At 69.4% G+C, this 55400-nt stretch carries 56 protein-coding genes (2 of these 56 cut by a window edge); 25 read left to right on the top strand and 31 right to left on the bottom strand.

Annotated features, from left to right (window positions below; all coding sequences use genetic code 11):
• On the top strand, positions 1–209 hold the final stretch of the coding sequence (gene pknB / locus ABIE21_RS03005; RefSeq protein ID WP_354023296.1) for a Stk1 family PASTA domain-containing Ser/Thr kinase. The gene continues 1744 nt to the left of window position 1, outside the view; the window shows 209 of its 1953 coding nt (coding positions 1745–1953); its start codon lies off the left edge, out of view; the stop codon is at positions 207–209.
• A 62-nt stretch (positions 210–271) separates the two neighbouring features.
• Here the strand turns inward: pknB and ABIE21_RS03000 are convergent, their stop codons facing one another.
• The 3 genes from ABIE21_RS03000 to ABIE21_RS02990 form a co-directional block, all read right to left on the bottom strand.
• On the bottom strand, positions 272–1642 hold the full coding sequence (locus ABIE21_RS03000) for a class II 3-deoxy-7-phosphoheptulonate synthase (RefSeq protein ID WP_436232300.1): 1371 nt from the start codon (positions 1640–1642) through the stop codon (positions 272–274).
• A gap of 101 nt (positions 1643–1743) precedes the next feature.
• On the bottom strand, positions 1744–2436 hold the full coding sequence (locus ABIE21_RS02995; RefSeq protein ID WP_354023295.1) for a lysophospholipid acyltransferase family protein: 693 nt from the start codon (positions 2434–2436) through the stop codon (positions 1744–1746).
• Between the two features lie 30 nt (positions 2437–2466).
• Positions 2467–3414 (bottom strand): ROK family glucokinase, encoded by a 948-nt coding sequence (locus ABIE21_RS02990; RefSeq protein ID WP_354023294.1) that lies wholly within the window; start codon positions 3412–3414, stop codon positions 2467–2469.
• Between the two features lie 133 nt (positions 3415–3547).
• Between ABIE21_RS02990 and ABIE21_RS02985 the strand changes: the two genes are divergently transcribed.
• Complete coding sequence (locus ABIE21_RS02985) at positions 3548–5371, top strand: AMP-dependent synthetase/ligase (protein WP_354023293.1); 1824 nt, start codon at positions 3548–3550, stop codon at positions 5369–5371.
• A gap of 67 nt (positions 5372–5438) precedes the next feature.
• Here ABIE21_RS02985 and ABIE21_RS02980 read toward each other — a convergent pair whose 3' ends face one another.
• The 3 genes from ABIE21_RS02980 to ABIE21_RS02970 form a co-directional block, all read right to left on the bottom strand.
• Positions 5439–5933: a peptide deformylase gene (locus ABIE21_RS02980; protein WP_354023292.1), complete on the bottom strand. Its 495-nt coding sequence runs from the start codon at positions 5931–5933 to the stop codon at positions 5439–5441.
• Between the two features lie 4 nt (positions 5934–5937).
• Positions 5938–7290 (bottom strand): MinD/ParA family ATP-binding protein, encoded by a 1353-nt coding sequence (locus ABIE21_RS02975; RefSeq protein WP_354023291.1) that lies wholly within the window; start codon positions 7288–7290, stop codon positions 5938–5940.
• Between the two features lie 76 nt (positions 7291–7366).
• Complete coding sequence (locus ABIE21_RS02970) at positions 7367–10771, bottom strand: pyruvate carboxylase (RefSeq protein ID WP_354023290.1); 3405 nt, start codon at positions 10769–10771, stop codon at positions 7367–7369.
• A gap of 66 nt (positions 10772–10837) precedes the next feature.
• On the opposite strand from ABIE21_RS02970, the gene ABIE21_RS02965 reads away from it, so the two are divergent.
• A complete protein-coding gene (locus ABIE21_RS02965; RefSeq protein ID WP_188509186.1) occupies positions 10838–11644 on the top strand; it encodes a ParA family protein in 807 nt (268 codons plus the stop codon).
• Positions 11645–11729: 85 nt separating this feature from the next.
• Here the strand turns inward: ABIE21_RS02965 and ABIE21_RS02960 are convergent, their stop codons facing one another.
• From ABIE21_RS02960 to ABIE21_RS02945, 4 genes are all read right to left on the bottom strand, one after another.
• Positions 11730–12278, bottom strand: coding sequence for a MerR family transcriptional regulator (locus ABIE21_RS02960; protein WP_354023289.1), 549 nt, complete (start codon positions 12276–12278; stop codon positions 11730–11732).
• Between the two features lie 136 nt (positions 12279–12414).
• The gene (gene ftsR, locus ABIE21_RS02955) at positions 12415–13113 is read right to left on the bottom strand and encodes a transcriptional regulator FtsR (RefSeq protein ID WP_436232299.1); all 699 of its coding nucleotides are present in this window, start codon (positions 13111–13113) and stop codon (positions 12415–12417) included.
• Positions 13113–13550: an FHA domain-containing protein gene (locus ABIE21_RS02950; protein ID WP_354023288.1), complete on the bottom strand. Its 438-nt coding sequence runs from the start codon at positions 13548–13550 to the stop codon at positions 13113–13115. The genes ftsR and ABIE21_RS02950 overlap by 1 nt, the downstream gene beginning before the upstream one ends.
• 174 nt (positions 13551–13724) lie before the next feature.
• A complete protein-coding gene (locus ABIE21_RS02945) occupies positions 13725–14315 on the bottom strand; it encodes a CDP-alcohol phosphatidyltransferase family protein (protein ID WP_354023287.1) in 591 nt (196 codons plus the stop codon).
• A 41-nt stretch (positions 14316–14356) separates the two neighbouring features.
• Here ABIE21_RS02945 and ABIE21_RS02940 point away from each other — a divergent pair, with 41 nt between their 5' ends.
• Positions 14357–15181: a DUF1295 domain-containing protein gene (locus tag ABIE21_RS02940; RefSeq protein ID WP_354023286.1), complete on the top strand. Its 825-nt coding sequence runs from the start codon at positions 14357–14359 to the stop codon at positions 15179–15181.
• Positions 15182–15190: 9 nt separating this feature from the next.
• Positions 15191–15637: a hypothetical protein gene (locus ABIE21_RS02935; RefSeq protein ID WP_354023285.1), complete on the top strand. Its 447-nt coding sequence runs from the start codon at positions 15191–15193 to the stop codon at positions 15635–15637.
• A gap of 13 nt (positions 15638–15650) precedes the next feature.
• On the opposite strand, the gene ABIE21_RS02930 is transcribed toward ABIE21_RS02935, so the two are convergent.
• The 5 genes from ABIE21_RS02930 to ABIE21_RS02910 are packed head-to-tail and all read right to left on the bottom strand — an operon-like array spanning position 15651 to position 20530.
• Positions 15651–16679: an iron-siderophore ABC transporter substrate-binding protein gene (locus ABIE21_RS02930; RefSeq protein ID WP_354023284.1), complete on the bottom strand. Its 1029-nt coding sequence runs from the start codon at positions 16677–16679 to the stop codon at positions 15651–15653.
• 44 nt (positions 16680–16723) lie between these two features.
• On the bottom strand, positions 16724–17539 hold the full coding sequence (locus tag ABIE21_RS02925) for an ABC transporter ATP-binding protein (protein ID WP_354023283.1): 816 nt from the start codon (positions 17537–17539) through the stop codon (positions 16724–16726).
• 2 nt (positions 17540–17541) lie between these two features.
• Positions 17542–18585, bottom strand: coding sequence for a FecCD family ABC transporter permease (locus ABIE21_RS02920; RefSeq protein ID WP_354023282.1), 1044 nt, complete (start codon positions 18583–18585; stop codon positions 17542–17544).
• Positions 18582–19523 (bottom strand): FecCD family ABC transporter permease, encoded by a 942-nt coding sequence (locus ABIE21_RS02915; RefSeq protein WP_354023281.1) that lies wholly within the window; start codon positions 19521–19523, stop codon positions 18582–18584. Before ABIE21_RS02915 ends, ABIE21_RS02920 begins: the two co-directional genes overlap by 4 nt.
• 53 nt (positions 19524–19576) lie before the next feature.
• Positions 19577–20530 (bottom strand): siderophore-interacting protein, encoded by a 954-nt coding sequence (locus ABIE21_RS02910; protein ID WP_354023280.1) that lies wholly within the window; start codon positions 20528–20530, stop codon positions 19577–19579.
• 82 nt (positions 20531–20612) lie between these two features.
• On the opposite strand from ABIE21_RS02910, the gene ABIE21_RS02905 reads away from it, so the two are divergent.
• The 4 genes from ABIE21_RS02905 to ABIE21_RS02890 are packed head-to-tail and all read left to right on the top strand — an operon-like array spanning position 20613 to position 22953.
• Complete coding sequence (locus tag ABIE21_RS02905; protein WP_354023279.1) at positions 20613–21401, top strand: lysophospholipid acyltransferase family protein; 789 nt, start codon at positions 20613–20615, stop codon at positions 21399–21401.
• Positions 21402–21443: 42 nt separating this feature from the next.
• On the top strand, positions 21444–21800 hold the full coding sequence (locus tag ABIE21_RS02900; protein ID WP_354023278.1) for an RNA-binding S4 domain-containing protein: 357 nt from the start codon (positions 21444–21446) through the stop codon (positions 21798–21800).
• A gap of 32 nt (positions 21801–21832) precedes the next feature.
• Positions 21833–22045 carry a hypothetical protein gene (locus tag ABIE21_RS02895; protein ID WP_354023277.1) on the top strand — a complete coding sequence of 71 codons (213 nt, stop codon included), beginning with the start codon at positions 21833–21835 and terminating at the stop codon, positions 22043–22045.
• Complete coding sequence (locus ABIE21_RS02890; protein ID WP_354023276.1) at positions 22042–22953, top strand: oxygenase MpaB family protein; 912 nt, start codon at positions 22042–22044, stop codon at positions 22951–22953. Before ABIE21_RS02895 ends, ABIE21_RS02890 begins: the two co-directional genes overlap by 4 nt.
• Positions 22954–23025: 72 nt before the next feature.
• On the opposite strand, the gene ABIE21_RS02885 is transcribed toward ABIE21_RS02890, so the two are convergent.
• Together ABIE21_RS02885 and ABIE21_RS02880 are read right to left on the bottom strand one after the other, a co-directional pair.
• Positions 23026–24531 (bottom strand): SPFH domain-containing protein, encoded by a 1506-nt coding sequence (locus tag ABIE21_RS02885; RefSeq protein ID WP_354023275.1) that lies wholly within the window; start codon positions 24529–24531, stop codon positions 23026–23028.
• A gap of 68 nt (positions 24532–24599) precedes the next feature.
• Positions 24600–25220, bottom strand: a complete 621-nt coding sequence (locus ABIE21_RS02880; RefSeq protein WP_354023274.1) for a TMEM175 family protein — start codon at positions 25218–25220, stop codon at positions 24600–24602.
• Positions 25221–25275: 55 nt separating this feature from the next.
• Between ABIE21_RS02880 and ABIE21_RS02875 the strand changes: the two genes are divergently transcribed.
• Positions 25276–25680 carry a hypothetical protein gene (locus ABIE21_RS02875; RefSeq protein ID WP_354023273.1) on the top strand — a complete coding sequence of 135 codons (405 nt, stop codon included), beginning with the start codon at positions 25276–25278 and terminating at the stop codon, positions 25678–25680.
• Positions 25681–25693: 13 nt separating this feature from the next.
• Here the strand turns inward: ABIE21_RS02875 and ABIE21_RS02870 are convergent, their stop codons facing one another.
• On the bottom strand, positions 25694–26164 hold the full coding sequence (locus ABIE21_RS02870; RefSeq protein WP_354023272.1) for a VOC family protein: 471 nt from the start codon (positions 26162–26164) through the stop codon (positions 25694–25696).
• 107 nt (positions 26165–26271) lie between these two features.
• Between ABIE21_RS02870 and ABIE21_RS02865 the strand changes: the two genes are divergently transcribed.
• Complete coding sequence (locus ABIE21_RS02865) at positions 26272–26778, top strand: hypothetical protein (protein WP_354023271.1); 507 nt, start codon at positions 26272–26274, stop codon at positions 26776–26778.
• On the opposite strand, the gene ABIE21_RS02860 is transcribed toward ABIE21_RS02865, so the two are convergent.
• Positions 26761–27597: a hypothetical protein gene (locus ABIE21_RS02860; protein WP_354023270.1), complete on the bottom strand. Its 837-nt coding sequence runs from the start codon at positions 27595–27597 to the stop codon at positions 26761–26763. The genes ABIE21_RS02865 and ABIE21_RS02860 overlap by 18 nt on opposite strands.
• Positions 27594–30191, bottom strand: a complete 2598-nt coding sequence (locus ABIE21_RS02855; protein WP_354023269.1) for a DUF4062 domain-containing protein — start codon at positions 30189–30191, stop codon at positions 27594–27596. The genes ABIE21_RS02860 and ABIE21_RS02855 overlap by 4 nt, the downstream gene beginning before the upstream one ends.
• Before the next feature lie 78 nt (positions 30192–30269).
• On the opposite strand from ABIE21_RS02855, the gene ABIE21_RS02850 reads away from it, so the two are divergent.
• Complete coding sequence (locus ABIE21_RS02850) at positions 30270–31784, top strand: FAD-dependent oxidoreductase (protein WP_354023268.1); 1515 nt, start codon at positions 30270–30272, stop codon at positions 31782–31784.
• A gap of 239 nt (positions 31785–32023) precedes the next feature.
• On the opposite strand, the gene ABIE21_RS02845 is transcribed toward ABIE21_RS02850, so the two are convergent.
• Together ABIE21_RS02845 and ABIE21_RS02840 are read right to left on the bottom strand one after the other, a co-directional pair.
• Positions 32024–32821 carry a glutamine amidotransferase gene (locus tag ABIE21_RS02845; RefSeq protein WP_354023267.1) on the bottom strand — a complete coding sequence of 266 codons (798 nt, stop codon included), beginning with the start codon at positions 32819–32821 and terminating at the stop codon, positions 32024–32026.
• A gap of 54 nt (positions 32822–32875) precedes the next feature.
• Complete coding sequence (locus ABIE21_RS02840; protein ID WP_354023266.1) at positions 32876–34315, bottom strand: APC family permease; 1440 nt, start codon at positions 34313–34315, stop codon at positions 32876–32878.
• Between the two features lie 132 nt (positions 34316–34447).
• Here ABIE21_RS02840 and ABIE21_RS02835 point away from each other — a divergent pair, with 132 nt between their 5' ends.
• Positions 34448–35485, top strand: coding sequence for an ATP-dependent DNA ligase (locus ABIE21_RS02835; RefSeq protein ID WP_354023265.1), 1038 nt, complete (start codon positions 34448–34450; stop codon positions 35483–35485).
• Here ABIE21_RS02835 and ligD read toward each other — a convergent pair.
• On the bottom strand, positions 35482–36507 hold the full coding sequence (gene ligD, locus ABIE21_RS02830) for a non-homologous end-joining DNA ligase (RefSeq protein WP_354023264.1): 1026 nt from the start codon (positions 36505–36507) through the stop codon (positions 35482–35484). The two genes, ABIE21_RS02835 and ligD, sit on opposite strands and share 4 nt — an antisense overlap.
• Positions 36508–36757: 250 nt before the next feature.
• Between ligD and ABIE21_RS02825 the strand changes: the two genes are divergently transcribed.
• From ABIE21_RS02825 to ABIE21_RS02805, 5 genes are read left to right on the top strand one after another with little or no spacing between them, the layout of a single operon-like run.
• Positions 36758–37807, top strand: a complete 1050-nt coding sequence (locus ABIE21_RS02825; protein ID WP_354023263.1) for a BMP family ABC transporter substrate-binding protein — start codon at positions 36758–36760, stop codon at positions 37805–37807.
• Positions 37804–39396 carry an ABC transporter ATP-binding protein gene (locus ABIE21_RS02820; protein WP_354023262.1) on the top strand — a complete coding sequence of 531 codons (1593 nt, stop codon included), beginning with the start codon at positions 37804–37806 and terminating at the stop codon, positions 39394–39396. The genes ABIE21_RS02825 and ABIE21_RS02820 overlap by 4 nt, the downstream gene beginning before the upstream one ends.
• The gene (locus ABIE21_RS02815; RefSeq protein ID WP_354023261.1) at positions 39393–40481 is read left to right on the top strand and encodes an ABC transporter permease; all 1089 of its coding nucleotides are present in this window, start codon (positions 39393–39395) and stop codon (positions 40479–40481) included. The genes ABIE21_RS02820 and ABIE21_RS02815 overlap by 4 nt, the downstream gene beginning before the upstream one ends.
• Positions 40481–41395, top strand: a complete 915-nt coding sequence (locus ABIE21_RS02810; RefSeq protein ID WP_354023260.1) for an ABC transporter permease — start codon at positions 40481–40483, stop codon at positions 41393–41395. The genes ABIE21_RS02815 and ABIE21_RS02810 overlap by 1 nt, the downstream gene beginning before the upstream one ends.
• On the top strand, positions 41392–42378 hold the full coding sequence (locus ABIE21_RS02805) for a nucleoside hydrolase (RefSeq protein WP_354023259.1): 987 nt from the start codon (positions 41392–41394) through the stop codon (positions 42376–42378). Before ABIE21_RS02810 ends, ABIE21_RS02805 begins: the two co-directional genes overlap by 4 nt.
• Before the next feature lie 3 nt (positions 42379–42381).
• On the opposite strand, the gene ABIE21_RS02800 is transcribed toward ABIE21_RS02805, so the two are convergent.
• On the bottom strand, positions 42382–43737 hold the full coding sequence (locus ABIE21_RS02800) for a D-alanyl-D-alanine carboxypeptidase family protein (protein ID WP_354023258.1): 1356 nt from the start codon (positions 43735–43737) through the stop codon (positions 42382–42384).
• An 81-nt stretch (positions 43738–43818) separates the two neighbouring features.
• Positions 43819–44667 carry a universal stress protein gene (locus ABIE21_RS02795; protein WP_354023257.1) on the bottom strand — a complete coding sequence of 283 codons (849 nt, stop codon included), beginning with the start codon at positions 44665–44667 and terminating at the stop codon, positions 43819–43821.
• A gap of 148 nt (positions 44668–44815) precedes the next feature.
• On the opposite strand from ABIE21_RS02795, the gene ABIE21_RS02790 reads away from it, so the two are divergent.
• Positions 44816–45259 (top strand): universal stress protein, encoded by a 444-nt coding sequence (locus tag ABIE21_RS02790; protein WP_354023256.1) that lies wholly within the window; start codon positions 44816–44818, stop codon positions 45257–45259.
• Between the two features lie 34 nt (positions 45260–45293).
• Here ABIE21_RS02790 and ABIE21_RS02785 read toward each other — a convergent pair whose 3' ends face one another.
• The gene (locus tag ABIE21_RS02785) at positions 45294–46487 is read right to left on the bottom strand and encodes an ice-binding family protein (RefSeq protein ID WP_354023255.1); all 1194 of its coding nucleotides are present in this window, start codon (positions 46485–46487) and stop codon (positions 45294–45296) included.
• A gap of 233 nt (positions 46488–46720) precedes the next feature.
• On the opposite strand from ABIE21_RS02785, the gene ABIE21_RS02780 reads away from it, so the two are divergent.
• Positions 46721–48511 carry a DEAD/DEAH box helicase gene (locus ABIE21_RS02780; protein WP_354023254.1) on the top strand — a complete coding sequence of 597 codons (1791 nt, stop codon included), beginning with the start codon at positions 46721–46723 and terminating at the stop codon, positions 48509–48511.
• A gap of 47 nt (positions 48512–48558) precedes the next feature.
• Here the strand turns inward: ABIE21_RS02780 and ABIE21_RS02775 are convergent, their stop codons facing one another.
• Both ABIE21_RS02775 and ABIE21_RS02770 read right to left on the bottom strand, forming a co-directional pair.
• Entirely contained in the window at positions 48559–49656 is a 1098-nt protein-coding gene (locus ABIE21_RS02775; protein ID WP_354023253.1) for an SDR family oxidoreductase, read from the bottom strand.
• A gap of 37 nt (positions 49657–49693) precedes the next feature.
• Positions 49694–50266 carry an HhH-GPD-type base excision DNA repair protein gene (locus ABIE21_RS02770; protein WP_354023252.1) on the bottom strand — a complete coding sequence of 191 codons (573 nt, stop codon included), beginning with the start codon at positions 50264–50266 and terminating at the stop codon, positions 49694–49696.
• Positions 50267–50375: 109 nt separating this feature from the next.
• On the opposite strand from ABIE21_RS02770, the gene ABIE21_RS02765 reads away from it, so the two are divergent.
• A complete protein-coding gene (locus ABIE21_RS02765) occupies positions 50376–51143 on the top strand; it encodes a Gmad2 immunoglobulin-like domain-containing protein (RefSeq protein ID WP_354023251.1) in 768 nt (255 codons plus the stop codon).
• A gap of 5 nt (positions 51144–51148) precedes the next feature.
• On the opposite strand, the gene ABIE21_RS02760 is transcribed toward ABIE21_RS02765, so the two are convergent.
• Together ABIE21_RS02760 and ABIE21_RS02755 are read right to left on the bottom strand one after the other, a co-directional pair.
• Complete coding sequence (locus ABIE21_RS02760) at positions 51149–51466, bottom strand: ArsR/SmtB family transcription factor (protein WP_354023250.1); 318 nt, start codon at positions 51464–51466, stop codon at positions 51149–51151.
• On the bottom strand, positions 51463–51945 hold the full coding sequence (locus ABIE21_RS02755) for an SRPBCC family protein (protein WP_354023249.1): 483 nt from the start codon (positions 51943–51945) through the stop codon (positions 51463–51465). The genes ABIE21_RS02760 and ABIE21_RS02755 overlap by 4 nt, the downstream gene beginning before the upstream one ends.
• Before the next feature lie 136 nt (positions 51946–52081).
• Here ABIE21_RS02755 and ABIE21_RS02750 point away from each other — a divergent pair, with 136 nt between their 5' ends.
• Both ABIE21_RS02750 and ABIE21_RS02745 read left to right on the top strand, forming a co-directional pair.
• On the top strand, positions 52082–52513 hold the full coding sequence (locus ABIE21_RS02750; RefSeq protein WP_354023248.1) for a DUF1801 domain-containing protein: 432 nt from the start codon (positions 52082–52084) through the stop codon (positions 52511–52513).
• A gap of 57 nt (positions 52514–52570) precedes the next feature.
• The gene (locus ABIE21_RS02745) at positions 52571–53224 is read left to right on the top strand and encodes a hypothetical protein (protein ID WP_354023247.1); all 654 of its coding nucleotides are present in this window, start codon (positions 52571–52573) and stop codon (positions 53222–53224) included.
• 13 nt (positions 53225–53237) lie between these two features.
• Here ABIE21_RS02745 and ABIE21_RS02740 read toward each other — a convergent pair whose 3' ends face one another.
• Entirely contained in the window at positions 53238–53900 is a 663-nt protein-coding gene (locus ABIE21_RS02740) for a GAP family protein (RefSeq protein WP_354023246.1), read from the bottom strand.
• Between the two features lie 153 nt (positions 53901–54053).
• On the opposite strand from ABIE21_RS02740, the gene ABIE21_RS02735 reads away from it, so the two are divergent.
• Positions 54054–55223, top strand: coding sequence for an AI-2E family transporter (locus ABIE21_RS02735; RefSeq protein WP_354023245.1), 1170 nt, complete (start codon positions 54054–54056; stop codon positions 55221–55223).
• A gap of 173 nt (positions 55224–55396) precedes the next feature.
• Positions 55397–55400, top strand: partial view of a DUF6325 family protein gene (locus ABIE21_RS02730; RefSeq protein WP_354023244.1) — the beginning only. It continues 455 nt past the right edge of the window; 4 of the gene's 459 nt are visible here — the first part of the coding sequence; it begins with the start codon at positions 55397–55399; its stop codon lies off the right edge, out of view.

The raw sequence follows: 55400 nt of genomic DNA, 5'->3' as shown, positions 1-55400 counted from the left end.
ACGGCCCGCCTCCCGTCCTGATCCCCGACGTGCAGGGCGACACCCGTCGCGGTGCCACCGCAGCTCTCGAGGCCCTCGGCCTCGTGGTCAAGTACAACCCTTTGTTCACGCCGTTCCCCGGCTCGACGGTGACGGGCACGGACCCCGCGATCGGCACCGAGGTCCCGAAGGGGTCCACGGTGAACCTGTACCTGCAGCTGTCGGGCTAGAGGATTCACGATACGACAAAGGGCGGCCCGCACCAGCGGACCGCCCTTCGTCGTTGTCGCGCCTAGACCGCGGCGAGCTCCTCGGCCACGAGGAACGCCAGCTCGAGCGACTGCATGTGGTTCAGCCGCGGGTCGCACAGCGACTCGTAGCGGGTCGCCAGGTCGGCCTCGTCGATGTGCTCCGAACCGCCGAGGCACTCGGTGACGTCGTCGCCGGTGAGCTCGATGTGGATTCCACCGGGGTGGGTGCCCACGGCTCGGTGCGCCTCGAAGAAGCCCTTGACCTCGTCGACGACGTCGTCGAAACGACGCGTCTTGTAGCCGGTCGACGTGGTGAGCCCGTTGCCGTGCATCGGGTCGGACACCCACAGCGGAGTGGCCTCGTGGCCCTTGATCGCCTCGAGCAGGGGCGGCAGCGCGTCGCGCACCTTGCCAGCGCCCATGCGCGTGATGAACGTGAGGCGCCCCGGCTCGCGGTCGGGATCGAGCTTGTCGATGAGCCGCAGCATGTCGTCGGGGCTCGTCGTGGGGCCGAGCTTCACGCCGATCGGGTTGCGAACACGCGAGAAGTAGTCGATGTGCGCTCCGTCGAGGTCACGGGTGCGCTCACCGACCCAGAGGAAGTGCGCGCTCGTGTTGTACGGCGTTCCGGTGCGCGAGTCGATGCGCGTCATCGGACGCTCGTAGTCCATGAGCAGGCCCTCGTGGCTCGCGTAGAAGTCGACGCGGCGCAGCTCGTCGAAGTCGGCTCCCGCCGCCTCCATGAACTTGATGGCGCGGTCGATGTCGCGGGCGAGGATCTCGTAGCGCTTGTTCGCCGGGTTGGCGGCGAAGCCCTTGTTCCAGCTGTGCACCTGGCGCAGGTCGGCGAAGCCGCCCTGCGTGAATGCGCGAACGAGGTTCAGCGTCGAGACTGCCGTGTGGTACCCCTGCACGAGACGGCTCGGGTCGGGCGTGCGCGACTCGGCGGTGAACGGGTAGCCGTTGACGATGTCGCCGCGGTACGCGGGCAGCGTGACGTCGCCACGGGTCTCGGTGTCGGTCGAGCGCGGCTTGGCGAACTGGCCCGCCATGCGTCCCATCTTCACGATGGGCATGGATGCACCGTAGGTGAGCACCACTGCCATCTGCAGGATGGTCTTGACCCGGTTCTTGATCTGCTCCGCTGTGGCTCCCGCGAAGGTCTCGGCGCAGTCACCGCCCTGCAGCAGGAAGGCCTCTCCGGCTGCCGCGCGACCGAGCTTGTCGCGCAGGTCGTCGACCTCTCCCGCGAAGACGAGTGGCGGGAAGCTCGCGATCTGCTTCGACGCCTCGGCCACGGCCGCGGCATCCGGCCATTCCGGCTGCTGCTTGATGGGCAGTTCACGCCAATAGTCGAGCCCGGCGATCACTGCTGGATCGGCGAGAACGACTTGCTCTGACGGGTCTACCACGGGGCTTCCTTTGGTTGAGGGGTGGGACAGCGGGCACTACGGCCCGACTCACGAGCTTATCCGCTCGCGGGTGGTGTGTTACGGCGTGCGCTTCGAGTTGATCAGCGCGCGGGACGGGCGCTCATGCGGTCCTTGACCGACGAGGCGTAGACGTCGACGTACTCCTGGCCGCTCAGGCGGTTGAGCTCGTACATGATCTCGTCGGTGATCGATCGCAGGATGAACCTGTCGCTCTCGAGACCGGCGAAGCGAGAGAAGTCGAGGGGCTCGCCGATGACGATGCCGAGACGCTGCACCTTGGGGATCGTGGTGCCCTGCGGCATGATCTTCTCGGTGTCGATCATCGCCACGGGGACGACGGGCACGTTGCCCTCGAGGATCATGCGGGCCACACCGGTGCGTCCGCGATAGAGCTTGCCGTCTGGGCTGCGTGTGCCCTCGGGATAGATGCCGAGCACCTCACCGTCGTGCAGCACCTTGAGACCGGTGTTGAGGCTCGCCTCGGAGGCCTTGCCGCCCGAGCGGTCGATGGGCAGCATGCCCGTGCCGTTCATAAACGCCTTCGTCGCCCAGCCCTTGAGGCCGCGCCCGGTGAAGTAGTCGCTCTTGGCGAGGAAGAAGATGCGCCGGTCGAGCACGAGGGGCAGGAACACCGAGTCGATGAACGAGAGGTGGTTGATCGCGAGGATCACGCCGCCCTTCTTCGGGATGTTGTCGAGACCGGTCACCCACGGACGGAAAACCGTCTTCAGGATCGGCCCGGCCACGAGGTTCTTCATGAACCAGTAGAACATCGTTATCCGCCTCCGCTTGGGTTCACTACTCTAATGCGCGGTCGCGTGGATGCGCGCGAGGTCGGCCGCGCCGACCACTCCCGCGTCGTTCTCCAGCTCGGCGATGACGAAGCCGGGCTCCGGGTGGTATCCGCGGGCCGGCAGGTGCTGCAGGTACGCCTCGCGGATGGGGTCGAGCAGCAGGTCGCCCGCGACGGCGACTCCCCCGCCGAACACGAACAGCTGCGGGTCGAGCACGGCGCTGAGCGAGGCGCAGGCCTGGCCGAGCCACCGGCCTAGCTCTTGCAGGGCGTGCACGGCGCCGGGGTCGCCCGCAGCGATGAACTCACCCACGATGGTCCCGTTGAGCTCGCCGTTCGCGGCGCGGGCCTCCGCGAGGGCCAGGCCGATGCCGCCGGCGTCGGCCAGGGCGTTGGCCATGCGCAGCAGCGCACGGCCCGAGCCGTACTGCTCGATGCAGCCGCGGGCGCCGCAGCCGCAGGCGAGGCCGTCCGGCACGACCCTGAGGTGGCCGAGTTCGGCTCCGGCGCCGAATCCGCCGCGGAACAGGTGGCCCTGGGTGACGATCGCGCCGCCGACACCGGTTCCGATGGTGAGCATCGTCATGTCGGTGACCGCGCGACCGGCGCCGAAGCGGTACTCCGCCCAGCCCGCCGCGTTCGCGTCGTTGTCGATAGTGATGGGCATGCTCACGCGCTCGGAGATGAGCCGTTGCAGCGGCTCGTTGCGCCAGCTGATGTTGGGGGCGTAGTACACCGTGGACTGCGCGGCGTCGACGAACCCCGCGGCCGCGACGCCTGCCGCCGTCACCTCGTGGCCCGTGGCGAGCCGGTCGATCATGGCGACGACGAGGTCGACGATCTGTCCCCGTTCACCCGCCGGGGTGGGCTGGCGGTCTTCGGCGATGATCTCGCCGGTCTCGCTGACCAGGGCTCCGGCGATCTTGGTTCCGCCGATGTCTATTCCGATGGCATGCACGAGAGTCGAGTCTAGTTGGTGGACCACGACCCGCGACTTGGGGGCGCGGCCCACGGCGCAAAGCCGGTTTGTGCTCATCAATCCCGGTTAGAGTAGGGAAAACCTAGTCCGCCCCGGTGCCAAAGGAGTTACCGTGACCGAATATTTCGTCCCACCTGTGGTGGAGCCGGATCCCGATGCCAACGCGACCGATCTGCTGGTCGCCCGAGTTGCCGCGACACCGAACGAGCCGCTGTTCGCCACCCCCACCGCCACCGGCGGATGGAGCGACGTCACGTCGGCCGAGTTCCTCGCCCAGGTCGTCGCACTCGCGAAGGGCTTCATCGCCAGCGGCATCGAGCCGGGCGACAAGGTCGGCTTCATGTGCAAGACGCGCTATGAGTGGACGCTCGTCGACTTCGCGCTCTGGTTCAGCGGCGCCATCATGGTGCCGATCTACGAGACCTCGTCGCCCACCCAGCTGCACTGGAACCTCACCGACTCCGGCGCCACCTCGATCATCGTCGAGAGCGCCACCCACTTCGCCAAGTTCGACGAGATCCGCGGCGACGTTCCCGCCATCGACAACGTGTGGCAGGTCGACCTCGGCGACCTCGACAAGCTCGTCGTCGCGGGCGCGGGAGTGAGCGACGAGGAGGTCGAGCGACGCCGTTCGATCGCGGTCGGCTCCGACATCGCCACGCTGATCTACACGTCGGGCTCGACCGGGCGCCCCAAGGGTGTCATCCTGACGCACTCGAACTTCGTGGAGCTCACCCGCAACGCGGCGGTCGTGATGCACGAGGTGCTCGCCCCCGGTTCATCCACCCTGCTCTTCATCACCACCGCGCACATCTTCGCCCGTTTCATCTCGGTGCTGTCGGTGCACGCCGGCGTCAAGGTCGGCCACCAGCCCGACACGAAGCTGCTGCTGCCGTCGATGGCGTCGTTCCGCCCGACCTTCCTGCTCGCCGTGCCCCGCGTGTTCGAGAAGGTCTACAACTCGTCGGAGCAGAAGGCGGAGGGCAACGGCAAGGGCAAGATCTTCCGCAAGGCCGCAGACGTCGCGATCGCGCACTCCAAGGCCCTCGACGCCGGCTCGGTGCCTCTCGGCCTCAAGCTGCAGTTCGCGCTCTTCGACCGGCTGGTGCTGAGCAAGATCCGTGCGGCCCTCGGTGGCCGTGTGAAGTACGCGGTCTCCGGATCAGCGCCGCTCGGCCCGCGCCTCGGCCACTTCTTCCGCAGCCTCGACCTGCGCATCCTCGAGGGCTACGGCCTCACCGAGTCGACCGCGCCGGCCACCGTGAACCTGCCCGACAAGTTCAAGATCGGCACGACCGGACCCGCGCTTCCCGGCGTCGGTCTGCGCATCGGCGACGACGGAGAGATCTCGATCAAGGGCGTCAACGTCTTCGGCGGTTACTGGAACAACCCGGCGGCCACCGCCGAGGTCATGGACGGCGACTGGTTCAAGACCGGCGACATCGGCTCGCTCGACTCCGACGGCTACCTCACCATCACCGGCCGCAAGAAGGAGATCCTCGTCACCGCCGGCGGCAAGAACGTCGCCCCCGCGGCGCTCGAAGACCCGATCCGCGCCAACCCGCTCGTGGGCCAGGTCATCGTCGTCGGCGACAAGAAACCGTTCATCGCGGCCCTCGTCACGCTCGACGCGGAGATGCTGCCCACCTGGCTGAAGAACAACGGCGAGGACCCGTCGATGACCCTCGCGGAGGCGGCGAAGAACCCGCACGTGATCGCCGAGGTGCAGCGCGCCATCGACGCCGCGAACGCCCTCGTGTCGCGTGCGGAGTCGATCCGGAAGTTCGAGCTGCTGCCGATCGAGCTGACCGAGGCCAGCGGGCACCTCACGCCGAAGCTGAGCATCAAGCGCGCGCTCATCGTGGAGGAGTTCACGCCCGCGATCGAGGCGCTCTACTCGGACTCGCCGTCGACCGCCGGGCTGAGCCTCTCGTAGCAGATGCCGCCGGCCGAGCCGGCCGCTCGCGACTCGCGGGCGGCCGGCTTCGTCGTAGATGCGTGAGCTACGCCCACCACTCCGACTGCCGGATGAGCTTCATCGCGTCGCGCTTGGCTTCCGGCTCGAGCCCCTCGATGAACAGGTGTCCGTCGAGGTGGTCGGTCTCGTGCTGCAGCGCCTGCGCCATGAGGCCGTCGCCGCTGAGCTCGACCGGCTCGCCCGCGAGGTCGACGCCGGTGACCCTGGCGAACGGGTAACGCAGGCGCGGGAAGTAGAACCCCGGCACAGACAGGCATCCCTCGTCGACGAGCTCGGGCTCCCCCGACACCTCGACGAGCACGGGGTTGATGACGTATCCGACGACGCCGTCGACGTTGTAGCTGAACGCGCGCTGGCCCACGCCGATCTGGTTGGCGGCGACGCCGGCGCGGCCGGGCACCTCGACGGTGTCGATGAGGTCGGCGATGAGGCCGGCCGCACGCGGGTCGCCCACGGGCACGGTGTCGCACTTGGAGCGGAGGACGGGGTCGCCGAAGAGGCGGATCTGACGGACTGCCACCGGCTTAGATGACCCGGCGGACCGGGAGCCCGTCGGCCACGAGGGCCGCGAGCTCACGGGCGGCGTTGCGCGTCATGGGGCGCAACTCGCGGTAGTTGACGACGGATCCCGCGGCGAGCTGCGGGTCGTACGGGATGCGCACGATCTCGCGCACACGCGACCGGAAGTGCGCCTCGATCTCCTCGAGCTTGATCAGGTTGGTGCCCTGGGTCGCCGTGTTGAGGGCGACGACGGCGTTGCGCACGAGGTCGCCGTAGCCGTTCGCCTCGAGCCAGGTGAGGGTCTCGGAGGCGAGACGGGCCTCGTCGACGCTGCCGCCGGAGACGATGACGATCGAGTCGGCGCGTTGCAGGGTGGCGCGCATGACCGAGTGCACGATGCCCGTGCCGCAGTCGGTGAGCACGAGGGAGTAGTAGCGCTCGGTCAGGTCGGCGACGACGTTGTAGTCGTTCTCGTCGAAGGCCTCGGAGAGCAGCGGGTCGGTGTCGGAGGCGAGGATGTCGAGCCTGGTCTCGTCACGCGACACGAGTGTCGAGAAGTCGGTGAAGCCGTTGATGGATGGCGCCCGGGTGACGACGTCGCGCACCGTGGCGCGCGTCTGCTTGTTGATGCGCTCGGCGAGGGTGCCGCGGTCGGGGTTCGCGTCGATGGCGACGATGCGGTCTTCACGGACGTCGGCGAAGGCCATGCCCATGATCGTGGTGATCGTGGTCTTGCCCACGCCGCCCTTGCGGGTGAGAACGGGAACGAAGCGGGCAGAGCCCTCGAACTGGCGGTCGATGCGGGCGTCGACGGCCTTGCGTTCGCGCACCTTCTGCGAGTCGCCGAGGTTCACGAGGTGGAAGGTGACCGCGTAGACGAAAGAGGGCCAGCCGCCCTCCGGAGCGTGCCGACGCTTGCCCTTGGTGTCGAGCAGGCGGTCGGCGGTCAGCATCGCCGCGGTCTCGGGGGTGTCGGAGACGTTGCCGCGCAGACGGTCGCGACGGCTGAACTGGCGGTCGTTGGTCGGAAGCTCGGGGATGACCTTCTCTTCTTCGACCGGCTCGTCGGGGTGGATCGTGACGTCTTCGGCGACCACCGAGATCGTCGTCGTCGTCGGTTCGGAGGTCAGCACCACCTCGCCGGGGTTGATGGTGTTCTCGTCGATCGAGACGGCGATCTCGTGCTCGGGGGCCGAGTGCACGGTCGCGGGGAGGTCGACGTTGATGGTCATGCTCTCCGGCAGAGCGCTCGCGAGGTCGGCACCGGAATCGTCGGCGAGCTCGCTGACGAGCTCCCCGTTCTCGGGTGCGGAGTCGGTGGTCTCGTCGTCGAGAACCTGAATCGACCCGTCTTCCCTTTTTCGTTTAATGGCCACGGCGGCTTTCCCTTTCGGTGCAGTACAGCTGTCAGTTTACTGCCAGAGCCGCCGTGGCCCTCCCCTCGGCCCAGAACTAGGCGGGAGTGACCTCGACGAGCAGGTCGCCGGCGTCTACCTGCTGCGTCTTCGGGATGGCCAGTCGCGCGACAGTGCCCGCGACGGAGGTCGTGATCGCGGCCTCCATCTTCATGGCCTCGATCGACGCGATGCTCTGGCCGGCGGCGACGACGTCGCCCACGGCGACCTGCACGGTGACGACGCCCGAGAACGGCGCCGCGATGTGACCGGGCTTCGAGGCATCCGCCTTCTCGGCCGTCGCCGTGACCACCTTGATGCTCGTGTCGCGCACGAAGACGGGGCGCAGCTGGCCGTTGAGAGTGGCCATCACGGTGCGGAATCCCTTGTCGTCGGCGTCGCCGATCGCCTCGAGGCCGACGTAGAGGCTCACGCCCTTGTCGATCTCGACGACGTGCTCCGCGCCCTGGTGCAGGCCGTAGAGGTAGTCGGTGGTGTCGAGCACCGAGAGGTCGCCGTAAGTCTCGCGAACGGTGTCGAAGATCTTCGCCGGCCCCGCGAAGAGCAGGCGGTTCAGCGCAGAACGCCGCGACGCTGAGTCGGCCTCGAGCGCCGCCTTGTCGGCGTCGTCGAGCTCCTCGACCCCGATCTTGACCGTGCGGCCGGCCAGGACCTTCGTGCGGAACGGCTCCGGCCATCCGCCGGGCAGCTCGCCCAGCTCGCCGGCCATGAAGCCGATCACCGAGTCGGGGATGTCGTACTTGTCGGGGTTCTGCTCGAAGTCGGCCGGGTCTGCGTCGGCCGCGGCGAGGGCGAGGGCGAGGTCGCCGACCACCTTCGACGACGGGGTGACCTTGGGCGGACGGCCGAGCATGACGTTCGCCGCGGCGTAGAGGTCTTCGATCTTCTCGAAGTGGTCGGCGAGACCCAGCGCGATCGCCTGCTGGCGCAGGTTGGAGAGCTGGCCTCCCGGGATCTCGTGCTTGTAGACCCGGCCGGTGGGACCGGCGAGTCCGGACTCGAACGGCTTGTAGACGTGACGCACGGCCTCCCAGTACGGCTCGAGGTCGCTGACCGCCTGGAGCGAGAGTCCGGTGTCGCGTTCGGTGTGGGCGAGGGCCGCGACGAGGGCGGATGCCGACGGCTGGCTGGTCGTGCCGGCCATCGGGGCGCTCGCCACGTCTACCGCGTCGGCTCCCGCACGCGCGGCGGCGAGGAGCGTCGCCAGCTGGCCGCCCGCGGTGTCGTGCGTGTGCACGTGCACCGGGAGGTCGAAACGCTCTCTCAGGGCCGTCACGAGCTTCTCAGCCGCGCCCGCGCGCATGACGCCGGCCATGTCCTTGATCGCGAGCACGTGCGCGCCGGTGTCGACGATCTGCTCGGCGAGGCGCAGGTAGTAGTCGAGGGTGTACAGGTTCTCGTCGGGGTCGAGCAGGTCGCCGGTGTAGCAGAGCGCGACCTCGGCGAGCGTGGTGCCCGTCTCGAGCACCGACTCGATCGCCGGCCGCATCTGGGAGACGTCGTTGAGGGCGTCGAAGATGCGGAAGATGTCGACGCCGGTCGCGGCGGCCTCGCGCACGAAGGCGTCGGTGACCTGGGTCGGGTACGGGGTGTAGCCGACGGTGTTGCGGCCGCGGAGCAGCATCTGGATGTTGACGTTGGGCAGCGCCTCGCGCATGGTGGCAAGCCGCTCCCACGGCTCTTCGCCGAGGAAGCGCAGCGCGACGTCGTAGGTCGCACCGCCCCACGCCTCGACCGAGAGCAGCTCGGGCGTCATGCGGGCCACGTGCGGCAGCACGGCGACGAGGTCGCGGGTGCGCACCCGGGTGGCCAGCAGCGACTGGTGGGCGTCGCGGAACGTCGTGTCGGTGACGGCGAGGGCGGTCTGGGCGCGCAGCGCGGTCGCGAAGCCGACCGGGCCGAGCTCGAGGAGCTTCTGGCGCGAACCGGCGGGCGCGGGGGCCTCGAGGTCGACGACCGGCAGCTTGACCTGCGGGTTGATGAGGCCGGCGCCGTCGCCGTTCGGCTGGTTGACGGTGACCTCGGCGAGCCAGTTGAGGATCTTGGTGCCGCGGTCCTTGGACTGGTGCGAGTTGAGCAGCTGCGGGCGCTCCTCGATGAAGGAGGTGCTCAGGTCGCCGGCGATGAAGTCGGGGTCGTCGAGAACCGCCTGGAGGAACGGGATGTTCGTCGAGACTCCGCGGAGACGGAACTCGGCGAGTCCGCGGCGTGCGCGGTTGACCGCGGCGGCGAAGTCCCGGCCGCGGCAGGTCATCTTCACGAGCATGGAGTCGAAGTGGGGCGAGATCTGCGCGCCGGCGCTGACGGTTCCGCCGTCGAGGCGGATGCCTGCGCCGCCGGGAGAGCGGTAGGTCGTGATCTTGCCGGTGTCGGGACGGAAGCCCGCCGCCGGGTCTTCGGTGGTGATGCGGCACTGCAGCGCGGCTCCGCGCAGCTTGATGTCCTTCTGCTCGAGCCCGAGCTCGGCGAGGCTCTGTCCGTAGGCGATGCGCATCTGCGACGAGACGAGGTCGACGTCGGTGACCTCCTCGGTCACGGTGTGCTCCACCTGGATGCGGGGGTTCATCTCGATGAAGAAGTGCTGGCCCTCGCGCTCCCCCACCGTGTCGAGCAGGAACTCGACCGTTCCGGCGTTGACGTAGTCGATGGACTTGGCGAAAGCGATGGCGTCGCGGTACATGGCCTGGCGGATGGTCTCGTCGAGGTTCGGCGCGGGCGCCACCTCGATGACCTTCTGGTGGCGCCGCTGCACCGAGCAGTCGCGTTCGAACAGGTGCACGGTCTCGCCGTGGGCGTCGGCGAGGATCTGCACCTCGATGTGACGCGGGCGCACGACGGCCTGCTCGAGGAACATGGTCGGGTCGCCGAAAGCGCTGTCGGCCTCGCGCATGGCCTCCTCGAGCGCGCCCCTGAGTTCTTCCTGTGTGTTTACGCGGCGCATGCCGCGTCCGCCGCCGCCGGCGACGGCCTTCGCGAAGATCGGGAACCCGATGTCCGCGGCCTGCGAGAGCAGCAGTTCGATGTCTTTCGAGGCCTCGGTCGACTTGAGCACCGGCACGCCCGCCGCGATGGCGTGCTCCTTTGCGGTGACCTTGTTTCCGGCCATCTGGAGCACCTTGGTGGGCGGCCCGATGAACGTGATGCCGGCGGCCGCCGCGGCCTGGGCGAGCTCGGGGTTCTCGGAAAGGAAGCCGTAGCCGGGGTAAATGGCGTCGGCGCCGCACTCGACGGCTACCCGGATGATCTCGTCGACGTCGAGGTACGCGCGCACCGGGTGGCCCGGCTCCCCGATCTGGTACGCCTCGTCGGCCTTGAGCCGATGCATCGAGTTGCGGTCTTCGTAGGGGAACACTGCGACGGTCTTGGCACCGAGCTCGTAGGCTGCGCGGAAAGCGCGGATCGCAATTTCACCACGGTTGGCGACGAGAATCTTCTTGAACATTGAGCCCTTTCGGCACACCGCAGACGTTTAGGTTCTTTAAGACTAGTGAAGGTATCGTCGTTACTCGTGCATGTACTCAGCGTCAGCTCCCTCAAGGGGGGTGTGGGCAAGACCACGGTCACCCTTGGGCTCGCCTCTGCCGCCTTCGCAAAGGGCCTCAGAACCCTTGTCGTCGACCTCGACCCCCAAGCCGATGTTTCCACCGGTATGGATATCGATGTCACCGGCCGACTCAACATCGCGGATGTGCTCGCGTCGCCGAAAGAGAAGGTCGTTCGAGCAGCGATCGCCCCGAGCGGCTGGACCCGCGGGCGGCCCGGCAAGATCGACGTTCTCATCGGCTCGCCATCCGCCATCAATTTCGACGGTCCGCACCCCAGCATCCGTGAGATCTGGAAGCTCGAGGAGGCTCTCGCCAACGTCGAGAGCGACTACGACCTGGTTCTCATCGACTGCGCCCCCTCTTTGAACGCTCTCACCCGCACCGCGTGGGCGGCGAGCGACCGCGTGACCGTGGTCACCGAGCCCGGCCTCTTCTCCGTCGCCGCGGCCGACCGTGCACTGCGGGCGATCGAGGAGATCCGTCGCGGACTCTCCCCCCGCCTGCAGCCCCTCGGCATCATCGTGAACCGCGTGCGCATCCAGTCGCTGGAGCACCAGTTCCGTATCAAGGAGCTGCGCGACATGTTCGGCCCCCTGGTGCTCAGCCCCCAGCTGCCCGAGCGCACGTCGCTGCAGCAGGCGCAGGGCGCCGCGAAACCGCTGCACGTGTGGCCGGGCGAGAGCGCCGAGGAGATGGCGCACAACTTCGACCAGCTGCTCGACCGCATCATGCGCACCGCGAAGATCGGTGACTACAGCGAGGTTCGCTAGACACGCGACATCCGTGCGTCGGAGAATCCGCGCATAGGGAAACCCCGGCTCTTCGGAGCCGGGGTTTTTGTGTACGGGTCGTGAACTAGGAGGCCTTGCTGACGCGGCGCTTGGCCAGTTCGTCTGCCGGGTCTTCCGCGAGCACGGAGTCGAGTTCGATGAGGCTGGTCTCGACCTCGCGCAGGACCTTGCCCACCGCGATGCCGAAGACGCCCTGGCCGCGGCTGACGAGGTCGATGACCTCGTCGTTGCTCGTGCACAGGTAGACGCTCGCCCCGTCGCTCATGAGCGTGGTCTGGGCGAGGTCGTTGATGCCCGACTCGCGCAGCTGGTTGACGGCGATGCGGATCTGCTGCAGCGAGATGCCGGTGTCGAGCAGGCGTTTGACGAGTTTGAGAACGAGGATGTCGCGGAAGCCGTAGAGCCGCTGCGAGCCGCTGCCGGCCGCTCCGCGCACGGTGGGGACGACGAGCTCGGTGCGTGCCCAGTAGTCGAGCTGGCGGTAGCTGATGCCTGCGGCCCGGGCTGCGACGGCACCGCGGTAGCCCGTGGCGTCGTCGTGGTTGGGCATTCCGTCGGTGAAGAGGAGGCCTAGGTCGTAGCGGGATTCCTCGCTACGGCTGAGTTCACTCATGGCTTTGTCCTCTTAACCTTCATCGTGAAGTTGACGCTTAATGTTGTCGAACTCCACGGTACCGAGACACCGGTCGAACGCCCGCACATTCCGGAAAAACGGCCCGGCGTGTCGCACGTGCTGATACTCGACGGTACTACGAATCGAGGCGTGTGAGGGCGGAGCGGATGAGACTGCTGCGAACAATTTCGAGCTGGCTGGCGATCTCGCGCGCCATCTCGGCGGCCTTCGCCCTGCTCGAGGCGTCTTTGCGGCGTGCGACGGGCATCAAGGCGTTCTCGATGAGGCCCAGTTCGCGCTCGGCGGCGGCACGGAAACCGCGCAGGTGGCGCGGCTCGATTCCGGAGCGCTGCAGTTCGACGAGCGACTTCAGCACGGCGAGAACGTCTTCGCCGAAGTTGTCGGCGGCGACGATGAGCGACGCGGAGACCGCGTCGTTCAGCAGCATCGCGTTGGCGCCCGCCTCGCGGATGAGCTCGTCACGTGAGAGCCGGCGCTCGGAGCTGAGCATCGACGGCGCCTGCTGGGCGCCGCGCGGCAGCTCCGGCTGGCGTCCGGCGTCGAAGTCGTCGAGGTAGCCGCGGATGACCTTGAGCGGCAGGTAGTGGTCGCGCTGCATGGTGAGCACGAAACGCAGGCGGTCCATGTCGGAGGCGCTGAACTTGCGGTAGCCCGAGTCGGTGCGCGCGGGGGTGATCAGCTGACGCTCCTCGAGGAAGCGCAGCTTCGACGGGCTCAGATCGGGAAACTCGGGGTTGAGCTTCGCGAGCACCTGTCCGATGCTCAACAGGCCACTGGCCGCAGGCACGCGGGCCTGGGCAGTTGCTCGTGCCACTATTTCGCAGCCGCGTTGGCGAGGTCGACGCGCGAGGCGTAGAAGGTGAGGCGGAACTTGCCGACCTGCACCTCTGCGCGGTCGCCGAGCGGCTCGGTCGCGATGCGCTCACCGTTGAGGTAGGTGCCGTTGAGCGAGCCGAGGTCTTTCACCTCGAAGCTCGTGCCGTGACGCAGGAACTGCGCGTGGCGACGGGAGACGGTGACGTCGTCGAGGAAGATGTCGGCCTCGGGGTGACGCCCCGCCGTCGTCACGTCGGCGTCGAGCAGGAACCGGGCGCCCGCCGTCGGTCCGCGACGGACGATCAGCAGAGCCGATCCGGACGGCAATGCGGCGATCGCCTCTTGTTCCTCAGTGGAGACCTCTCCCTCGAGGGCGGCCAGCTGGGCACCGAATTCGTTGCCGAATGTCAGCGTCGTGTCGTTTTCCTGGGGCACGGTGGCTTTTTCCTCTTGAGCGTTGGTTTCTTCGTCGGGCGGATTCGCGCCTGACTGACTCCGATTTTCTGAATCACTCACGGCGAACCTCCCTAACTAACCTCGTGGCTAGCCCTGCTTGGTTCTCCAGCGTAACGGATACGGACCCCGCTGAGCGGCGAAAGAATGTGCCTGTTAGCGAAGTCGCGCCACCCGGATCGATTCGCGCAGGTAAACGGCGCCCGCCCACCAGTAGAGGAATGCGCCCCAGACGGCGAAAGCCCAGCCGATCGGGTCGGCGATCGGCGCGACCGCGGGAAAGGCCTGACCGAGCATGATGATCGGCAGCGCGTAGAAGAGGCAGAACGTGGCGACCTTGCCGAGGTGGTGCACCGGCAGCGGCCCGTACCCCCGGTTGGCGAGCCCGATGCCTATCCCTAAGAGCATGAGGTCTCGGGCGAGGATGACCGCGAGGAACCACCACGGCACGATGTCGCGCACCGACAGGCCGATGAGCGTGGCGAAGATGAACAGCCGGTCGGCGGCCGGGTCGAGCAGCTGCCCGAGTCGGGTGATCTGGTGGAAGCGCCGGGCGATGACCCCGTCGAGGTAGTCGGTGACGCTCGAGATCACGAGCACGAGGAGCGCGAGCGCGTCGTCGCCGCGGATGATCAGCCAGAGGAACACCGGCACGAGCGCGAGCCGCACGAAACTCAGGATGTTCGGTATCGTCCACACTCGCGAACTGACCGCGTCGCGGGCCGGCTGTTCGCGTTCTGGGGTCACAAATCCCGAGTCTAGCGAGCGGGTGGTCCTACTCTGGGTGCATGAGTCCGCTGGCACTGGTGCTCCTCATCGCCGCGACCGCCTGCGCCGCCGCCTGGGTGCTGTCGCTGATCACGCGCGACCACTCGTGGGTCGACCGGCTGTGGTCGGTGCTGCCGGTCGTGTACGTCTGGGTCTTCGCAGCATCCGCCGGTCTCTCCGACGCGCGACTGAATGTCATGGCGGCTCTCGTCACCCTCTGGGGTGCGCGCCTGACGGCGAATTTCGCCCGCAAGGGCGGCTACACCGGCACCGAGGACTATCGCTGGGGCATCCTGCGGGGTCGGATGCGGCGCTGGCAGTTCGAGCTGTTCAACCTGTTCTTCATCGTGCTCTACCAGAACGCGATCCTTGTGCTGATCACCCTGCCTGCCCTCACCGCGCTCGAGCACACCGCGACGCCGTTCGGGGTGCTCGACGGGCTTCTCGCCGCGCTCTTCGTGGCCCTGCTGGTCGGTGAGACCGTCGCCGACCAGCAGCAGTGGCGGTTCCACGTATGGAAGGCCGCTCAGACCGACGCCCGCCCGCGGTTTCTGCAGACCGGGCTCTGGAGGTTCTCCCGCCACCCGAACTTCTTCTTCGAGCAGGCGCAGTGGTGGGTGTTCTTCGCTATCGGTGCGGTCGCCGCCGGGTCGGTACTGCAGTGGACCGTGCTCGGTGCCGTGCTGCTCACCCTGCTCTTCGTGGGTTCGACGGCGTTCACCGAGAGCATCACCCGCGGCAGGTATCCGGAGTACGCCGACTACCAGGCCACCACCTCGGCGATCGTCCCGTGGCCGCCGCGGCGACGGGATGTCGCTCCGGCGACGGGCACGACCGGCGGGTAGCGTAGGGGGATGTCCTGCATCCGATTCAACACTCCGGCGCAGCGTCAGGCGTTGCGCGACCACGCCCCCGTGATGCTCACCCCCGAGCAGGCGGCGGCGCTGCATCCCGCCCCCGCCGTGACCGAGTCGAAGATCGCCCGGCTGCGGCTGCTGGCCACCCACGCGAACCCGAAGATCCGGGAGAGCGTCGCGAGCAGCTACCACGCGCCGGAAGACCTGTTCGAGACGCTGGCGCACGATCCGGAGGCGAGCGTGCGCGCGTGCCTAGCCCGCAACGAGTCGGTGCCGTGCGACATCCTGCGCTCGCTCGCCGACGACGAGTCGGAGACGGTGCGCGGCTGGCTCGCGGTCAACTATTTCGTGCCGACCGACGTGATGGAGCGCCTAGCGGACGACCCCGACGACACCGTGCGCTCTCTCGTGCGCTGGAAGTCGGAGCTCGCGGCCGCCCACTAGGCGTTCGGCGGTACTACTCCGCGTCGACCACGGCCGCGGCGGCCGAGAGGCTGTCGAGGTAGTCGTCGAGGCCCCAGGTGAGGGAGAGCGCGGTGGGCGGCGACACCGAGGCGACCACCTCGGTTCCGACGACCTGCGCGACGGCTCCCGCCTTGACGGCGGGAATCGCCTGCGCGTAGGAAGCCGCGAGGAACGCTTCCTGCTCGGCCGCCGTGTCGGAGTAGTTCACGACGATGTCGCTGTCGAGCTTGTCGAGCTGCTCGTAGCTGAGCGTGTAGTAGAAGGTCTCGTCGCCGTTGGAGAGCTCGTCGACGGCGGGCGCGTTGACCAGTCCGAGGTCGAAGAGGAACGCGACGCGGGGGTCGGCGGCCTTGTAGACGTAGAAGGTGCCCGCGACGTCCCAGACGGCGGCGACGGTCTTGCCCGCTAGTTCGGGGTGGGCCGCGGCGCTGTCGGCGAGCACCTGGTCGAGGTCGGCGAGCACGGTGTCGGCTTCCTCGCTCTTGCCGAGGGCTGTTCCCACGGTCGTCACGACGTCTTTCCACGGGGTGCTCCACGCCTCACCCTCGTAGGCGACCGTCGGGGCGATCTCGCTCAGCAGCTCGTACTGCTCCTCGGTCAGCCCCGAGTACACGGCGAGGATCACGTCGGGGTCGGCCGCGGCGATCTCCTCGTAGGGCGGGGCCTCGCCGTCGTTCGACAGCACGATCGGGGTGTCGACGCCGAGGCTGTCGAGCTCGTCGCTCACCCAGGGCAGCACGCCGTCGTCGCCGCCGGCGTAGGAGTCGAACGGGATGGCGACCGGCACGACGCCGAGCGCGATCGATGCCTCGGTGCTCCCCCAACCCCAGGTGACGACGTCGGCGGGCGCCTCGTCGATCGTGGTCTCGCCGAAGGCGTGCTGGATGGTGACCGGGAAGGTTCCGTCGCTCGCGGCCGCCTCTCCCTCGTCGGGTTCGGCACTGGACGAGCAGCCGGCCAACGCGAGCGCGCCGACGACTGCGATTGCCGCTGCTGCGCGGAAGGTGAAGCGATGGGACACGGGAAGACTCCTCGGGGGTTGAATGCTGGTAAGGATAGCCTACCCTAGGACGCGACTCGATCGCCCCGATGGAAGCGACCCTTCGGCACCACGAGCGGCGATCCGGACACCGGGTCGGCGACGACGAGGCAGTCGAGGCCGAACGCGGCGGTCACCACCTCCGGAGTGATGACGGCCTCCGGCGGTCCGCTCGTCGCGATCCCGCCGGAGACCATGACGACCAGATGGTCGGCGTAGCGCGCAGCGAGGTTGAGGTCGTGCAGCACCATGACCACGGTGGTCCCGCGCTCGTGGTTCAGGGCCGCGAGCAGGTCGAGCACCTCGATCTGGTGGGCCACGTCGAGAAAGGTGGTCGGCTCGTCGAGCAGCAGGATGTCGGTCTCCTGCGCGAGGGCCATGGCGATCCAGACGCGCTGACGCTGCCCGCCCGAGAGCTCGTCGACGCGGCGGTCGGCGAGTTCGGTCGTGGAGGTCGCCTCCAGCGCGCGGGCGACCGCCGCCTCATCCGTCGTCGTCCACTGGCGGAACCAGCTCTGATGGGGGTGGCGTCCGCGGCCGACCAGGTCGGCGACGGTGATGCCGTCGGGGGCGACCGGCTGCTGGGGAAGCAGGCCGAGCAGGCGCGCGACCGCCGACGAGGGCATCGAGTGGATGTCGCGGCCGTCGAGGGTGACCGCGCCCGCCTGCGGCTTCATCAGCCGCGCGATGCCGCGCAACAGCGTCGATTTGCCGGAGGCGTTGGCCCCGACGATGACCGTGACCTTGCCGTCGGGAACGAGCAGATCGAGGTCGTCGATGACGGTGCGGCCGTCGTAGCCGAGGCGCAGGCCCTGCGCCCGCAGTTCGTGCGGAGTGGTCATGGTCAGTCTCCTCGACCGTTTCGTCCGGGGGCGGCGAGCAGCCAGAGCAGGTAGGGCGCCCCGATGACGCCCGTGATGACGCCGACCGGAACGGTGACGCTGCCCAGAAGGTGCTGGGCGACGAGGTCGGACAGGGTGACGATGACGATTCCGACGAGCGCGCTCGGCAGGAGCGCGAGTCCCCCGGTGGCGACGATGCGGCGGGCGATGGGCGCCGACACGAAGGCGACGAAGGCGATCGGGCCGACGGCCGCCGTGGCGACGGCCACGAGCGCGACCGCGAGGATGAGCAGCACGAGGCGCACACGCTCGGCGTTCACTCCGAGCCCCACGGCGGTCTCGTCGCCGAGCTGCAGCATGCGCAGTCGGGGAACGGTCGCGGCGACGAGCGGCAGCAGAACCGCGGCACAGAGCGCGAGCAGGGCGATCTCGGGCCAGCGCGCGCTGCCGAGGCTGCCGACCAGCCAGACGAGCGCCTCCTGCGCGTCGCGCACCTCGGCCCTGGTGATCATGAAGTTGAGTGACGCGTTGACGATGAACGCCATGCCGATTCCGATGAGCACGAACCGGTAGCCGTTGAGTCCGCCGCGCGCCGCGAGCAGGTAGATCGCCGCTGCGACGACGAGCGCCCCGGCGAACGCGAACAGCGACACGGCGAGACCGCCGAGGCCGAGCACGAGGATCGCGAAGACGGCGGCGAAGCTGGCTCCGCCGGAGACGCCGATGATGTCGGGGCTCGCGAGCGGGTTGCGCAGCAGCGTCTGGAACAGCGCGCCGGCGACCGCGAAGCAGACGGCGGCGAGCATGCCGAGCACCAGCCGCGGCGCGCGGAGCTGCAACACGACGAACGACTCCCGTCCCTCCCCTCCGCCGAGGAGGGTGCGGATCACGTCGGGCACGCTGAGCGAGTACGCGCCGACGCACAGGCTGACCGCCGCGATGACGAGTACGACGGCGGCGAGCACGGAGACGACGACGACGTAGCGGCGGCTGCGGCGTGCGCGGGAGTGACGGACGGCCGCGACCGACGTCTCCACAGCGCTCACAGCGACTTCACCGTCGAGCTGCGTGCGAAGGCGATCAGCACGGGAGCGCCGAGGAAGGCGACGACCAGCCCGGCCTCGAGCTCGCCGGGCGGGGCGACGAGGCGTCCGACGATGTCGGCGCAGACCAGGAGCATGGGACCGAGCAGCAGCGAGTAGGCCAGTATCCAGCGGTAGTCGGAACCGACCAGTCGGCGGGCGATGTGCGGCACGACGAGTCCGACGAATACGAGGGGGCCGGCGAGGGCGGTGGCCGAGCCGCACAGCAGCACGATGGCGAGCGCGGAGGTGACCCTGGCGCGCACGAGACTCTGGCCGAGCCCGCGCGCGACGTCGTCGCCGAGGGAGAGCACGTTGAGCGACCGCGAGGTGACGAACGCGAGCACGGCGCCGACGAGCAGGAACGGCAGCACGACCCCGGCCGTGCCGAGGTCGCGGCCGACGAGCGAGCCGACCGCCCAGAATCGGTAGATCTGCAGTGTGTCGAGATTGGTGACGAGCAGCAGCGTGATGAGCGACGTGATGGCGGCAGTGAGGGCCGCGCCGGAGAGCGCGAGCTTGACCGGTGTCGCTCCCCCGCGGCCGCTCGCGCCGATCGCGTACACGGCCGCCGTCGCGGCGGCGGCACCGGCGAAGGCGAACCAGACGAAGGCCTCCGGCTGGGTGGCGCCGAAGAAGGTGATTCCGACGACGACGAACAGCGAGGCGCCGGCGTTCACGCCGAGGAGCCCTGGGTCGGCGAGCGGGTTGCGCGTGACGCCCTGCATGATCGAGCCGGCGAGGCCGAGGGCGAGACCCGCGAGGAGACCGACGACGGTTCGGGGTACCCGCAGGTCGCGCACGACCACGTGATCGGTGTCTCCCGCGACCGGCGCGAAGACCGCGTCGAGCACGACGGAGGGCGCGATCGCACGCGAGCCGACGGCGAGGCTGAGCAGCACGACGACCAGGAGCGCCGCCGCCAGGGCGACGAACCCGAGCGCGCGTCGCGCGATCAGTCGTTCGACCTTCCGTTGCGCCAGTAGCCCATAAACGCCACCTGACCCCGGTCGATGCCCACGTCGCGCACCAGGTAGCGCCGGATGCTCGTGATGGCGGATGCCTCGCCGGCCACCCACGCGTAGAGGCTCGCGCCCGTCGGCGCGGTGGGCACGTCCCAGAGGATCGCGTCGGGGTCGGCCGACTCCTCGACCGACTGGGCCGAGTCGGCCAGGGTGGAGTCGACGATCTCGGGGCGCGCGGCGACCCAGTCGTGGACGGCCGGCAGCAGGGTGGCGCCCGGTGCGGCGCTGCCCCGTTCGATCCAGGTGACCGACACCCGGGACGAGTGATCGATCGCGATGGCGTCGGCCGCATCCGGAACCTCGATGATGGCGTGCGCCGCGCGTTCGGGTGGAAGCGCCTCGAGAATGGACGCGATGGCCGGTGCCGCGGTCGCGTCGCCCACGAGCAGGAGGTTGCGGGCGGCCCCCGGGTGCCAGTCGCTCCCGGCGTGCGAGTTCTCGCTGCGGGCGTCGGGGCCGATGACGATGATCTCGTCGTCGGGCGCGGCCGCGGCGAGCCAGCGCGCGGCCGGGCCGTCGCCGTGCACGACGAAGTCGACGTCGAGCTCGCGATCACGCGGCCGGATCGCTCGCACCGTGTACACGCGCAGCGGGTTGCGCACCTCGTTGGGCAGGGCCCGCCACTGCGAGTACCAGTGGCCCTCGATCATGGGCTGTTCGTCGTCCCAGCCGCAGTCGCTGAGTCCGACGCCGTCGATCGGGAAGACCAGATTGATGCGCTGGTCGAGGCCGAGGCTGCCGAAGGTGTCGAGGTCGTCGCCCGTGAAGGTGACCCGGGTGAAGTGCTCGCTGAGAACGTTCACCCGCAGCACGCGGACACGGAAGGGGCGGTAGGCCGGCCGGGAATCCGGCACGATGGTCTCCGTCGCGGCGGAAGTAAGCATTGCCTAAGTATGGCATGCCTAACTTTCAACACCAAAGCGGGCTCACGATCGCGCGTCCAGCGAACCGGATTATCCTGAGGCAATGACGAAGCACGGGGCGGAGCCCATCTACAGCACGGCCGTCGGTCTCGGACGCACACTGTTCGGACTGCTGAGGCTCAGACCGACCGTGACCGGCGGCAGGAACCTGCCCGACACGGGCGGTGCCGTGCTCGCGATCACCCACTTCGGCTACATGGATTTCGCCCTGGTCGAGTGGATGATGTTCAAGCGCAACAAGCGGCACATCCGCTTCCTCGCCCAGAAGGGCGCCTTCGACAAGCCCGCGGTCGGGTTCTTCCTCCGCGGCATGCACCACATCTCGGTCGACATGTCGGCCGGAGCCGACGCCTACCGTCTCGCCGTGCAGGCGCTGCGCGACGGCGAGGTTCTCGGCGTGTTCCCCGAGGGCGGCGTGAGCGCCTCGTTCGAGGTGCGCGACCTGAAGACCGGCGCAGTGAGGATGGCTGCGGAGGCCGGCGTCCCCGTCATCCCCGTCGCGGTCTGGGGCGGGCAGCGACTGCTGACCAAGTCGGCCGGCTCGACGCTGCGGGAGAAGTTCGGCCTGCCGATCGGTTTCGCCGTCGGTGCTCCGTTCAGCCCGAAGCCGACGGATGACGCGGCCGAGGTCACCATCGAGCTGCGCGATCGACTGCAGGCACTCGTGCACTCGCTGCAGGACCGCTACCCCGACGAGGGCACCGGCGCCTGGTGGCAGCCGGCGAGGCTCGGCGGAAGCGCGCCGACCCCGGAGGTCGCCGCCGTCGCCGAGGCCGCCCGCAAGGAACGCAAGGCGCGTGAGGCGCGCGAAGCCGCGAGCAAGCGGGACTGAGTGAACGCCGCGACGCCCCCCGGCGGGCCGAGCACGGTCCGCGTGGACAGCTGGATCTGGGCCGTGCGTGTGCTCAAGACCCGGTCGGCGGCGACCGCGGCGAGCAAGGCCGGCCACGTCAGGGTCAACGACGAGCGCGCGAAGGCCGCACAGTCGGTGCGCATCGGCGACGAGGTGCGCGTGCGCACCGGGGAGGGCGAGCGCATCCTGATCGTGCGCCGGCTGATCGTGAAGCGCGTGAGCGCCGCGGTGGCCGCCGAATGCTTCGACGACCTCACGCCGCCCCCGCCGCCCAGGGAGGAGCGCGTCGTGACCGCGGTGCGCGACCGCGGAGCAGGACGGCCGACGAAGAAGGACCGACGCGACATAGAGCGACTGCTCGGCGAACGCCAGCTCTAGCCAGCGGCGATCCGGCGACGTATCGTCGGGACATGAGCGACTCAACCTACACAGCCCGCCTCGTCGGCAGCGCCGGCACCGAGACCGTCGAACTCGAGTTCATCGGAGGTCTGCCCCAGAAGAGCTTCGTCCGAGCCGTCGGGGGCGACTTCGACGACGAGGAGATGATCTGGGAGCTCGTCAACGACGACTCCGAGGGCTACGAGTACCGCGAAGCCGGACGGCCGGGTGCCGACTACTCGTGAGCCGGTTCGCCGACAGCTGGCGTTCCCACCTGCTCACGACCTTCTCGGGTACGAGCGACGGAAACCCGCGCTGGGTCGACCGCATCGCCGAGGGTGACGACGCCGGGTTCTTCGGCCCTGGATCGGCGTCGTGGGCCGTGCACGGCGGCATCCCCACTCTCGTCGCCGGTATACGCGCGCTGCTCATGCAGACGCTGCACCCCGGTGCGATGGCGGGCGTCCACGACTGGTCGCGCTACCGCGAAGACCCGCTCGGACGCCTGTCGGGCACGATCCAGTGGCTCGTCACCGTGACCTTCGCCGACACCCGGGTCGCCGTGACCGAGTCGTCGCGCGTCGGCCGCTTCCACGAGAGGGTGAAGGGCAGCTACACGGATGCGCGCGGCGAGATCCGGCCGTACTCCGCCGGCGACCCCGAGCTGCTCTCCTGGGTCCACGTGGTCTTCACCGACTCCTTCCTCGCCTGCCACGAACTCTGGGGCGGGGCCATCCCCGGCGGCGCAGACGCGTACGTGCGCGAGTGGGCGAAGGCCGGGGAGCTGGTCGGGGTAGTCGACCCGCCACGGTCGGAGGCCGAGCTGCGCGGTCAGCTGCGCGGCTTCTCCGAGGCGGGCCTCCTGAAGAGCGACGAACGCGTCGCGGAGGCGGTCCGGTTCATCCGCAACCCGCCGCTGCGCCGCAGCATGATGCCCGCGTACCGCGTGTTGTTCGCGGGCGCCGTCGCGTCGATCCCCCGCGAGTACCGCGAGTTGCTCGGGCTGCGCCGCTCCCCGCTGCCCGTGGTGTGGGCGACCGGGTTCGTGCTGCGCTTCGTCGGGTACCTGCTCGGCACGAGGTCGACGTCGGAGGTCGCCGCGCGGGGGCGGATCGCGCGGTTGGAGGCGCTTCGACAGGCTCAGCGACCGTAGGCGGGCTCAGCGACCGTAAACGAGAACCGCCCCCGCCGAGACGGCGGGGGGCGGTTGTCGGTGCGGCCACGATCAGATGGTCGGCTCGGTAGAGGCCTTCGCCACCTTGGGAGCCTTCGCGGCGCCCGCCTGCTGACGGGGCAGCTGTGCGCCGAGGGCGTCGCCGACGGCGGTTCCCGTCGCACGGCCGGTGACGATCTCGGCGATGTCGATGCCGGTCAGGTCGCGCACGATCTGGGTGGAGGTCGCGAGCTGGGAGGCGACGTTCTGCCCCACCTGCTCGGAGCCGCCGCCGTCGGACGAGATGACCGTCATGTTCTTGATCGCCGCGAGCGGCTCGGCGGCCGCACGCACGATCTCGGGCAGCTGGGCGATGACCTGCTGGCGCAGGAGGTCGTCGGCGCGCTCCTCGAGCGCCTCGGCCTTCGCCCGCGTCGCCTCGGCCTCGGCCGAGCCCTTGACGCGGATCGAGTTGGCCTCGGCCTCGCCCTCGGCTCGCAGCGCCTCAGCGGCTGCGATACGACGGTTCTTCTCGGCGATACCCTCGGCCTCGACGGCCTCGGCGCTCGCCTTTCGGGCGTCGCGGTTGGAGTCTGCGGCGGCGACGGCCGCCGCGGCGCTCGCCTCGGCGTTCTTCAGCACCGAGTAGGCCTCGGCGTCGGCGACGGCGCGGATCTCCGCGTCGAGCTCCTGCTTGCGCAGACCCACCCGTGACGCGGCGTTGATCTCGTCCTGCGCGATGACACCCTGCTGGGCGATCGACTCGGCGAGCGGGCGTGCGGCGGCCGCCTCGGCGCGGGCCTTGTCGGTCTCCTTCTGGATCTCGGCGTTGCGCAGGTCGAGCTTGCGCTGCTGCTCGGCGACCGCCTGGTCGGCCGAGATGCGTGCCTCTTCGGAGGCCTGGCGGGAGACGGACTCGGCGATCTCGGCGACCTGCTTCACGCGGGCGGCCTCGGCGCGACCGAGGTCGCGGATGTAGCCGTTGTCGTCGTCGATCTCCTTGATCTGCAGCGTGTCGATCTGGAGACCCTGCACGTCGAGCGACTCGCGTACAGCCTCGAGCACCTGGCCCTGCAGCGCGGAGCGGTTCGTGATGATCTCGGTCACCGTGAGCTGGCCGACGATGGAGCGGACGGAACCGCTCAGCACCTCCTCGGTCGAGGTCTCGATCTGGTCCTGCTGGTTGAGGAATCGCTGGGCGGCGGCGCGCACCATCGACTCCGACCCGCCCACCTTCACCACGGCGACGGCGTTCACCTTGATGGTAATGGCGTCCTTGGTCTGCGCGGTCGCCTGCACGTTGAGCTGACGGCTGCGCAGGCTGAGCTTGAAGTGCGCCTCGACGATGGGCATCACGAACACCCGCGAGCCGAAGACCACTCGCTGGCCGCCGTTCTCGTCTTCGGCGTCGCCCGTCTTCTTGACGGTCTTCTGCCTCGAGGTGACGATGATCGCCTCATCGGGCTTGGCGACCTTGATGCCGCGCAAGAGGGTGAGTAGGACGATGAGAACGACGACGACGACAACGGCGATGATTCCGCCGGTCACGATCGCATCCGGGGGCAGGGGGGTATCCATGTGAGCTCTCCTGTGTGGGTGTGATTGCCCTCCCAGTATGTCTGAGAAAGCCTCGCCACGTACGAGGACTACTCGGAGACGGCGTCGGAGCCGCGGATGCGCCTGGCCGCGAACGCGCCGATCCACCCCGCGGGCACCAGCAGCAGCAGCGCCCACAGGCCAACGTCGGGAAGCACCAGCACGATGACGAGAATCACCAGCAGCGCCACTGTCGCAGAGAGGCCGGGCGCGATGGTGAGCGTGCCGCGCACCTCCTCGGCCTGGATCGACGGCGTGCGGATGGCGATCCACTGCTGCGCCGTGCTGGCGGCGGAGGTGACGAGCATGGTGCCGACGTAGAGCCCAGAGGCCACCGGGTGGTCCACGCCGGAGAACGCGATGAGCTCGGTCGGGAAGGGCAGGAACGCGATGCCGAGCATCCAGACGAAGTTGACCCAGAGCAGCGGCGTCGTGAAGCCGACCAGCTGGTTGAACATCGCGTGGTGTACCAGCCAGAACCGGCAGATAACGGCGAAGCTCAGAACGAAGGCGAAGAGGTCGTTCCAGTGGTCGGCGAGCAGGCCCGCGGCGCCGGCCGTGTCGACGCTCGACGCCGTGTCGACGAGAGGCAGAACGAGCAGCGTCGCGGCGATGGCGACCACGGCGTCACTCAGATTGACGATCCGGTCGAATCCGCGCTGGGCAGCCATTCCCCGATTATGCACCCCCCGAGACAAACCGGAACGGCGGTGCTACGTTCGTGGCGTGGCAGAGCACTGGATAGCCTTCCACCGTCCGGGCGACGGGGATCTCACCGGGTACCTCGATCCCGTTGACGACAGCGCGTTCGTCCCGCTCAACCTGATCGGACACCCGCTCGGCGAGGCGGGCACACGCACCGAGGCGGAATCGGTTCTCGCCGACCGCGGCCTCACCTCTCTCGCCAATTACTGGTGGGCGCGCGCCCCACGGCCGATGCCGCAGAGCGGTCTCGACCTGAGGGCGCCGGAGGACGACTGGGAGTGGCGCCGGTTCGTCATCGTCGACCTCGACAAGTCGACGTGCACGGTGCGCCTCGCGCTTCCCGAGCCGGAAGAGGAGGAGGCGACCGCCGAGGTCTCGCTGCCCGCCGACGACGTGCTGCGCATAGGACCCCCGCACCGCGACTAGCCGCGCCGAGCGATCAGGCGTTCTCGAGATCGGCGATCACGATCTTCTGCATCCCCAGCATCGCCCGCATCACGCGTCCCGCCCGCGCGACGTCGCGGTAGCCCAGCAGCTCGCCGAGCACGGGAGGGACGATCTGCCACGACAGGCCCCACCTGTCTTTCAGCCAGCCGCACTGCCCGGCCTCTCCCCCGTCGCTCGTGAGCGCATCCCAGTAGAAGTCGATCTTGTCCTGTGTCTCGGCCGTGACGTACAGCGAGATCGCCTCGGTGAACGCGAACTGGGGGCCGCCGTTGAGCGCCTGGAAGTCGAGTCCGTCGAGCACGAACGTCACCGACATCGCCTCCCCGGGGGTCGCAGGCTCTGGGGCGCCGTCCGGATACCGGGCCACCGAGACGATGCGCGAATCGGGGAACAGCGAGACGTAGAAGTTCGCGGCCTCCTCGGCCTCCGAGTCGAACCACAGGAACGGACTAATCGACGACATTGCGTGCTCGCTTTCGCTTGGGGCTGTACCGAGACCTGCGTGCGACCCGCTCGGGAGCGACCGAGTCGCGGCTATCGTATCCACCCGCCCTCGCGCAGACTAGCCCGATGGACACGTCACCCCGCCCCACGCCCGCCCAGCTCGTGCCGTACCTGAAGGAGCGGGTGTACGTCACGTTCATCGGACTCGCGGTGCTGCTGGCGCTGAGCACCCACGCCGCCGACGTCGATCCGCTCACCGCGGTCGGGTCGCTGCTGGTCGCGGCGATCGGCGCGGGACTCGCCGGGCTGGTCTCCGAGGTGATCGCCCACCTCGCCGTGCACACCCACCTCCCGGATGCCGCGGAGTTGCGCTACCTCGTGCGGGTCTCCGCGGGGGCGCTCGCCACGGTGGCGCTGCCGGTCGTCGTGCTGCTGTTCGCCGTCGCCGGCCTCGTGCCGATCGAGATCGCGTTGGGCATCGCGATCTGGGTGATGGCGCTCACGCTCGGCGCGGTCGGCTACATCGCGGTGTTCCGGTCGCGGCTGACCTGGTGGACGAAGCTCGCGGTGTTCGCCGCGCTGCTGCTGCTCGGACTCGTCGTGATCGGCGTGCAGCTACTCGCTCACGGCTGAGCCGGTGCGTGCGCTGCGGCGCTCGCACCAGAGGTAGAAGGCGGCGAACCCGACGAGTGACACGGCGATACCGAGCACGAAGGCCGGTGCGGCGAGGCCCGACGTGGCCAGGTCTCCCCGCGCCAGCACGAGTGCCGCCGTGATGAACACCAGGCTCACGATCTGCGCCTGGAAGATCGAGCGGAACGCGCTCCAGCGCGAGTCTGCCAGCAGCCAGAGGTTCACGACCCCCGGCAGGGTGAGCACCGCGCCGACCACCCGGGCGGTGAGAGGCGTGAGCTCCCACGCCCAGACGCCGGCGACGATGCCGGGAGCCACGAAGACCACCAGACCGCAGACGAGCGACACCGCGCCCACCCCCGCGACCATCACGCGCGGCGCCAGAGGGATCCGGTAGTCGCGCTCGTCGGCGGTGGAGGGGTCGGCACGCCAGTTCAGCACTATCGCCACGGCGACGAGCACCGGTGTCGTGAAGTAGAGCGTGGCCCAGGTGACGAACGAGACGTGGCCGAAGTGGAAGCGATCCCAGTGCAGCAGGGTGGCCGCGGCGAGGAGGGCGGCGAACACGAGCACCGCCGGAAACCCGTACTTCACCCGATGCCAACGCCCGGCCCGCAGCACGGAGACGAAGAACCACACCCCTCCGGCGTACGCCGCGGCCAGCAACATCGCCGTGAGCGATGGCACGATCGTCCAGGCGAACAGCGTGTCTGTGTCGCTCGGCAGCAGGTACAGCAGCACCCAGGCGACGACGAGGAACGGCAGCACGATCGCCGCGACGACGCGCGTGTACGGATGGATCGCGTCGTCGCGCTTCACACGACGGCCTCGCTCAGCGCCTCGCCGATCGCCTCGCCGATGGTGAGCAGGCGCCCCTCGGAGCGCGCGGTCGCGAACTGCTCGGCGGCCGGCCCGGCCTCGATGCCGTCGACGAGCCGCTGGTGGAAGGAGAACGCCGGCGCGTTGTAGAGCCCGCTCTCCTCGCGCAGTCGCTCCGCGGCGCCGAGCAGACGGCCGGCGCGGGCGATGCGGCCCGTCGAGGCCGCGACAGCGACGAGCCCCTCGAGCCCGTAGGCGACCCCGTCGTCGTGCGCCAGTCGGGCGGCGATCGACAGGCTCTGTTCGAAGCATCCGGATGCCACGTCCAGCTCCCCGAGGAGCAGACGGGCCCAACCGAGGTGATGCAGGGCGATGCACTCGCCGAGTTCGTCGTGCTGGCCGCGGGCGATCGCCAGGCTCTCCTCGAAGCGGTTGCACGCACCGTGCACCCGGTTCTGGAACAGCCCGACCCTGCCGAGCGTGACCAGCGCCATCGACTCGCCCCACAGGTCGCCCGACTGGCGGAACAGCGCGAGGCTGATCTCGAGCTGTTCGTCGGCTCGGGCGACGTCGGGCTGCTCCGCCGCCAGCTGGGCGAGCGCGAGCGACACCCGCGCGAGCGCCTCGCCGCCCGGCTCGTGCACGGTGCGGAACAGTTCGGCGCTCTCGGTGAGGCCGCCCACGACGAGGCCGTCCGGGTCCTGCCAGAAGGTGATCGCGCGGGTGAAGTAGAGAGCTATCGCCCGCGACCTGTCGGTCAGCGGGTCGTCGGCGTCGAGCACCTCGTCCATCCAGCCGCGCACCTCGCCGAGCAGGCCGCCGACCCACCAGTAGATGTAGAGGGTCCAGGCGAACTCCGCGGCGCGCTCCCAGTCGGAGCGGTCGAGCAGGTACCGTTCTGCGGCGCGCAGGTTCTCCTTGTCGGCGGCGAGCCGCATCACGAGGGCGCGTTGCCGACCGCCCTCGAGTTCGAGCTCGATACTGCGCCCGAGGTCGATGTAGTACTCCACGTGCCGTTCGAGCACGGCATCGAGCCTGCCGTCCGTCTCGAGCTGCTCGAGCGCGTACTCCCGCACCGTGGCGAGCATGGAGAAGTGCGAGAAGCCGTCTCTGTCGTCTTCGCGCACGAGCGAGTTGTCGACGAGGTTGCCGAGCCGCGTGACGACGTCGCCGTCCGAACCGTCCGCCACCGCCTCGGCCGCCTCGAGGAAGAACCCGCCGGCGAAGACGCCCAGTGTGGCGAGCAGCTCGCGCTCCGGGGCATCCAGCAGCTCGGTGCTCCACTCGATCGTGCGACGCAGTGTCTGCTGGCGTTCGGGCCGGTCACGCATGCCGCCGACGAGCAACGGCAGGCGCCGATCGAGGCGCTCCAGCATCGTCGCGGGCGACAGGCTGCGGATGCGGGCGGCCGCGAGCTCGATCGCGAGCGGCACGCCGTCCAGCGCCGCGCAGATGCCGACGACCGCCGCGGCGTTCGACTCGGTGAGCTCGAAGTCGGGTTTGACGGCGTGCACCCGCTCGACAAAGAGGGCGACCGCGGCGGTGGAGCGCAGCTCGTCGAGGCTCGCCGTCGCTCCCGCCTGCGGCAGCTCGAGGGGGCCGACCGGAAAGCTGCGTTCGGCCGACACCCGTACGAGACTCCGGCTGGTGAGAAGCAGTGTGAGCGCTGGCGCTGCCGCGAGCAGGGTGGTGAAGACCGGCGCGGCGTCGAGCACCTGTTCGACGTTGTCGAGGATCAGCAGAAGCCGGCGATTGCGCACCGCCATCACGACCTTGTCGGCGAGGGGCGCGTCACCCGTGTCGCGCACCCCGAGCGCCGCGGCGATCGCGTTGACGACGAGCGACGCCTCGCGCACCGGGGCCAGGTCGACGAAGGTGACCCCGCCGGTGTACTCGTCGCCCACCCGCTCCGCGGCCGCGATCGCAAGCCGGCTCTTGCCGATGCCCCCCGGCCCGGTGAGGGTCAGCATGCGGATGGCCGGCATCCGCAGCATCCGCTCCACATCGTCGACCTCGCTCTCCCTGCCGATCAGCGGGGTGAGCGGGGCCGGGAGGGTGCTGCCGACGGGCTCTGCCGCTGCGTCGACCTGCTGTGCCGCGGGACGATCTTCGCGGCTCTGGTCGAACCGTTCGGCGAGCAGCGTGGCGAGATCGGACTCGATCAGCCGGCCGAGCTCTCGAGCGTTGGCGAAGTACTTGAACGACGCTCCGTCGTCGGTGCGGATGCGGTCGAGCAGCTCGGTGAGGCGGGGCTCCCGCTCGTCAGCTGGTTCGCGGATGTAGATGAGCTTCGGGAGCGCGGGCGCCAGGTTGTACTCGTCTTCGAGCCCGGACACCTCCTCCCCCGGCGCCACCCAGCCATAGCGGTTCCAGTACAGGCCGACGAACACGTCGCTCTGCTCGAGGTAGGCGCGGTACAGGCTGCGCGGCGGGTGCGGACGCGCGCCCAGTTCGAACATGACGGGCGCGAGGTGCAGCCGCTCGATCGCCGTGCGTGCCGACTTGCGTTCCGCAGCGAGCTCCTTGAGCGTCGAGCTGACGAAGACCCGCAGGCGTTGGTCGGGCGTGCGGATGCGGTCGGGCGGGCGATCCATGAGAGGAATTGTGGCCGCGGATGGCGCGCGCTGTCTAGGCCGTCGCGCTGGGCCGCTCAGGAGAGTAGGCCTGAGGGTGTGTCTGAGAGTGTGTCCGCCGAGCCGTCCGTAGCGACGAGGCCCGTCGTTGTGCTCGCCGTCGACGACGCGGAGTCGCGCCGCGCGATGGCAGCCGCCCTCGAGCGGCGATTCGCCGCCGACTACCGCGTGGTCGCCGGGCCCGGCCCGTCGGCGACGGCGGCCCTCCGAGCGTCGGCCGCGACGGGCGAACCGGTCGCCCTGTTCCTCAGCGACGACCCGACCGCCGAGCCGTTCGCGGAGACCCGCCGTCTGCACCCCGACGCCCGGCGTGCGCTGATCATCGAGTGGGGGTCGTGGGCAGACGAGGCGACGACGACCTCGGTCGTGCAGCTGCTGGCCACGAATCACATCGACTACTACGTGATCCGCCCGCGGCTGAGCCCCGACGAGTACTTCAACCGGGCGATAACCGAGTTCCTGCTGGAGTGGCAGCGCGCCACCCGCGAGCACTTCGACATCACCTCGCTGCGCGGCGACCCGCGTCGCGCGGAGGCACACGGCCTCTCGACGGCGCTGCCCACGACGACCGTCGACCTCGCGATCGTGGGCGCCGGCCCTGGCGGTCTAGCTGCGGCGGTGTCTGCAGCCTCGGAGGGGCTGCAGACCGCGGTGATCGAGCGCGAGGCGGTCGGCGGGCAGGCCGGGTCGAGCTCGCTGATCCGCAACTACCTGGGCTTCTCGCGCGGGGTCTCCGGCGCCGAACTGGCCGACCGCGCGTACCAGCAGGCGTGGGTGTTCGGTGCCCGGTTCGCGCATGCCCGCGAGGTCGTCGGCATGACGACGTTCGACGAGGGCTTCGTGCTCGAGGTCGCTCCGGGCGAGCTGCTGACGACGCGCAGCGTGCTGCTCGCCTCAGGCGTCTCGTACCGTCGCCTCTCGCTGCCTGCGCTCGACCCGTACCTCGGCACGTCGGTGTTCTACGGGGCGGCGGCCGGAGAGGCGAAGGCGCAGACCGGGCGCGTGGTCTGCGTCGTCGGGGGCGGCAACTCGGCCGGGCAGGCGGCGCTGCATCTGGCGCGCTACGCGGCATCCGTCTCCATCGTGGTCCGCGGCGCGACGCTCGCCGAGAGCATGTCGCAGTATCTGGTCGAGGAGCTCGCGGCGGCGGGCGTCGTCATCGTCACCGAGGCGAAAGTCGTCGGCGGTAGCGGGTCGGCGGGGGCGCTCGAGAGCATCGTCCTGCGCGACAGGGTGACCGGCGTCGAGTCGACCGTGCGCTGCGACGCGCTGTTCATCACGATCGGGGCGGCCCCGCACACCGGCTGGCTCGCGCCCGAGGTCCTGCGCGACCAGTGGGGCTACGTGCTCACCGGTCAGGACATCATCGCCGAGGCGGGTCGGCGCGCGTGGCCGCACGACCGGCTGCCGTCGCCGCTCGAGTCGTCGCTGCCCGGGTTCTTCGTGGTCGGCGACGTGCGGCGCGGATCGGTGAAACGGGTGGCGTCGGCGGTCGGCGAGGGCTCGGTGGTGGTGAGCGCCGTGCACGCGTTCCTGGCGCAGAACGCCCGCTGACTCGCAGAGCAGAGGGGCAAACTTCGGCTGCTCAGCAGGAGGCTGAACGTCGAAACATTGCCCCGCCAGCGTCGGCGCAGAGCAGAGGGGCAAACTTCCGCTGCTCAGCAGGAGGCTGAACGTCGAAACATTGCCCCGCCAGCGTCGGCGCAGAGCAGAGGGGCAAACTTCGACTGCTCAGCAGGAGGCTGAACGTCGAAACATTGCCCCGCTGCTCGACGGGTGATGACGCCGTCGTGTCAGGCCGATGTAGGTCGGCGGAACCTCTCGACGAAGGCACGCACGAGCGCGGGAGGCTCGGTCACGCTCGACCCGTTGATCGTCGCGACCACCTCGTCGTAGGTGTCCGGCGCGAAGTAGCCGTTGTCGCTGTAGATGCGCAGCCGGGTGAGGATCGAGGCGCGCGACAGCTCGGGGTGGAACTGCGTGGCGTACACGTTGCGGCCGAGCCGGAAGGCCTGCACCGGGCAGGCCGTTCCGCTCGCGAGCAGCACGGCGCCCTGCGGCAGCACGGCGCACGCCTCCTTGTGGCCGACGTACGCGTCGAACTCGGCCTGGAGCCCGGCGAAGAGCTGGTCGGCCGCGCCGTCGTCGGTGATGGCGATGCGGGTGGGTCCCGCGACCTCGGGGGTGCTGTCGTCGACGACGCCGCCGAGACGGCTGGTGAGCAGCCCGATGCCGTAGCAGGCGCCGAAGAAGGGGAAGTCGCGTTCGATGACGTGGTCGATGAGTGCGCCGAGCTCGGTCTCGACCCGGAGCTGCACGGCGGACTTCTGCTCGACCGGGTCGCTCGCGTTGAACGGGCTGCCGCCGACGATGATGCCGGAGTAGTCGTCGAGGTCGATGGGCGGCAGCGACCCGGCCTCGAGGCGGATGCGCACGAGCTCGTGCGGCTGCAGGCCGCCGGTGGCGAGGAACGACGCGTACTCGTCGTCGGCCGCCTCGTCGTCGGCGCGGGACGCGAGCAGCAGGAACGGCTTGATGCCCGTGCGCACGTCGGAGTCCGAGCGCTCCAGGGTGTGCGCTCGGCTTGTCATGCTCCCATCCTCCGACATCCGTCCGGCGGGCGTCGGTTCGTGACGCCGTGTGAACTAGTCCACCTTCGTGGTGAGGTCGGCCGGGTCATCCGAGATCTTCCGCTCGGAGCCGACGAGTCTGCGGCCCAGCCAGGTGAGACCGAACAGCAGCACGCCGATCGCCAGCAGCACGCCGGCGATCTGGTACTGCTCGATCGGCCGCCCCGACGACCATGGCAGCACGAGGTACGCGCAGAAGGCGGCGCCGACGAGCGGCAGCACGGGTCCGGCGTTGAAGTGGCGGTGGTCGACCTTGTCGCGCCGCAGCACCAGGACAACGGCGTTGACCACCGTGAAGACGGTCAGCAGCAGCAGCGAGGTCGTGCCGCCGAGGAGCGCGACGACCGAGCCCTCGGTGTCGAGCGAGACGTAGCTGATGAGGCCGAGCGCGATCGCCGTGGTGAGCAGGATCGACGCCCACGGCGTACGCCGGGTCGGGTGCACCTTGCCGAGGAACGACGGGAGCACCCCGTGCTTGCTCATGCCGTAGAGCAGTCGGCTGGCCATCATCATGTTGATGAGGGCGCTGTTGGCGACGGCGAACATCGAGATGAACGGGATCAGGTCGGAGATCGGGAAGCCCGGCGCCGCCGTCTGCACCACGGTCACCAGCGGGGTCTCGTTGCCCGCCAGCTCGCCGATCGGCACGATCGCGACGGCGCAGATCGAGACGAGCACGTAGATCGTCGCCGTGATACCCAGACCGGTGAGCATGATGCGCGGGAAGATGCGGCTCGGGTCCTTGGTCTCCTCGGCCATGTTGACCGAGTCCTCGAAGCCCACCATGGCGAAGAACGCGAGCGAGGTCGCCGTGCTGATGGCGAGCAGCACGCCCTTGTCGCCGGGGGTCTCGAACGCGACGACACGGGAGAAGTCGGCGTTGCCGCCGGCGATGGCCCAGAACCCGATGAGGATCACGAACAGCAGACCCGAGAGCTCGACGAGGGTGAGCACCACGTTGAGCATGACGCTCTCGGTCACTCCCCTGAAGTTCACGAACATCACGAGCAGGATGAACAGAACGGCGATGAGCAGCACGGTGCCGACGCCGACGTCGAGCCCGAAGCCCGCCACCAGGTTGACCGCGAAGGCGCGCGACGCCGCAGACGCGGAGGTGACGCCCGACGACATCACCACGAAGCAGACGATGAAGCTGAAGAACTGGATGCCGAAGGCCTTGTGCACGTACAGGGCTGCGCCCGCGGCCTGAGGGTACTTCGTCACGAGCTCCAGGTAGGAGAACGCGGTCACCGTGGCGACGGCGAACGCTGCGAGGAAGGGCAGCCAGGCAGCCCCTCCCACCTCGGCGGCGACCTGCCCGGTGAGGGCGTAGATGCCGGTGCCGAGGATGTCGCCGACGATGAACAGCAGCAGGAGTTTCGGCCCGATCACCCGCTTCAGCTCGGGGGACGAAGCATCCGTCTTCGCTGTCGTCTTCTCAGGCGTTGCACTCATGACCCCTCCATCGGGGCCCGCGGCCCGCTCGTCCGGCTGATGCGCTTGCCTCGATGATGCGCCCCTCGACCGTCGGTGGCAATAGCCGATTCCGGCCTATCCCCGGCGGGCGGCACAGAGCAGAATCGACGCATGCCCTCCATCGCCCCCATGCTCGCCAAGGCCGTCGACGCGGTTCCCGAATCCGACTCGGTGGAGGGAGGGCTCGCCTACGAACCGAAGTGGGACGGGTTTCGTGCGATCGTGACCTTCGACGGGTCGACCGTCGAGATCGGCAGCCGGGGCGCCAAGCCGCTGACGCGGTATTTTCCGGAGCTGACGGATGCCTTCGCCCGCCTCCTGACGTCGCCGTGCGTTCTCGACGGGGAGATCGTGCTGCGCAGCGGCGAGCCGGGAAACGAACGACTCGACTGGGAGGCGCTGTCGGCGCGCATCCACCCGGCGGAGAGCCGCATCCGGCTGCTGTCGGTCGAGACCCCGGCGATGTTCGTGGCCTTCGACCTGCTCGAGCTCGACGGCGCCTCGCTGCTCGACACCCCGTTCGGCGAGCGTCGCAGCGCGCTCGAGTCGTTCGCGGGCGAGCTCGGCGCCCCGCTGCACGTCACCCAGCTCACGACCGACGTCGAACTGGCCAGGCGCTGGCTCGTCGAGTTCGAGGGCGCCGGGCTCGACGGCGTGGTCGCGAAGCCGTTGGCGGCGCCGTACTCCCCCGGCAAGCGGGTGATGCTGAAGATCAAACACCACAGGACCGCGGATGTCGTCGTGCTGGGCTATCGGGTGCACAAGAGCGGCGCCGGGGTCGGCTCGCTGCTGCTCGGGCTGTACGACTCCGACGGGGTGCTGCGCAACGTGGGCGGGGCGTCGGCGTTCAGCGACGCGAGGAGGCTCGAACTCGTCGACGAGCTCGCACCGCTCGTGGCGCACGACGAGTCGGGCGCCGTCGTGCACGGCGAGACGGAGCGCAGCCGCTTTTCATCGGGCAAGGACGTCTCGTTCGTGCGGCTGGAGCCGAGCCGGGTGGTCGAGGTGCGCTACGACCAGATGGAGGGCGACCGCTTCAGGCACACGGTGCAGTTCTCCCGGTGGCGGCCCGACCGCGAGGCGACATCGTGCACGTTCGAGCAGCTCGAGGTGCCGCACCTCTACGACCTGAGCCGGGTGCTGGCCTAGTCGGTGCTCTCCGTGACAGGCGCTTTCGCCCGGCTCGGCTGCACGCGCGGCGGCTCCCCCGGCATCTTCGGGTAGTCGGGAGGGAACGGCAGTTCACCCTCGCCCGCCGCGAGGTCGCGCTCCCACCAGCCGAGCAGCACGTCGATCGTGCCGGGTTTGTCGTGCATGGTGGCCCACGGGTCGCCGACGGTGGCGAGCCGCTCGGGCACCGTGAGGATCGTGAATCTCGTCGGGTCGGTCTTCTCGAGCTCGTCCCACTCGATGGGGCACGACACAGTCGCCGCGGGAAGCGCTCGCGGGCTGTACGCCCCCGCCATGGTGCGGTCGCGGTTGGCCTGGTTGAAGTCGACGAAGATGCGCTCGCCGCGCTCCTCCTTCCACCAGTTGGTCGTCACCTTCCGTGGCATCCGTCGTTCCAGTTCGCGGGCGGCGCCGATGACGGCGTGACGTACGTCGAGAAATTCGTGGGTGGGTTCGATGGGTGCGAAGACGTGCAGGCCGCGGTTTCCGGATGTCTTGACGAAGGCGGTGAGGCCGGCCTCCTCGAGCACTTTCCGCAGTTCGACGGCGGCGGGGATGGCGTCGTCGAAGTCGGTTCCGGGCTGCGGGTCGAGATCGATGCGCAACTGGTCGGGGTTGTCGGTGTTGCCCGCCCGGCTCGCCCAGGGGTGGAACACCACGGTGTTCATCTGCGCGGCCCACACGGCTGCGGCGGGTTCGTGGATCACGAGCTGCGGATGCGAGCGGGCGCTGGGGTAGACGACCATGACCTCGTGCACGTAGTCGGGGGCGCCCTTCGGCGGGTTCTTCGAGAAGAACTGCTCGCCGTCGATGCCTCCCGGGAATCGCTGGAGCGACAGCGGCCGGTCGCCGTTCGCGGCGAGGAACGGGGTGCCGACCTCGACCAGGTACTTGGCGAGGTCGAGCTTGGTGATGCCGTCGTTCGGCCAGATCACCCGGCTCGGGCTCGAGATGCGCACTTCGCGGTCGCCGACGGTGAGCATCGTCGCTTCGGTAGCCATGGGGACACGGTAGCGGCCGACGGGGTCGTGCGGCTAGACGTCCCCGGAGCCGAGGGGCAAGCTTCCGACCCGCAAGCCGGCCATCGAGGTCGATTCGTTGCCCCACTGGTCGGTGGGTGGGCTCTGTGTGAACCAGTGTGACACCGGCGCCGGAACGACCCTTCGCCCGTTGTTAGGCTCGGCAGGCCGGCGAGTTCACAGCACCCGGCGAACCCCCAACGTCGACACCGCTTCCCGATAGGCACCCCACATGAAGATCTCTTCGCGCGCCGGCTTCCGCACCGGCATCGCCCTGCTCGCGGTCACCGCGACCCTCACCGGCTGCGCGAGCGCCGGCGGCAACGCCGAGGCCGGTGGAGACGCGACCGAGGCCTCCCTCATCCTCATCACCCCGACCGCGATCGGATCGAACAACTTCCTCCAGCTCGCCTCCGACGGTGCCGAGGAAGCCGCCGACAAGTACAACGCGAGCCTCGACGTATACGAGAGCGAAGACCCCGCGAGCATCCAGCAGAACCTCGATGCCGCGATCCGCGAGAAGCCCGACGTCATCATCGGCGTCTCCTTCAGCGTGCTCGACCAGTTCACCGAGGCCGCGATCGACTACCCCGACCAGCAGTTCCTGCTCATCGACACGTCGGCCGAGGAGCCCACCGAGAACCTCACCGCCGCGGTGTTCAAGGAGTACGAGGCGACCTACCTGACCGGCGTCGAGGCCGGGCTGCTCACCGAGAAGAACAACATCGGCGTCGTCGCATCGCTCGACACCCCGTTCCTGCACCGCTGGGTCGACCCGTTCTTCGCCGGTGCCCAGAGCGTCAACCCCGACGTCACGACCGGCGCGCAGTACGTCGGCGGCGACAACCCGTTCGGCGACCAGGCCCGCTCGAAGGCGCAGGCCCAGATCCTCGCCGACGCCGGTGCCGACTACATCCAGGCCGCAGCATCCGGCGGCAACCTCGGCGTCTTCGAGGCTGCCAGCGAGAACTCCGTCGCGGCGTTCGGCGTCGACACCAACCAGTGCCTCGACTCCCCCGGCAACGTCGTCGACAACGCCATCAAGCGTGTCGACGTGGCGCTCGTCGAGTCGGTCGGCGACATCCTCGACGGCACGACCGGCGGGTTCGCCTCCTACGGCCTCGCCGAGGGCGGCGTGAGCCTCACCGGACTCGAAGAGGGCGTCGCAGACTCGCAGTGCCTGATCGCCGACCACCCCGACGTGATCGAGCAGGTCACGGCGATCCGCGACCAGATCATCGCCGGCGACATCGTCGTTGAGGACCCGCTGACCGCCGGATGACCCTGACTGCAAGCAGCTCTCCCGCCGTCGAACTCAGCGGGATCAGCAAGAGGTTCGGCGCCGTCGTGGCAAACGACGGCGTCGACCTCGTGCTGCGCCGCGGCAGCGTGCACGCTGTGATGGGCGAGAACGGCGCGGGCAAGTCGACGCTGATGTCGATCCTCTTCGGCCTCGTCACCCCCGACTCCGGCCAGATCCGCGTCGACGGCTCCCCCGTCACGTTCTCCAGCCCCCTCGACGCCATCGCGGCGGGTCTCGGCATGGTGCACCAGCACTTCCGGCTGTTCGAGTCGATGACCGTGGCCGCCAACGTGGTCTTCGGCGCGGAGCCGCGCCGCCTCGGCCTGGTCGACCGCCGGGCGGCCGAGGCCCGCGTGCGTGAGCTCGGCGAACGGTACGGTCTCGAGATCGACCCGCGCGCGAGGGTGTCGCAGCTGTCGGTGGGCGAGCGCCAGCGAGTCGAGATCCTCAAGGCCCTGCACCGGGATGCCACGATCCTGATCCTCGACGAACCGACCGCCGTGCTCACCCCCGGCGAGGTCTCCTCGCTGTTCGCGGTCATCCGCCGCGCCGCCGACTCCGGCACCACCGTCGTGCTCGTGACCCACAAGATCAACGAGGTGCTCTCGGTCAGCGACGAAGTGACCGTGCTGCGCGACGGCCGCGTCACCGGCCGGTTCTCCACCGGCGACACGTCGGGCGCCGAACTGGTGCACGCCATGACCGGACGCGACGTGCTCGAGGTGAGCAACCAGGGCGACGTGACCCCCGGCGCGACCGTGCTGCGCGTGCGCGATGCAGTCGTGTCCGAGGGCGGCGTCGAGCGCGTCGGAAACATCTCGTTCGACGTGCGAGCCGGCGAGATCGTCGGCATCGCCGGCGTCTCCGGCAACGGCCAGCACGAGGTCGTGGAGGCGATCCTCGGAACACGGTCGCTCGCGAGAGGCAGCGTCGAACTGCAGGGGGCGGATGTCACGGGCTGGAGCGTGCGCGACCGCCGCGCCCACGGGGTGGCCGTGATCCCCGAAGACCGCCGCGGCGAGGGCAGCGCCATCACCATGACCATCGCCGAGAACCTCACGCTCGGCCACCACCGCACCGCTCCGATCGGGGCGAACCGGGGCATCCGCCGCGGCTGGATCTCGCTGCGCGCGCAGCGGGCACGGTCGCGCGAGCTGATCGAGCAGTTCGACATCCGCACGCCCAGCGGCCAGCACACCGCGGGCTCGCTCTCGGGCGGCAACGCGCAGAAGGTGGTCATCGCCCGCGAGCTGTCATACGGAGCTCCCCTGCTCGTCGCCGAACAGCCCACCCAGGGCGTCGACGTCGGCGCGATCGAGGCCATCCACGGCCGCCTGCTCGACTACCGCACGGCTGGCGGCGCCGTGCTGCTCGTCTCGCACGAGATCAGCGAGCTGCTCGCCCTCGCCGACCGCGTGCTCGTGATGCTCTCCGGCGAGATCGTGGCCGAGCTGAGCCGGGCAGAGGCGACCTCGGCGTCGATCGGCGCGGCCATGTCGGGCGCGACCGCCCCCACCGCGACCGCCACCACAAACACAACCACCCCCGCGACCGGAGTCCGTCGATGAGCGCGCCCCCAGAACCACAGGTGCTGCGACACCCGCTCGTGCGGCTCGCGCGTGTCGCCGTGCGCCACCCCGTGGTGGTCCCGGTCGGCGCGGTCGTCATCGCCGTGCTCATCGGCGCCGTGATCATCGCCGCCGCCGGCCTCGACCCGCTGACCGCCTACGCCGCGGTGCTCTCCGGGGCCTTCGACCCGGACACCCTCGACTACACGGTCTCGGTGTGGGCGTTCATCTGCGGAATGGCCCTCGTGGCGGCGATCCCGCTGCGCATGGGCGAGTTCAACCTCGGCGGCAACGGCCAGCTCGTGCTCGGCGGACTCGCGGCCGCCGTCGTCGCCGGCCAGTCGGGCCTGCCTCCCCTGCTCGCCGTGCCCGTCGCGATCCTCGCCGCCGCCGTGCTCGCCGGCGCTTTCGGCGCGATCTCGGCCCCGCTCGCCACCCGCTTCGGCATCCCGATCATCATCAGCACCCTCCTGCTGTCTCCCGTCGCCGTCGCGGTCGTGTCGTACCTGCTGCGCTTCCAGATCGGCGAGAAGGGGGCGGCCGTCGCACAGACCGACCGCTTCCCAGAGAGCGCGCGCATGTGGGCGCTCGGAGACCTCTCGTACACCAACGTCGGGCTCATCATCGTCATCCTGCTGATGGTCGCCTACTGGCTCGTCGACAGCCGCACCGCCGTCGGCTTCGAACTGCGCGTCGTCGGGGCCAACCGGCGTTTCGGCGCCTACGGCGGCGTCCGGGTCGGCAGGCTCGCCCTCGGCGCGATGGCCGCCTCCGGCGCGGTCGCCGGCATCGTCGGCGCCATCATCACGCTCTCCGCGCCCTACCGGCTGACCGACGGCGCGCTGCTCTCGCCCGGCTACACCTTCGCCGGTCTCGCCGCTGCCCTTCTCGCCGGCGGCCGCCCGGCCCTCATCCCCGTCACTGCGGTGCTGTTCACGGTGCTCCAGGTGGGCGGCGCCGCCATGGAGCGGTCGGCCGACGTTCCCCGCCAGCTCTCCGACGTGCTGCAGGGAGTCGTCATCGTGGTGCTGGCTCTGCGCACCGTCGTCGACAACCGCCGTTCCGGCGAGAAGGGGGCGCGCTGATGCAGATCCTCGAACTCAGCTTCGTCGCGGCCGTTCTTCTCGCCGCGACGCCCGTGCTGTTCGCGTCGCTGGCCGGCGCGCTCTCCGCGCAGGTCGGAGTGTTCAACATCGCGCTCGAGGGCCAGATGCTCTGGGGCGCGTTCTCCGCCGTGGCGGCCAGCTACTACACCGGCAGCGCCTGGGCCGGGGTGTTCACCGCGATCGTCTCCACCGCGGTGTTCTCGCTGGCCCTCGCCGTCGGCGCCGCCCGGTGGAAGGCCGACCCGATCGTCATCGCGATCGGCTCCAACCTGTTCGCCCTCGGAATCACGGGCTTCCTGATGCGTGTGCTCTTCGACGTCTCCGGCTCGTTCTCCCCCCGCGGGCTTCAGGGCCTCGAGAAGATGCGCTGGCTGGAAGGCATTCCCGTGATCGGTCCGATCTTCGCCGGGCAGACCCCGCTCGTGCCGCTCGCGCTCGTGCTGATCGTCGCGGTCGGCCTGTGGTTGAAGTTCTCGCCTCGAGGGCTGCGGCTGCGCGGCGTCGGGGAGCATCCGGAAGCCGCATCGAGCCTCGGCATCAACGTCTCGGGCTACCAGTTCTGGGTGACGATCGCCGCCGGAGCCCTCTGCGGCATCGCCGGCGCGCAGCTCTCGCTCGGCAACGTGACCGTGTTCACCGAGAACATGACCGCCGGCCGGGGCTGGATCGCCGTCGCAGCGGTTATGCTCGTCGCCGGCAGGCCGCTCTGGCTGCCCGTCGCCTGCCTCGGGTTCGGGGCCGCGGAGGCCCTCGGATTCCGCCTGCAGGGCGTCGGCGCACCGCAGCAGCTCACCGACGCCGCGCCGTACGCGATCACCCTGCTCGTGCTCGTCGCGACCCGCATCCGTTTCCCCGCCCGCAGGGCGTCCATCTCGACAGAAAGCACACCGTGACCCAGACCTCCCAGGCCGCCGACTCCGTGCGCCACGTCATCCTCGACACCGACACCGGCATCGACGACGCCCTAGCGCTGCTCTACCTGCTCGGCAGCGAGAACGTCGAGGTCTCGGCGATCACGAGCGTCTACGGAAACACGCCCGTCGAGGCGGCGCTCACCAACATCGCCCGCGTGCTCGAGCTCGCCGGCCGTGACGACATCCTCGTCGCGCGCGGCGCCGACGGCCCGCTGAACGGCGAGCCGCGCATCGCCGGCCACGTGCACGGCGCCGACGGACTCGGCGACCTGTGGTCCACCCCGATCTCCCCCGCGAACCTCTCGCCGCTGTCGTCGGCCGAGCTCATCGTCGACCTGGCCCGCTCGCGCCCCGGCTACTACGACCTGCTGCCGGTCGGCCCGCTCACCAACATCGGCCTCGCGCTGCAGATCGAGCCCGAGCTGCTCACACTGTTCCGCTCCGTCGTGATCATGGGCGGCTCGGGGCCGTTCCCGCCGCTCGGGACGGTGCAGATGGTCGACGCCAACATCCACAACGACGCGGATGCCGCGGCTCTCGTCTTCGCGGCGCCCCGCGAGCGTCTCGTCATGGTCGGGGTCAACGTCACGGCGGGCACGATCGTCGACGAGCAGGCGGTGCAGGCCCTGCAGCGCGCGGGCACCCCGTGGGGCACGTTCTCGGCGCAGATCCTCGAGGCGTACATGGACTTCTACCAGTTCTCCTGGGGCCGCCGGGTCTCGCCCGCCCACGACGGGCTGGCCGCCGCCCTGCTCTTCCACCCCGAGTGGATCACGTCCGCGCTGCACGGCCCGGTGAACATCACGACCGACGGGTTCGCAATCCGCGCGCACCTCATGCGCACCGCCGAGGGACTGCCGGTGAGCTGGAAGTGGGACGACGCGCCCGACACCGTCGTCGTGGTCGACGTCGACCGTGCGGCGTTCCTCTCCGACTTCGTGCGGGTGCTGTCGGGGCGGTAGACGCTACTGCGCGAGCAGGATCTCGGGGTGGGTCAGGCGCCACTGGCCGCCGGGACCGGCGATCCCGCCGCGCAGCTCGAGCGGCACGACGACCGTCTCGGCACCGACCACGTAGGTGAGGCTGCCGACCTCGGTGCCGCTCTTCGCCTCCCGCACTGGATCGCTCGCGAGGGTGACCGACACGGGGGTGTCCGACCAGGTCAACACCGTCGGGCTCGACGCCGTCACCACGTCGGCGGTGTCGCCCCACGGCGTCGTGTAGGTGCCGACGACCGTGTTCAACGGCACGAGCCGCACCTCCCGGAAGCCGGCCCGCACGGTGTCGATCAGCGCTCGTGCCGCGACACCGGCGGCGAAGTTGTCCGACGCCTCGAGCACCACCCCGGTGAGTGTGATCGGGGCCGCGAGCCCCACCTCGATGCTCGCCGAGAACAGCAGGCACGAGCCGGACTGCTCGAGCGTGCCGGTCTTGAGGCCGACGACGCCGTCGGAACCGAGGATCGGGTTGGTGTTCGACAGCTGCCCGAGGTTCGGCACGTCGACGCTGCGCGAGCCGACGATCTCGGCGACCACAGGGTTCGCCATGGCGATTCTGGCGATGGCGATCAGATCGGCCGGCGTGCTGGTGTTGCGCGGGTCGATGCCCGTCGGTTCGACGATGGTGGTCGCGGCGAGCCCGTTCGATGCCAACCAGGTCTTCGTGGCCGCCCTGAAGTTCGCCGTAGAACCGAACGCCCAGTTGGCGACGGCCTCGCCGTAGTTCGACGCCGAGGCCACGAGCATGACCTCGAGCGCGTCGCGCTGCGTCATCGCCGAGCCGATCTTCATCCGTTGGATCGACGCGCCGAGCACGTAGTACTTGTCGTAGAGGTCGTTGTCGGCCTTCGAGAACGTGAGGGTCGGACCGGCCTCGCCCGGCGCGAGCGGCTTCGCCCCGAGCACCACGAGCGCCGTGATCACCTTGGTGAGGCTCGCGATCGGGCGCGCCTCCGCCCCGCCGTTCAGCACCAGCATGCCGTCGGTGCCGACGGTGCCGGGAAACTGCTCGGCGCCGGTCACGCTCACGGCGCTCACACCCGCCGTCGGCGGCGTCAGGTTCACGGCCGCCGGCTGCTCGGGCACCGGCGGCGTCAGCGTCACAGTCGGGGCGACGACGGGCGCGTTGAGACTCAGCGGGATGTACGTTCCGACGACGGCCAGGATCACGAGTGCGACCACCCCCGCCGCGATCAATCCACGGCGTCGGCCCCGCCGTCTCGCCGCGACGGCCTCCGCGCCGCGAGGGTCCCACACGGACGCCTGTCCGGCGGAGAGCAGCGCCATCAGGTCGGAGTCGTCTCGACGGTCGATCTCGCTCACGCGGTGCTCACCGTGCGGCGGGCGCCCGCCATGAACTGAGATTGTGTCGAGATGGTCTGCACAGCATCATGCTAGCCGCACCTAGGTCGTCGGAACCACGATGATCGGACACGGCGCGTTGAGCAGCACGTCGTGGCTCACCGAGCCGAGAATCAACCGGGCGAGCGCCCGTCGTCGATGAGTGCCCACGACGACGAGAGCCCCGTCGCGCGCCTCGTCGACGAGTGCGACCACCGCGCGTCCTCGAGGGAGTGCGGTGGAGACCTCGATTCCCGGATGGCGCGCTCGAACCTCCTCGACGGCGAGAGCGAGCATGCGGGTGCGGGCCTCGGCGACCTCGTCGTAGGTCTCGGTGGTGATGAGGTCTTCCACCAGCAGCGACTGGGGAAGAGTGACGGCGTGCAGAAGCCGCAGTCCGCCCCCGGAACGCTCCGCCTCGCGCGCGCCGACCTCGATCGGCGCGGCATCCGTCGCGTCCAGGGCGACGCCGACCACGACCCGCGGCTCCCCCGGACTCCACCCTGCGGGCACGACGACGACCGGGCAGTGACTGTGCGCCGCGACCCGCAGGGGAAGCGTTCCAGACACGAGTCCTTGGAAGAACCCCGTCTTGTCACTACCAAGCACGAGCAGGTCGGCGCGCTTCGACACGTCGACGAGCACGTCGGGCGGGAGCCCCCACAGCACGGTGGTCTCGACGCTCGCGCCCGGTAGCCGTTCGCGGATGGCCGCGCCCGACTCCTCGAGCGCCGTCTCATACCCCGAGCGGTAGCCGACGTCGCTCGATCCGACCGGCACCCAGCCGAGGTCGGCGACCGCGACGACCTCGACGTCGAAGTCGCCCGCTCTCGTCCATCTCGTGTGCAGCCAGTGCAGCACCGATTCGCTCGCGGCGCGGTTGTCGACCGCCACGACCACCCTGTCGGCCATGATCGCTCCTTCGCTTCAGGCCGCCGCGCGAGACGCCGCGGCTATGTCCATCGTCGCGGCTGCGACCGGCCAGCGGTAGGGCCAAAGCGGCGGGCACGCGGCAGGCATAGCCTCTGGCGTATACGTGCTGACTCACGGGAGGTTCGACATGTCGGCGGAGCACACATCCACGATCGTCGTGGGCAACGACGGGTCACGCAGCTCGACCGAGGCGCTCGAGTTCGCCCTCGAGCTCGCCGAGAAGCTGGGCGCCGACCTCGTCGTGATCCGAGCCTGGACCGTCGACACCGCGCCTAGAGGAGCGCTCGTCGACCACGGCTACGTGGCGTCGTTCGACGAGGTGTCGGCGAAGGTGCGCGACAAGCTCGAGGAGTCGACGAGAGCCCTGGCGGCACGGCACCCGGCGGTCACCGTCGACTACCGCGGGGTGCTCGGACATCCCGCAGCCGTGCTGATGGAGGCATCCGCCGAGTCCCTCATGCTGGTCATCGGCTCGCGCGGCAGGGGCGGATTCTCGTCGCTGCTGCTCGGTTCGGTGAGCGAGCAGTGCGTGCGGCACGCGACGTGCCCGGTGCTCGTCGTGCGGCGGTGACTCCGCGAGCCGCCGTCCTACTGCGAGCGTCGCCCTACTTCGACACTCGACCTACTTCGCCACTCGACGCGCTGCGACGAAGCATCAGCAGCACGGCACCGAGGCCGAGCAGGAGCGCGCCCAGCGTCGCCAGTGGCGCGGCGTCGACGCCGGTGTTCGCGAGCTCGGAGACGCGCGTGCCGGCAGCACCGCCGCCACCGCCGCCTCCGGGAGTCGCAGCGGCCACGGCGGCGATGACTATCGAGTAGCTCGCGGAGACAGCGGGCGTCACGCCGTTGTCAGCGGTGATCGTGAAGGTGTACGTGCCCGGAGTGGTCGGCGTGCCGGTGATCGCACCCGTCGTGGCGTTGAGCGAGAGACCGGTGGGCAGGCTGCCGGTGATCGAGTACGTCGGGGTCGGCGTGCCGGACGACGTCACGGTGTACGAGTAGGGGGTGCCGACCACGCCGGTGGCGGTCGGTGCCCCCGAGGTGATGGTCGGGCTGGTCGAGACGGTACCGGGAGGGTTGCACCCGGTCGGCGTCGTGATGACGTTGCTGTCCAGGGTCACTGCGCCGTTGTCGGCGAGCAGGCGCCCGGCGATGGTCGCCGACGTCGTCGCGGTGATCGACTGGTTCGCCATGATGGTGCCGGTGAACTGGGATGACGTTCCGAGCGTGGCAGAACTGCCTACCTGCCAGAAGACGTTGCAGGCGGTGGCGCCGCCGGTGAGGATGATGCGGCTGGCCGAGCCCGTCACGAGAGTGCTCGCGGCCTGGAACACCCAGACCGAAGACGCGGTGCCCGCCAGGGTGAGGTCGCCGGAGAGCGAGAGCTCCTGCCCGGAGTAGACGCCCGGGGTGAGCGACAGCCCGACGAGGTCGGCGAGGCCGGTCGTCGTCGGCGTGAGACTCGCCGCGACGTTGTACGCGGTGGTGAGGTCGATCTGCGCCTGCGTGGCGACGGCGTCGGTGGGGTGCGTGGTGCCGAGCACGGTTCCGGGAGGGAAACCGGTGATCGACGTGCCCGGGCTGAGCCCGAGGTCGCCGCCGATCACTGACGGACCGGTGTTGGTGACGGTGCTCGCGCCGAGCACTCCGTAGGGGGTCGCGGTTCCGAGGTTCACCGGTCCGTCGATGGTGGTGTCGGCGGTGGCGGTGCCGGCCGGCACGAGGGCCACGCCGATCCCCAGGAGGACCGCCACCACACCTGCGGATGCGGATCGTGGGCCGAGTCGGAACTGGTTCATGTGGCTTCCCCTAACTGCCTGAGCGCTCGGCCCCGCCAAAGGCGAAACACCTACACTTAATGAATTACAACACCTGTTCCCGACTTTTCCTAGAGAAATCTCCCCATTGACTCTCGGAAGAAGGAGTGCAGCGCTCTCCCTGCGGGCCGATCCGGCGCCGGATTCGGCCGCATACTACTCAGTATTGCACCGCCGCGATATCCCGCACCGTCGCGACGGGCTACCGTTGGGGTATGACTTCCCCAGAAACATCCGCACCCAGCGAGGCAGAAGCCGCCCCCGCTACCCTCACGTTCACCGAATTGGGGCTCGGTGACGCAGTACTGAAGGCCCTCAAGGACGTCGGCTACGAGACCCCGTCGGCCATCCAGGCCGCGACCATCCCGCCGCTGCTCTCCGGCCGCGACGTGCTCGGCGTCGCGCAGACCGGAACCGGAAAGACCGCGGCCTTCGCGCTCCCCATCCTCTCGCGCCTCGACCTGAGCCAGAAGAGCCCGCAGGCGCTCGTGCTCGCCCCCACTCGCGAGCTCGCACTCCAGGTGTGCGAGGCGTTCGAGCGCTACGCGTCGCACCTCAAGGGCGTGCACGTGCTGCCGGTCTACGGCGGACAGGGCTACGGCGTGCAGCTCTCTGCGCTCCGCCGCGGCGTCCACGTCGTCGTCGGCACCCCGGGCCGCATCATGGACCACCTCGACAAGGGCACCCTCGACCTCTCGCAGCTGAAGTACCTCGTGCTCGACGAGGCAGACGAGATGCTGAAGATGGGCTTCGCCGAAGACGTCGAGACGATCCTCGCCGACACCCCCGACGACAAGCAGATCGCGTTGTTCTCCGCGACGATGCCCGCACAGATCCGCCGCATCTCGCAGAAGTACCTGCACGACCCCGAAGAGATCACGGTCAAGAACAAGACCACGACCAGCGCGAACACCACGCAGCGCTACCTCATGGTGTCGTACCCGCAGAAGATCGACGCCCTCACCCGCATACTCGAGGTCGAGAACTTCGAGGGGATGATCGTGTTCGTGCGCACCAAGAACGAGACGGAGACCCTCGCCGAGAAGCTGCGCGCCCGCGGCTACTCGGCCTCGGCCATCAGCGGCGACGTCGCCCAGGCGCAGCGTGAGCGCACCGTCGAGCAGCTCAAGAACGGTAAGCTCGACATCCTGGTGGCGACGGATGTCGCGGCTCGCGGCCTCGACGTCGAGCGCATCTCGCACGTCGTCAACTACGACATCCCGATCGACACCGAGTCGTACGTACACCGCATCGGCCGCACCGGCCGCGCGGGACGCAGCGGCGCCGCGATCAGCTTCGTCACCCCGCGCGAGCGACGCCTGCTCGGCGCCATCGAGAAGGCCACGCGCCAGCCGATGGTCGAGATGCGCATGCCGAGCGTCGAAGACGTGAACGTCACCCGCCTCACCCGCTTCGACGACGCGATCACCGCGGCGCTCGGCGACGAGACGACGCTCAACACGTTCCGCGACATCATCGCGCACTACGTCGAGCACCACGACGTCGTCGAGTCCGATGTCGCCGCCGCGCTGGCGGTCGTGGCGCAGGGCGACACCCCCCTGCTGCTCTCCCCCGACGACCCCCGCTTCGCCCGTCGCGAGCGCGAGCGCATGGACCGCGACCAGAACGACCGCCAGGGTCGCTCCGAGCGGTCGTTCCGCGACGACCGGCCCGACCGGCCCGAGCGTGCCGAGCGCCGCCCGCGCACGAGCGGCAAGCCGCTGTCGACCTACCGCATCGAGGTCGGCAAGCGTCACCGCGTCGAGCCGCGCCAGATCGTCGGGGCGCTCGCCAACGAGGGCGGCCTGAGCCGTGAGGACTTCGGCCACATCGACATCCGACCCGACTTCTCGCTCGTCGAGCTGCCGGCCGACCTCGCCTCTGACGTGCTCGACAAGCTGTCCGACACCCGCATCAGCGGCAAGCTGATCGAGATCAAGCCCGACCGCGGCGGCCCGAAGCGCGAGACCTACGGCGACCGCCCCGACCGCAAGCCGCGCCGGTAGCGGCGCACCTCGTCGGGCCCGTCGAGGGCCCGACGAGAGCCCGTTCGCTAGGCGGCGGGGATCAGCTTCTCGGCGCGGTACCGGTCGAAGAGCGCCGTGAACGAGTCCGAGGTGCGGTGGTGCGTCGTGAAGCCGGCGAGCCTCGCCTTGCTCATGTCGGCGACCACCTCGATCTGCCGGCCCAGGTCGGCGTCGGTGTGCCACCACGACGCGAGGCGTGACAGGTCGGTCTCGGCGAGACCGTGCTCCCGAGCGATGCGTGCCCACGTGTCATCCATGCCGGTCATCTGGGCCTCGAGCGTGTTCGGCGCAACCGAGGGTCCCACGGGCTCCACCCCGAAGTAGTCGGCGAGCCGAAGCCACATCGAGCGCCAGCGGAACACGTCGCCGTTGACCACGTTGAACGCCTGGTCGCGGCCCTCGTCGGTGGTCGCCGCCCAGACCAGCTGTTCGGCGAGCACCGTCGCGTCGGTCATGTCGGTCAGCCCGTTCCACTGGGTCTCGCTGCCGGGGAAGGCGAATGGCAGGTCGAGCTCGCGGCAGATCGAGGCGTACACCGCGAGGGTCAGCCCCATGTTCATCAGGTTGCCGACCGCGTGTCCGATCACGGTATGCGAGCGGTGCACCGACCAGGTGAAGCCCTGCCGCTCCGCCGCAGCGAACAGCTCGTCCTCCTGCGCGTAGTAGAAGTTCGGGGCTTCCAGTCGCGGTTCGTCCTCGCGGAACGGGGTCTCGGGGATGGGGCCCTGCCCGTAGGTCTCGAACGGGCCGAGGTAGTGCTTCAGCCCGGTGACGAGAGCCACGTGCTCGAGCGGCGCATGGTCGAGCGCAGCGAGCAGGTCGCGCACCATCGCTCCGTTTACCGCGATGTTCTCGCGTTCGGTGGCCTGCCGGGCCCACGCGGTGAAGAAGACGTGGGTCGGATGAAGCGTGCCGAGCGCCGCGCGCAGGTCGTCGGGCGAGCGCAGGTCGGCCGTGACCCACCGCACTCCGTCGCGCTCCGCCCCCGCTCTGCGCGCCAGCGCGAGCACCGTCCACCCGTCGTCCACGAGCCGGTCGGTGAGAGCCGAACCGCCGATCCCTGTGGCGCCCACGACGAGGGCGGTGCGGGCGGCGGTCTGCTGGTTGCTTTGTGTCGAAGTCATTGCCGGGGGCAACGCCCTCGGGCCCGCCGGAATTCCGTCAGCCCTTGGCAGCCGCCTTCGCGGCCTTCTTGAACTCGCGCACCTTGGTGAGCGATTGCGGGTCGACGATGTCGGCGACGGAACGGTGCGAGCCCTCGAGTCCGTAGTCGCCGGCGGCCGCGCGCCATCCGTCTGCCGTCACGCCGTACTGCTTGCCCAGCAGGGCGAGGAAGATCTTGGCCTTCTGCTCGCCGAAGCCGGGCAGGGCCTTCAGCCGCCTGAGGATCTCCGGGCCGTCGGGCTCCCCCTCGGTCCAGATGGCGGATGCCTCGCCGCCCCAGTTCTCGACGACCGCCGCGCAGAGGGCCTGCACGCGGCCGGCCATCGATCCCGGATACCGGTGGATCGACGGGGTGATGCGGAACACCGCCTCGAGCTCGTCGGAGTCGTAGTCGGCGATCGCCTTGGGGTCGAGGGTTCCGATGCGGTCGAGCAGCTTGGCGGGGCCGGCGAACGCGGTCTCCATCGGCACCTGCTGGTCGAGCAGCATGCCGATGAGCAGGGCCAGCGGGTCGTTCGACAGCAGCGCGTCGGCCGTGTCGTCGTCGGTGATGTGCAGGGTCGGGGTCATCCATCGATCGTGCCACGGGAGTCGGTCGGGCAACAGCCGCAGCCGGCCGAGAAAACCGAGCCGCCGAGGCTCGTGCGGAGTAAAATCGGGCGTGGAAAGGACCAGGACGATGGTCCGGCGCAGAACGATTTCTCTCATTGCAGTCTCCGCCACGATTCTCGCGATCACGGCGTGCGGTGACGACGGCGGTACTCCTCCGTACAGCGGCTCTCCACCGGGGGCGTCCGGCACACCGACCCCCACGGCGACCGCGCGGGAACCGCTCATCCGCATCGTCGAGCCCGCGCTCGACGCGACGGTCACCACCCCCGTCGCCCTGAGCGGCACGGCGAACACATTCGAGGCTCACCTCGTGGTCGACGCGCAGAATGAGGCAGGCGACACCCTCTGCATCCGTCACGTGTCTGCGACGTCGGGCAGCGGAACCGAGGGGACCTGGTCGACGGTTCTCGGTATCGTTCCGGAGTCGGACGCCGACGCTCCCATCGTGCTCAGAGCCTACGAGCGCAGCCCCGAGGACGACTCGATCGCGAATCTCGTCGAGCGGCCGGTGACGTTGTCAGCCACTCGGCCCGTGATCTATCTCACCAGTCCCGTGTGCGGCGACACCGTCGCCCCCGGGGGCGTCGTCTCGGTTCAGGGCAGGGCGACGGTCTTCGAGGCGGCACTCACAGTGGATCTTCGGGATGCCGGGGGCACCGTGGTGTTCTCGCGCGACCTCCTGACCGAGGAGGGCGGAGTCGAGTCGAACTTCGGCGAGCTGGTGACTCTGCCCGCACACCTGCCCGGCGGGTTCTATGACCTCGTCGCCTTCAGCATCTCGGCCGCAGACGGTTCGATCGAGAACGAATTCCCCGTGCAGATTCTGGTGCAGTGACCCGGTCACAGCCCTTCGGCGATGCGCTTGATCTCGGCGAGCCGCTGCTCCCACTCGGCGCCGACGCGGTCGAGGTCGCGGGCGGTCGCGGTCAGCCGCGCGCCGAGCACCCGGTAGCGCACCTCGCGGCCCACACGCACGGGTTCGACGAGCCCGACGTCCTGCAGCACCGCGAGGTGCTTCGCGATCGCCTGGCGCGTCACCGGTAGGCGCCCGGCGAGGGTAGACGCCGAAGCGTCGCCCCCGCCGAGAGCCGCCAGGATGCTCCACCGGGTCTCGTCACCGAGAGCGGCGAACACGGGTACTAACGGGGTCTGGCTCACGAGCCGCCTTCGAGATACGCGACCAGTTCGTCGAGCTCGGAGTCCCACCCGCTGCGGTGGTCCTCCATGCTGGCGGCCGGGTCGGCAAGTGTGTCGAACCCGGTCTCGACGACGGTGAGCTGTGTGCCGCCGTCGAACGGCTGCAGCGTGAAGCGGAAGACGGTCGAGTGCGCCGGGTCGACGCGCGCCGGGTCGGCACTCTCGCCGACCGAGTTGCTCCAGCGGTAGGCGATCATCCGGGGCTCGTCGAGCTCCTCGACGGCGATGGGCAGATCGTCGTAGCCGTCGAAGTGCAGCACCCCGCCGGCTCCCACGGCGACGGGCTCGAGTTCCGCGCGCTGCGGGAACCACCGCGCGATGTGCTCGGCCTGGGTGATCGCGGCCCACACCCTCTCGAGAGGTGCGGCGATGGAGATGGTGCGCCGCACGGAGTATCCGCCGGGGTCGACGACGGTGGACGGGTTCGCAGTCATGGTCATGATTGTGTTCCTTTCGGTCGATTACTGCAACCCCACAGTTGCATTAATTCGAGGCATTCCGCAACCCCTGGGTTGCAGGTGCGCGCGATGGGTCGGCGTCGTACCGTAGAGGCATGGCCTCCGAATCGACACGCCGATGAACCCGACGGACGCGAGTGTGTGCGAGTTCGTCGACGCCGTCCCCGGCGACGCCCGCCGACGCGACGCGAAGACGCTCATCGAGATCATGGGGCGCGTGACCGGCGAGACGCCGCGCATGTGGGGGCCGACCATCATCGGTTTCGGGCGGTACCACTACGAGTACGCCAGCGGCCGGGAGGGCGACGCGGCCGCGGCCGGCTTCTCACCCCGCAAAGCGGCCACCACCATCTACCTCCCCGATGGAGTCGGCGCCTACGCCGACGAGCTCGAGCGGCTGGGTGAGCACACGACCGGCGTCGGATGCCTCTATCTCAAACACCTCGACCGCGTCGACCTCGGCGTGCTCGAGAGCATCGTCGAACAGTCGTACCGGAGGGTGACGGCGGGCACGTTCGGGCAGCGCGCCGCGGAGTCGGGCGACCAGTGACCCTCTTGACCGGGACGTGTGACTGGAGCACTCTCTAATCACCCAGAGGAGGCTGCGTTGCACGAACCCGTCTCGCCCGAACCGGCCATCACCGCCCACGCCAAGTCCGGGCGCGGTGACGAGGTTCGCGAGATCATCGCGGTGGTGCTGTTGTCGTTGACGGCAATCCTCACGGCTTGGTGCGGATTCGAGTCGTCGAAGTGGAGCGGCCAGATGTCGATCCAGTTCAGCGAGGCGTCGAGCGCCCGCATCCGTTCGATCGACTTCGCGAGCGAGGCCCGCGACGCGCGTTCGGTAGACCTGGCGATCTACACGCAGTGGGTAGACGCCAAGGCCAGGCAGGACGAAGCGTTCGCGACGTACGTCAGCAACCGGTTCACCCCTGAGTTCACAACGGCGTTCGACGACTGGGTGCAGGGGGGCGAGCAACTCAAGTCGCCGTTCGCCGAGCCGTCGTATGTTCCCGCGGGCGAGGTCGAATCGAGGAAGGCATCGAAACTCGCCGACGCGAAATTCGCTCTGGCCCTCCAGAGCAACCAGCGCGGCGACAACTACTCGATGCTGACGGTGATGTTCGCCCTCGTACTCTTCTTCGCCGCGATTGCCGAGCGCGCCACGTCCCGGTGGTCGAGTTGGTTCTTGATCTGCCTCGCCGGCCTTGTCTCACTCGGCGGGGTAGCCGTTCTGGCGAGCTTCCCCGTCTTGTTCTAATCCCCGACGTGAGTCAGAACCGGGTCAGCCCGCTGCCGACGATCACGACACCGATCATCAGCATGATCACGACGCTGACGATGGTGGTGTTCGCGGCGATCCACACGCGCGCCCGCTCGAGCTGCTTGTCGGTGCGGCCGGGCGCGACGAGACTGGCGATGACCGGTGTCGCGACCGACGACGCCGAGACGACCGTGTAGGTTCCGATCACGAACGCCATCTCGCCCGTCGAGAGCGAGTCGCCGCGCAGCGACAGTCCGGCGGCCGCCGCGAGAAGCACGGCCTTCGGACGCACGTTCAGGAGCAGAGCGAAACCGAACGCCGTCAGCGGCCGCATGGTGCCGACCGCACGGAGCCACCTCGGCATCTCGTCGCCGTCCGACAGTCCGCGGCGACGCCACGTGACGACGGCCACGACGATCAGCCCGAGCCCCACCGCGACGAGCGCAGCACCGAGGGCCTCGTCCGCCTGCCGTCGGGATACGGGGATCACCGCGGCGAGCGCCGCGAACGCGGTGATCATCGCGGCCAGCCCCAACACCCACCCGATGAGAAAGGCGGTCGGAGAACGGCTCCTGTTCGGCGAGAGCAGCAGGAGGATCACCGCGGTTATGGGAACGGAGCTGAGGGCGCCCGCGAAGGCGACGGGGAGGATGTGACCCACCGCAGCCCACATGAACCCACCGTCTCGATCAGCCGCACACGGACCGGGAATCCGTCCGGGTGAGGCGACGGTAGTCCGCAGCGAGGCGCCGCTACCTCACCCCGTAGAGATGATGTAGCTCCCGTGACCGGCTCAATAGCGTGTGGCCATGACCCCGAGCGCAGCATGACCGACACCGCGGCGGCGCGATCTCCACGCGCGACCACGATTCTGGTGGCCCTCGCGGCGGCGACTGTCGTAGCCATCGGCATGAGTTCGATCCGGGGCATCCTGGCGCCCACCCTGCTGACTCTGATCCTCGTCATCTGCGCCAACCCGGTGCGCACCTGGCTGCTCGCCAAAGGGGTACCTCCCGGTCTCGCGACCGGCTCGGTGATCCTCGTGGTGTTCGGGCTCCTCGCAACGTTCACCTACACGATCGTCATTGCGTTCGCCCAGTTCGTCGACATGCTCCCCGACTACGCCGACGAGATCGCACAGATCGGGACCAACGTCGGCGCCTGGCTGCAGAGCCTGGGCTTCGGTCAGGCGCAGGTGCAGTCGGTGGTCTCGGGAATCGATCCGGGCAACATCGCGGGGGTCGTGACGAACGCCATCGGCAGCATCGCCGGCATCACCGGCGCCCTCGTGATCATCCTCACAATGATGATCCTGATGGCGGCCGACGCCGTCTACTCGCGCACCATCCTCGGGCAGCTCCGCTCGCACAACCCGAACCTCGTTCTGGCGCTCGGCGACTATGCGTCGAACGTGCGGCGGTACATGGTCGTGACGACCGTGCTCGGGATCGCCCAGGGCGCTCTGAACGCGATAGCGCTCGTCGTCCTGCAGGTTCCTGCCGCCCTCCTGTGGGGCCTGCTCGCGTTCCTCTGCAGCTTCATCCCGAACATCGGCTACTTCTTCGCGATCGTGCCTCCCGTGCTCTTCGGATATCTCGTGGGAGGGTGGCCGACCGTGATCGCGGTGATCGTGGTCTACGGGGTCATCAACGCCGTCGTGCAGTCGATCATCCAGCCCCGGGTCGTCGGACACGCCGTGTCGCTGAGCCAGACGATCACCTTCTTCTCCGTGCTGTTCTGGGCGGTCGTCATCGGGCCGATCGGCGCCATCCTCGCGGTGCCGCTCACACTGATGGCCAAGACCTTCCTCGTCGACGCGAACCCCGAGTCGCACTGGTGGCGCCCCGCTCTCGGGCCGACCGGCGAGACGCGAGACATGGCGCGGGCCTCGGAAGACGAGGCCAAGCGCGACCGGCGCGGGCGAAAGAAAGCCGCCCCGGAACTGCACGCGAAGGCCCGGCGACGAGACGCCCCGGACATCACCCCGGCCGGATGAGGCCCTCGACTTTCGCTCAGCGATACCGTCAACCCAGCCGAGTCCCTCGGCGCTCACAGGAGGGAGACCCTTCATGAATCCCACAGGTCCAGCGGATCCCGAGCTCACACCGACGAGCCCTATCGACATCACTGCGATCCTCGCGCACCAGAACGACAGCACAGGAGCCGACCATGA

Origin of the sequence: Conyzicola nivalis (assembly GCF_040548875.1) — a bacterium.
GTDB classification, from domain to species: Bacteria; Actinomycetota; Actinomycetes; order Actinomycetales; family Microbacteriaceae; genus Conyzicola; species Conyzicola nivalis_A.
Note: the sequence above shows the minus strand (reverse complement) of the source record. Positions and strands in the feature narration are given on the sequence as shown.

Excerpts from the sequence above, each read along its gene's own strand:
- ABIE21_RS02895 (WP_354023277.1), top strand. The coding sequence starts at position 21,833 with ATGAGCGACTCAACCTACACAGCCCGCCTCGTCGGCAGCGCCGGCACC.
- ABIE21_RS02940 (WP_354023286.1), top strand. The coding sequence starts at position 14,357 with ATGAGTCCGCTGGCACTGGTGCTCCTCATCGCCGCGACCGCCTGCGCC.
- ABIE21_RS02750 (WP_354023248.1), top strand. The coding sequence starts at position 52,082 with ATGAACCCGACGGACGCGAGTGTGTGCGAGTTCGTCGACGCCGTCCCC.
- ABIE21_RS02840 (WP_354023266.1), bottom strand. The coding sequence starts at position 34,315 with ATGAGTGCAACGCCTGAGAAGACGACAGCGAAGACGGATGCTTCGTCC.
- ABIE21_RS02770 (WP_354023252.1), bottom strand. The coding sequence starts at position 50,266 with ATGACCCCGACCCTGCACATCACCGACGACGACACGGCCGACGCGCTG.
- ABIE21_RS02790 (WP_354023256.1), top strand. The coding sequence starts at position 44,816 with ATGTCGGCGGAGCACACATCCACGATCGTCGTGGGCAACGACGGGTCA.
- ABIE21_RS02935 (WP_354023285.1), top strand. The coding sequence starts at position 15,191 with ATGTCCTGCATCCGATTCAACACTCCGGCGCAGCGTCAGGCGTTGCGC.
- ABIE21_RS02775 (WP_354023253.1), bottom strand. The coding sequence starts at position 49,656 with ATGACTTCGACACAAAGCAACCAGCAGACCGCCGCCCGCACCGCCCTC.
- ABIE21_RS02785 (WP_354023255.1), bottom strand. The coding sequence starts at position 46,487 with ATGAACCAGTTCCGACTCGGCCCACGATCCGCATCCGCAGGTGTGGTG.
- ABIE21_RS02810 (WP_354023260.1), top strand. The coding sequence starts at position 40,481 with ATGCAGATCCTCGAACTCAGCTTCGTCGCGGCCGTTCTTCTCGCCGCG.
- ABIE21_RS02885 (WP_354023275.1), bottom strand. The coding sequence starts at position 24,531 with ATGGATACCCCCCTGCCCCCGGATGCGATCGTGACCGGCGGAATCATC.
- ABIE21_RS02845 (WP_354023267.1), bottom strand. The coding sequence starts at position 32,821 with ATGACAAGCCGAGCGCACACCCTGGAGCGCTCGGACTCCGACGTGCGC.
- ABIE21_RS02795 (WP_354023257.1), bottom strand. The coding sequence starts at position 44,667 with ATGGCCGACAGGGTGGTCGTGGCGGTCGACAACCGCGCCGCGAGCGAA.
- ABIE21_RS02960 (WP_354023289.1), bottom strand. The coding sequence starts at position 12,278 with ATGAGTGAACTCAGCCGTAGCGAGGAATCCCGCTACGACCTAGGCCTC.
- ABIE21_RS02925 (WP_354023283.1), bottom strand. The coding sequence starts at position 17,539 with ATGACCACTCCGCACGAACTGCGGGCGCAGGGCCTGCGCCTCGGCTAC.
- ABIE21_RS02870 (WP_354023272.1), bottom strand. The coding sequence starts at position 26,164 with ATGTCGTCGATTAGTCCGTTCCTGTGGTTCGACTCGGAGGCCGAGGAG.
- ABIE21_RS02825 (WP_354023263.1), top strand. The coding sequence starts at position 36,758 with ATGAAGATCTCTTCGCGCGCCGGCTTCCGCACCGGCATCGCCCTGCTC.
- ABIE21_RS02815 (WP_354023261.1), top strand. The coding sequence starts at position 39,393 with ATGAGCGCGCCCCCAGAACCACAGGTGCTGCGACACCCGCTCGTGCGG.
- ABIE21_RS02855 (WP_354023269.1), bottom strand. The coding sequence starts at position 30,191 with ATGGATCGCCCGCCCGACCGCATCCGCACGCCCGACCAACGCCTGCGG.
- ABIE21_RS02865 (WP_354023271.1), top strand. The coding sequence starts at position 26,272 with ATGGACACGTCACCCCGCCCCACGCCCGCCCAGCTCGTGCCGTACCTG.
- ABIE21_RS02910 (WP_354023280.1), bottom strand. The coding sequence starts at position 20,530 with ATGCTTACTTCCGCCGCGACGGAGACCATCGTGCCGGATTCCCGGCCG.
- ABIE21_RS02755 (WP_354023249.1), bottom strand. The coding sequence starts at position 51,945 with ATGACCATGACTGCGAACCCGTCCACCGTCGTCGACCCCGGCGGATAC.
- ABIE21_RS02780 (WP_354023254.1), top strand. The coding sequence starts at position 46,721 with ATGACTTCCCCAGAAACATCCGCACCCAGCGAGGCAGAAGCCGCCCCC.
- ligD (WP_354023264.1), bottom strand. The coding sequence starts at position 36,507 with ATGGCTACCGAAGCGACGATGCTCACCGTCGGCGACCGCGAAGTGCGC.
- ABIE21_RS02835 (WP_354023265.1), top strand. The coding sequence starts at position 34,448 with ATGCCCTCCATCGCCCCCATGCTCGCCAAGGCCGTCGACGCGGTTCCC.
- ABIE21_RS02735 (WP_354023245.1), top strand. The coding sequence starts at position 54,054 with ATGACCGACACCGCGGCGGCGCGATCTCCACGCGCGACCACGATTCTG.
- ABIE21_RS02740 (WP_354023246.1), bottom strand. The coding sequence starts at position 53,900 with ATGTGGGCTGCGGTGGGTCACATCCTCCCCGTCGCCTTCGCGGGCGCC.
- ABIE21_RS02970 (WP_354023290.1), bottom strand. The coding sequence starts at position 10,771 with ATGTTCAAGAAGATTCTCGTCGCCAACCGTGGTGAAATTGCGATCCGC.
- ABIE21_RS02765 (WP_354023251.1), top strand. The coding sequence starts at position 50,376 with ATGGTCCGGCGCAGAACGATTTCTCTCATTGCAGTCTCCGCCACGATT.
- ABIE21_RS02905 (WP_354023279.1), top strand. The coding sequence starts at position 20,613 with ATGACGAAGCACGGGGCGGAGCCCATCTACAGCACGGCCGTCGGTCTC.
- ABIE21_RS02880 (WP_354023274.1), bottom strand. The coding sequence starts at position 25,220 with ATGGCTGCCCAGCGCGGATTCGACCGGATCGTCAATCTGAGTGACGCC.
- ABIE21_RS02820 (WP_354023262.1), top strand. The coding sequence starts at position 37,804 with ATGACCCTGACTGCAAGCAGCTCTCCCGCCGTCGAACTCAGCGGGATC.
- ABIE21_RS02995 (WP_354023295.1), bottom strand. The coding sequence starts at position 2,436 with ATGTTCTACTGGTTCATGAAGAACCTCGTGGCCGGGCCGATCCTGAAG.